Annotated in this window: 44 protein-coding genes and 5 tRNA genes (1 of these 49 running past the window's edge); 32 read left to right on the forward strand and 17 right to left on the reverse strand. The window is 39.8% G+C overall.

The genetic code is table 11. The features are described 5' to 3' along the window. Positions 1–182: 182 nt before the first annotated feature. Together AC0UMU_RS00005 and AC0UMU_RS00010 are read left to right on the forward strand one after the other, a co-directional pair. Positions 183–509 (forward strand): metal-sulfur cluster assembly factor, encoded by a 327-nt coding sequence (locus tag AC0UMU_RS00005; protein ID WP_022391273.1) that lies wholly within the window; start codon positions 183–185, stop codon positions 507–509. 39 nt (positions 510–548) lie between these two features. After that, positions 549–1292 (forward strand): UDP-2,3-diacylglucosamine diphosphatase, encoded by a 744-nt coding sequence (locus AC0UMU_RS00010; protein WP_278585801.1) that lies wholly within the window; start codon positions 549–551, stop codon positions 1290–1292. A gap of 190 nt (positions 1293–1482) precedes the next feature. Here AC0UMU_RS00010 and AC0UMU_RS00015 read toward each other — a convergent pair whose 3' ends face one another. Further along, on the reverse strand, positions 1483–4359 hold the full coding sequence (locus tag AC0UMU_RS00015; protein ID WP_009318048.1) for a two-component regulator propeller domain-containing protein: 2877 nt from the start codon (positions 4357–4359) through the stop codon (positions 1483–1485). Between the two features lie 429 nt (positions 4360–4788). Between AC0UMU_RS00015 and AC0UMU_RS00020 the strand changes: the two genes are divergently transcribed. Next, complete coding sequence (locus AC0UMU_RS00020; RefSeq protein ID WP_009318047.1) at positions 4789–5265, forward strand: GNAT family N-acetyltransferase; 477 nt, start codon at positions 4789–4791, stop codon at positions 5263–5265. A gap of 292 nt (positions 5266–5557) precedes the next feature. On the opposite strand, the gene AC0UMU_RS00025 is transcribed toward AC0UMU_RS00020, so the two are convergent. From AC0UMU_RS00025 to AC0UMU_RS00035, 3 genes are all read right to left on the reverse strand, one after another. Beyond that, complete coding sequence (locus AC0UMU_RS00025) at positions 5558–7108, reverse strand: sulfatase family protein (RefSeq protein WP_278715029.1); 1551 nt, start codon at positions 7106–7108, stop codon at positions 5558–5560. 5 nt (positions 7109–7113) lie between these two features. After that, complete coding sequence (locus AC0UMU_RS00030) at positions 7114–10161, reverse strand: chondroitinase family polysaccharide lyase (RefSeq protein WP_278715027.1); 3048 nt, start codon at positions 10159–10161, stop codon at positions 7114–7116. A 204-nt stretch (positions 10162–10365) separates the two neighbouring features. Continuing rightward, the gene (locus AC0UMU_RS00035) at positions 10366–11574 is read right to left on the reverse strand and encodes a glycoside hydrolase family 88 protein (protein ID WP_423767130.1); all 1209 of its coding nucleotides are present in this window, start codon (positions 11572–11574) and stop codon (positions 10366–10368) included. A 428-nt stretch (positions 11575–12002) separates the two neighbouring features. Between AC0UMU_RS00035 and AC0UMU_RS00040 the strand changes: the two genes are divergently transcribed. The 7 genes from AC0UMU_RS00040 (at position 12003) to AC0UMU_RS00070 (ending at position 26230) form a co-directional block, all read left to right on the forward strand. Further along, entirely contained in the window at positions 12003–15113 is a 3111-nt protein-coding gene (locus AC0UMU_RS00040; RefSeq protein WP_278715025.1) for a SusC/RagA family TonB-linked outer membrane protein, read from the forward strand. 22 nt (positions 15114–15135) lie between these two features. Then, a complete protein-coding gene (locus tag AC0UMU_RS00045; RefSeq protein ID WP_288639841.1) occupies positions 15136–16884 on the forward strand; it encodes a RagB/SusD family nutrient uptake outer membrane protein in 1749 nt (582 codons plus the stop codon). 19 nt (positions 16885–16903) lie between these two features. Further along, positions 16904–17917, forward strand: a complete 1014-nt coding sequence (locus tag AC0UMU_RS00050; protein ID WP_009318040.1) for a DUF5017 domain-containing protein — start codon at positions 16904–16906, stop codon at positions 17915–17917. Between the two features lie 194 nt (positions 17918–18111). Beyond that, a complete protein-coding gene (locus AC0UMU_RS00055) occupies positions 18112–21021 on the forward strand; it encodes a chondroitinase family polysaccharide lyase (RefSeq protein WP_288639842.1) in 2910 nt (969 codons plus the stop codon). Positions 21022–21053: 32 nt separating this feature from the next. After that, positions 21054–21620, forward strand: a complete 567-nt coding sequence (locus AC0UMU_RS00060; RefSeq protein ID WP_473979849.1) for a carbohydrate binding domain-containing protein — start codon at positions 21054–21056, stop codon at positions 21618–21620. Between the two features lie 27 nt (positions 21621–21647). Further along, complete coding sequence (locus AC0UMU_RS00065; RefSeq protein ID WP_288639844.1) at positions 21648–22946, forward strand: T9SS type A sorting domain-containing protein; 1299 nt, start codon at positions 21648–21650, stop codon at positions 22944–22946. A gap of 89 nt (positions 22947–23035) precedes the next feature. Then, the gene (locus tag AC0UMU_RS00070) at positions 23036–26230 is read left to right on the forward strand and encodes a chondroitinase family polysaccharide lyase (protein ID WP_288639845.1); all 3195 of its coding nucleotides are present in this window, start codon (positions 23036–23038) and stop codon (positions 26228–26230) included. Positions 26231–26341: 111 nt separating this feature from the next. Here the strand turns inward: AC0UMU_RS00070 and AC0UMU_RS00075 are convergent, their stop codons facing one another. From AC0UMU_RS00075 to rpmH, 10 genes are all read right to left on the reverse strand, one after another. Further along, positions 26342–27424, reverse strand: a complete 1083-nt coding sequence (locus tag AC0UMU_RS00075; protein ID WP_288639846.1) for a phosphotransferase enzyme family protein — start codon at positions 27422–27424, stop codon at positions 26342–26344. Positions 27425–27625: 201 nt separating this feature from the next. After that, positions 27626–28828: an acetate kinase gene (locus AC0UMU_RS00080; protein ID WP_009318032.1), complete on the reverse strand. Its 1203-nt coding sequence runs from the start codon at positions 28826–28828 to the stop codon at positions 27626–27628. Between the two features lie 17 nt (positions 28829–28845). Beyond that, positions 28846–29853, reverse strand: coding sequence for a phosphate acetyltransferase (gene pta, locus AC0UMU_RS00085; protein ID WP_122304625.1), 1008 nt, complete (start codon positions 29851–29853; stop codon positions 28846–28848). A gap of 238 nt (positions 29854–30091) precedes the next feature. Beyond that, positions 30092–31318, reverse strand: a complete 1227-nt coding sequence (locus tag AC0UMU_RS00090) for a 3-deoxy-D-manno-octulosonic acid transferase (protein ID WP_031258960.1) — start codon at positions 31316–31318, stop codon at positions 30092–30094. A 50-nt stretch (positions 31319–31368) separates the two neighbouring features. Further along, the gene (locus AC0UMU_RS00095; protein ID WP_009318026.1) at positions 31369–32451 is read right to left on the reverse strand and encodes a lipid A deacylase; all 1083 of its coding nucleotides are present in this window, start codon (positions 32449–32451) and stop codon (positions 31369–31371) included. Continuing rightward, entirely contained in the window at positions 32448–33965 is a 1518-nt protein-coding gene (gene gltX, locus AC0UMU_RS00100; protein ID WP_009318025.1) for a glutamate--tRNA ligase, read from the reverse strand. The genes AC0UMU_RS00095 and gltX overlap by 4 nt, the downstream gene beginning before the upstream one ends. A gap of 97 nt (positions 33966–34062) precedes the next feature. After that, positions 34063–34266, reverse strand: a complete 204-nt coding sequence (xseB, locus tag AC0UMU_RS00105; protein WP_009318023.1) for an exodeoxyribonuclease VII small subunit — start codon at positions 34264–34266, stop codon at positions 34063–34065. 10 nt (positions 34267–34276) lie between these two features. Then, entirely contained in the window at positions 34277–35644 is a 1368-nt protein-coding gene (gene xseA / locus AC0UMU_RS00110; protein WP_009318021.1) for an exodeoxyribonuclease VII large subunit, read from the reverse strand. Positions 35645–35665: 21 nt separating this feature from the next. Beyond that, positions 35666–36799, reverse strand: a complete 1134-nt coding sequence (gene mnmA / locus AC0UMU_RS00115) for a tRNA 2-thiouridine(34) synthase MnmA (protein ID WP_022603083.1) — start codon at positions 36797–36799, stop codon at positions 35666–35668. Between the two features lie 210 nt (positions 36800–37009). Beyond that, a complete protein-coding gene (gene rpmH / locus AC0UMU_RS00120) occupies positions 37010–37162 on the reverse strand; it encodes a 50S ribosomal protein L34 (RefSeq protein ID WP_009318019.1) in 153 nt (50 codons plus the stop codon). Between the two features lie 183 nt (positions 37163–37345). Here rpmH and efp point away from each other — a divergent pair, with 183 nt between their 5' ends. The 4 genes from efp (at position 37346) to AC0UMU_RS00140 (ending at position 42749) form a co-directional block, all read left to right on the forward strand. After that, positions 37346–37909 (forward strand): elongation factor P, encoded by a 564-nt coding sequence (gene efp / locus AC0UMU_RS00125; protein ID WP_009318018.1) that lies wholly within the window; start codon positions 37346–37348, stop codon positions 37907–37909. Between the two features lie 314 nt (positions 37910–38223). Beyond that, positions 38224–38886 (forward strand): 7-cyano-7-deazaguanine synthase QueC, encoded by a 663-nt coding sequence (gene queC / locus AC0UMU_RS00130; protein ID WP_009318017.1) that lies wholly within the window; start codon positions 38224–38226, stop codon positions 38884–38886. A gap of 77 nt (positions 38887–38963) precedes the next feature. Then, positions 38964–39962, forward strand: a complete 999-nt coding sequence (locus tag AC0UMU_RS00135; protein ID WP_278715007.1) for a glycosyltransferase family 2 protein — start codon at positions 38964–38966, stop codon at positions 39960–39962. Positions 39963–40160: 198 nt separating this feature from the next. Then, the gene (locus tag AC0UMU_RS00140; RefSeq protein WP_278715005.1) at positions 40161–42749 is read left to right on the forward strand and encodes a DUF5686 and carboxypeptidase-like regulatory domain-containing protein; all 2589 of its coding nucleotides are present in this window, start codon (positions 40161–40163) and stop codon (positions 42747–42749) included. A gap of 113 nt (positions 42750–42862) precedes the next feature. Here AC0UMU_RS00140 and AC0UMU_RS00145 read toward each other — a convergent pair whose 3' ends face one another. Then, positions 42863–43795, reverse strand: coding sequence for a UDP-glucuronic acid decarboxylase family protein (locus AC0UMU_RS00145; RefSeq protein WP_009318014.1), 933 nt, complete (start codon positions 43793–43795; stop codon positions 42863–42865). A gap of 128 nt (positions 43796–43923) precedes the next feature. On the opposite strand from AC0UMU_RS00145, the gene radC reads away from it, so the two are divergent. After that, positions 43924–44625, forward strand: coding sequence for a RadC family protein (radC, locus tag AC0UMU_RS00150; protein ID WP_022603086.1), 702 nt, complete (start codon positions 43924–43926; stop codon positions 44623–44625). 111 nt (positions 44626–44736) lie between these two features. Here radC and AC0UMU_RS00155 read toward each other — a convergent pair whose 3' ends face one another. Together AC0UMU_RS00155 and AC0UMU_RS00160 are read right to left on the reverse strand one after the other, a co-directional pair. Next, the gene (locus AC0UMU_RS00155) at positions 44737–45270 is read right to left on the reverse strand and encodes a gamma carbonic anhydrase family protein (protein WP_288639847.1); all 534 of its coding nucleotides are present in this window, start codon (positions 45268–45270) and stop codon (positions 44737–44739) included. Between the two features lie 10 nt (positions 45271–45280). After that, positions 45281–47068 (reverse strand): aminopeptidase P family protein, encoded by a 1788-nt coding sequence (locus AC0UMU_RS00160; RefSeq protein ID WP_288639848.1) that lies wholly within the window; start codon positions 47066–47068, stop codon positions 45281–45283. Positions 47069–47375: 307 nt separating this feature from the next. Between AC0UMU_RS00160 and rpsU the strand changes: the two genes are divergently transcribed. The 17 genes from rpsU to rpoC form a co-directional block, all read left to right on the forward strand. Then, on the forward strand, positions 47376–47567 hold the full coding sequence (rpsU, locus tag AC0UMU_RS00165; RefSeq protein ID WP_009318008.1) for a 30S ribosomal protein S21: 192 nt from the start codon (positions 47376–47378) through the stop codon (positions 47565–47567). Positions 47568–47640: 73 nt separating this feature from the next. Beyond that, positions 47641–48552 carry a tyrosine recombinase XerC gene (locus tag AC0UMU_RS00170; RefSeq protein ID WP_278715000.1) on the forward strand — a complete coding sequence of 304 codons (912 nt, stop codon included), beginning with the start codon at positions 47641–47643 and terminating at the stop codon, positions 48550–48552. Further along, complete coding sequence (gene hpf, locus AC0UMU_RS00175) at positions 48542–48844, forward strand: ribosome hibernation-promoting factor, HPF/YfiA family (RefSeq protein WP_009318004.1); 303 nt, start codon at positions 48542–48544, stop codon at positions 48842–48844. The genes AC0UMU_RS00170 and hpf overlap by 11 nt, the downstream gene beginning before the upstream one ends. Before the next feature lie 93 nt (positions 48845–48937). Next, positions 48938–49011: transfer RNA gene (locus tag AC0UMU_RS00180), tRNA-Thr, on the forward strand. Between the two features lie 11 nt (positions 49012–49022). Next, positions 49023–49105, forward strand: a tRNA-Tyr gene (locus AC0UMU_RS00185). A gap of 9 nt (positions 49106–49114) precedes the next feature. Then, a tRNA-Gly gene (locus AC0UMU_RS00190) sits at positions 49115–49187 on the forward strand. 6 nt (positions 49188–49193) lie between these two features. Further along, positions 49194–49265, forward strand: a tRNA-Thr gene (locus AC0UMU_RS00195). Between the two features lie 49 nt (positions 49266–49314). After that, positions 49315–50502 (forward strand): elongation factor Tu, encoded by a 1188-nt coding sequence (gene tuf / locus AC0UMU_RS00200; RefSeq protein ID WP_009318002.1) that lies wholly within the window; start codon positions 49315–49317, stop codon positions 50500–50502. Positions 50503–50542: 40 nt separating this feature from the next. Then, positions 50543–50615: transfer RNA gene (locus tag AC0UMU_RS00205), tRNA-Trp, on the forward strand. Between the two features lie 15 nt (positions 50616–50630). Further along, the gene (secE, locus tag AC0UMU_RS00210) at positions 50631–50825 is read left to right on the forward strand and encodes a preprotein translocase subunit SecE (RefSeq protein WP_031258964.1); all 195 of its coding nucleotides are present in this window, start codon (positions 50631–50633) and stop codon (positions 50823–50825) included. Positions 50826–50840: 15 nt separating this feature from the next. Further along, the gene (gene nusG / locus AC0UMU_RS00215) at positions 50841–51383 is read left to right on the forward strand and encodes a transcription termination/antitermination protein NusG (protein ID WP_022390109.1); all 543 of its coding nucleotides are present in this window, start codon (positions 50841–50843) and stop codon (positions 51381–51383) included. Positions 51384–51442: 59 nt separating this feature from the next. Next, on the forward strand, positions 51443–51886 hold the full coding sequence (gene rplK, locus AC0UMU_RS00220) for a 50S ribosomal protein L11 (RefSeq protein WP_009318000.1): 444 nt from the start codon (positions 51443–51445) through the stop codon (positions 51884–51886). Positions 51887–51901: 15 nt separating this feature from the next. Continuing rightward, the gene (gene rplA, locus AC0UMU_RS00225) at positions 51902–52600 is read left to right on the forward strand and encodes a 50S ribosomal protein L1 (protein ID WP_009317999.1); all 699 of its coding nucleotides are present in this window, start codon (positions 51902–51904) and stop codon (positions 52598–52600) included. Positions 52601–52611: 11 nt separating this feature from the next. Further along, the gene (rplJ, locus tag AC0UMU_RS00230) at positions 52612–53124 is read left to right on the forward strand and encodes a 50S ribosomal protein L10 (protein WP_009317998.1); all 513 of its coding nucleotides are present in this window, start codon (positions 52612–52614) and stop codon (positions 53122–53124) included. Between the two features lie 48 nt (positions 53125–53172). Then, the gene (gene rplL, locus AC0UMU_RS00235; RefSeq protein WP_009317997.1) at positions 53173–53544 is read left to right on the forward strand and encodes a 50S ribosomal protein L7/L12; all 372 of its coding nucleotides are present in this window, start codon (positions 53173–53175) and stop codon (positions 53542–53544) included. A 105-nt stretch (positions 53545–53649) separates the two neighbouring features. After that, entirely contained in the window at positions 53650–57462 is a 3813-nt protein-coding gene (gene rpoB / locus AC0UMU_RS00240) for a DNA-directed RNA polymerase subunit beta (protein WP_022603094.1), read from the forward strand. 81 nt (positions 57463–57543) lie between these two features. After that, positions 57544–57671, forward strand: the 5' portion of a protein-coding gene (rpoC, locus tag AC0UMU_RS00245) for a DNA-directed RNA polymerase subunit beta' (protein ID WP_278714998.1). It continues 4138 nt past the right edge of the window; the window shows 128 of its 4266 coding nt (coding positions 1–128); its start codon is at positions 57544–57546; the stop codon falls past the right edge of the window.

A 57671-nucleotide genomic window follows, 5' to 3' on the forward strand; every position in this document is an offset into this window, starting at 1 on the left:
TGCAAAACTAAAAGGTCTGAAGGCTTACTCCGGACACACTGTTTGAAACACTACCTCGTTACGTAAAGTTTATTTATTTGGATAGGGTCTTTTATGCAAATGTAGTAAAATGCTTGAACTTTTTATCTCTGTTTTGAGTTTCCGTAAAAATTAGCTACCTTCGTTAAGATAAATACTACATTATGGAAGAAAAAGAAAATGATATATTGACTGTTGAGGAAAAAATCGTGAAGATGCTCCGTACGGTTTATGATCCGGAAATTCCGGTAAATGTATATGATTTAGGGTTGATTTACTCTATTGAGGTAGATGATGAGAAGAATGTCCATATAGAGATGACCCTTACTGCACCAAATTGCCCGGCAGCAGATTTTATCATTGAAGATGTCCGGATGAAAGTTGAGAGCATAGATGATGTTAAGAGTGTCGATATTCAGTTGGTTTTTGAACCGGAATGGGATAAGGATATGATGAGTGAAGAGGCCAAACTGGAACTCGGTTTTTTGTAAAAACGAATTCCATATCCTTATTTTATAAAGTGCCGTTAAATGAAAAAAATCTATTTTTTGTCCGATTTGCATTTGGGCGCACGAACATTAGAAAATCCGCTTGAGAATGAGCGAAGAGTGGTGCGTTGGTTCGATTCGGTTAAAGAGGATGCTTCAGCAATATATCTGATGGGAGATATATTAGATTATTGGTATGAATATAAGACTGTCGTTCCAAGAGGATTTACCCGATTTTTCGGTAAAGTTGCCGAATTGACAGATAAAGGGATAGATGTGCATTGGTTTATCGGAAATCATGATATATGGATATTCGATTATTTACCCGATGAATTAGGTGTAAAAGTGCATTATACTCCGGAAATTGTCGATTTAAACGGGAAGACATTTTATTTGGCTCATGGTGACGGGTTGGGAGATACTTCGCTGACTTTTCGTTTTATACGGTCTGTTTTTCATAATCGATTTTGTCAGAAGTTATATTCGGCAATTCATCCCCGTTGGACGGTTGCATTTGCACATAAGTGGTCTTCTCATAGCCGACAGACCGGTAATTGTAAAGATTATTGCGGAGAAGAGAATGAATATTTGGTTCGATATGCGAAAGCCTATCTTGAAAAATCATCCGTTCATATCGATTTTTTTGTTTTCGGCCATCGACATATCATGTTAGATTTGATGATACGTCGAGATAGCAGGGTAATTATTTTAGGAGATTGGATTAATTATTTTTCTTATGCTGTTTTAGAGGGTGATCAAATGCGGTTAGAACAATTCGAAGAATGATGGTATTGTTTTAAGCGATTGTCTAAACTTTTCGAATTAGAAAATATTATCAGGTAATTTTGTGTTTTCTTCCGGTTTTTTCTTGTTTTCCCTCATTAGATAGCCCGTCATATCCTCGTAAAACAGAAAACATCTTCGAAAGAATCTCACAAACCTGACTCGAGTAAAATTTATACCGATTCTAAGACTTTTACCGTTTGTTCTTTAATTGCTCTAGATAGTCAGCCGGGGTAATACCTGTGACTTCTTTAAATACTCTGTAGAATGAAGTTTTGGAATTAAAACCGCATTCGTCGGCAACCCCCATTAATGTTATATCTTTATATTTAGGGTCTTTTAGTTTTTCTTTCACAGCTTCCACCCGATAGTAATTGACAAAATCGGCAAATCCTTTTCCTATGTACTCTTTTAGTATTTGTGCTAATTGTAGTTCCGTAAGCTTCAATACTGCAGCCAATTGAGCTTTATTGAGACGTTTATTGGTATAAAGATGGTCTGTCTCCATAGTTGCGATAAGAGCATTTACTATCTTTTGATTTTTCTCATCCGGCTCTTTTAGTTTTACAGGATTTTTAAGAACCTTGTTTTTCTTTTTTGATAAGATTTTCTGGTAATTTTTCAGAATATGAGGATATCTCTTGTTTAAGAGGTAAAGTAGAAATCCGAATAAAGCGATAGCACCTAATATACTCCAGATTACGATTGCCCAAAAACTTTTTACCCGAATGATTAAAACTTCGTGGGCATCTCCCCATTTCCCGTCCGAATTTGCTCCGCGTAGCATCAATGTATATTTTCCGCTTTTTAAAGACGGGAGCATAATACTGTTTTTCCCGAAAGTTACCCATTTCCAAACGGAGTCTTTGGGCAATATTTTGTATTGGTAACGATTTCTCCATTCATTCTGATAAGAATAGGCGGAAAATGCAATTTCGCAGAGATGATTTCTCGATGAAAGAGAAAGTGCCGGAACATTGTTTTCTGTTTGTAATTGATTTACATCGATGCTTCCGTTATCGTTTTGGATTTTTAATACCGATGGCCATGGAATAAAACTGTTGTCGAATTGTATCCGAGTATCGATTTTATTGAATCCGTTATTCCCTCCGAAATAGAGATAGGGAGGAAGTGCTGCGGCAACTTGATAATTGAAAAGAGGTCCTTGCAGTCCATCTCGTTCGCTAAAGCGAATAATGTTATTTCCCGTCATGGAAATGCGGACAATACCTTGTTCTGTCCCTAACCATAGATAATCAGGCCATACCGGAAGTATGGAAGTTACAGATCCATTGATTGCGGCATTAAAATTCTTTCTTTTTTCGAAAGTTTTGGTTTTCAAATTGAAAAAACTTATTCCTGATCCGGTTGCAAATACAAGCATTTTATCCGGTAATTCCACGATATCCCATACGATGTTGTCATTTAGTCCGTTGTGAGTCGAAGTTTGGGTATATAAATCTAACGTTTTGTTTGCAGGAGAGTAACGGCCTATTCCTCCTTGATAAAAAACAATCCAGATATTATTTTCCGAATCTTCGAATAATACTTTGATATTCGTATAAACATCTTTTTTCCCGGAGTATTCGACAGGTAAAGATACCTCTTCTACTTTGTTTGATTTATTATCGTATCGGTATAAGCCTTTGTCTAAGACTCCCATCCAAATATCTCCGTTGCGAGATTCAAGCAATGCATATATTTCTTTCAGTTCTGTTTGAGGATTAAATATCTTGGGATATATAGTATTCTGTAAAGTATTGTATTCTAATAATCCCCCTCCTGTTCCTAATAACAGGTTACCGTTTTGCAGTAAAATCCCTGTCCGTATTTGGTTATATCCGGGTTGCAGTTTTAAGGCAGAAAGCGAATAATGAGTAAATAGTCCGGTTGCTGCATCGTAACGGTCTATTCCGGCATTTGCTGTTCCTATCCATAGTTGATTCTTGGCTTTATCTGCTTGCAAGAAGATCAAGGAATTATTACTAAGGGAATTCTCCGATTCGGGGAGATTCTGAAGCAAAGGAAATCGGGGTTGCCTTTCGATGCGGCATACACCTTTGGACGTTCCGCACCAGATAGCTCCGGAACGATCTTTGTGGATGCTCATTACATCATTGCTCAAAAGAGTGTTCTCACTCCCCGGATTGTTTTTTAACCATTCGACGGATTGTTCCTTTTTATTAAAAATTGCAACGCCGTTATCTGTAGCAAGAAATAATGTTCCTGTTTTATCTTCTGTCATGTCGGTTACCAATCCGTTGATTCCGATTTGATTATATCTTTCAAAATTATTATCATCTCTTCGTAATCGGCACAGTCCGTCGGCAGTTGCGATCCATAATGAGCCGAAACTATCCTCATATATATTTTCGATAAAATCACTTGAAATAGTCGTACTATCTGTAAGAGAGTAATGAAAACTTCGATGTGTCCGGTCTTTTGTGTTGATTACGACCAAACCGTTACCTTCAGTTCCCACCCATAAAAGTCCCATCTTGTCGAAATAGATGCATTTGGCTATCCGTTCGCTTTTCAGAGCCTCGTTGAATGTTTTATGGTGGGCAAACAGTGGAGACAGCAACAGTTTATTCGAAGGTTCATCATACTGGTATATACCGTTTCGCGTACCTAACCAAATTTGGTTATCCGGAGATAATGCAATACTGTAAATAACGTTGCTTTTACTATTTATGTCATTTTCGTTCGGTAGAAAATGAACTATTTCTCTGTTCCGTTTATCGTACCTGAAAGCTCCGTACGGAGTACCTATCCACATTCGGTCTCGTGTATCGTTTTGGAGTGAATAAATTCTTTTATAAAAACCGTGATTTACATTCTGAGGTAAGGGAAGAGTTTGTAAAGAGTATCCGTCGTAATAAGCAACCCAATCGTTTGTTCCGATCCATATAAGCCCTTGTTTATCTTGCGTTATACATTGTACTGATCTTGAAGGGAGTTCGAAGTTAAGACGAAATTGATCTACATTACCGTTAAATGCCGATAAGTAACCGACATTGGCGATACATAGGAGTAGTACGATAGTGATCTGTCTGGCGAATCCGAACATAAATACGGCATTAAAAACGAATCGCAGAAATTTTTTTTATAATGCGTTTCATTTAAGTTATAAAATATTTATTTCTAAACAGTTGTAAGAAATAGTATAAATCCGTTTAGCAAATATACTCTTTTTTTTGAAAAAAAGGTCGTAGATGATCATTTTTTCAGTTTTTATAATATAAACACAAAAGAGCAGGAAAAGATTTAGATATGTTCAGAAAGTTCTTCTGATCGAGGCAGGTGATTTATGTAGAACTGTGGTGAAATTTTTTCAAACCGAAATGTTTTCTTGAACATGAAATGTAATTTTGTCAGATAAGAAAGATATATATTTTATCTTTGGAGTTTCAGATTCTGATATTGAAAGGGAATAATCTGTTGTATATTTAACAATTGAGTTGGGTATATTGGGAAAGTATTTTTATTAAGTAGAAAAATGGAAAATTCAATTACAATTAGGGAATATGGTCCGGCGGATAAAGTTGCTGTGATGAATTTAATCAGATTAAATACGCCTGAATATTTTGCATTAGAGGAAGAAACTGATTTAAATGAATATTTGGAAAATAAAAGAGAACTTTATTATGTTTTGATTTTTGATGGCGATATTGTCGGTTGTGGTGGTATAAATTTTGTGAAGAATGGGAAGGTTGCGAAAATTAGTTGGGACATTCTTCATCCGGAATATCAGCGGAGATCATTCGGGTCACAGCTTCTTAGATATAGGATCGATAAGCTTAAGACTATCGAAGGTGTTCGGGAAATAATGGTAAGGACGTCTCAATTGGCATATGGGTTTTATGAGAAGCATGGCTTTGTACTGAGTGAAATCAAGAAAGATTATTGGGCTAAAGGGTTTGATATGTACTGCATGAAATATAAAATGAAAGATTTATTGGAGAAAGGACGATAATCATACAATTTGAATGACCGTTGATTTGCAGCTTACAAGTCCGTTTAAAAATTTCCGATAAAGAGTTTTATATAACCAAACTTTTTGCATCTCTTTTTAATCTGTTTCTCCGCTTTTGTATGTTGTATAACCTAACCCGCTATGCTCTTTATCGAAACAAAAGAACATCCTTGAAAAAATCTTTTGAACCTGATCTGAGTAAAATTTAAACAGACATTAAAATAATTACCGGAGTTATTTTGCTCAATGCAGAATGACTCCGGTATTATAAACTATAAATTTAAACGAATCTTTAATACGGTATTTTAGAACTTAAGATGCGATCTTTATACCACGGATCATTTACCTGTTTCAGTAATTGACCCATTTGTCTGCATAAATCCTCGAATATTTTCTGGTTTTCCGTTATAGACAGGTTATTCATCTGATAAGGATCTTTAATGTCGTCATAAAAGAAAATATGCTTGATATTGTGTCGCTTATCGATAGATATGGCTAAAGTGTAACGTTCTGTTTTGATCCCTCGTGCCTCGGGAAAGTATGAGATAATTTTGCCGTCGGCATTCTTCTCTCCGTTCAGGTTTCTTAAATACAGTACTCCTGAAGGCAATTCAGGTGCATTTTTTTCTTTTGATATTACCGGTGCAAAATTCGTACCTTGTACGGTTTCCGGAATCTGTCGAGACAGCCCGGCTAAGCCGAGTACCGTAGGCATGATATCCGGAGATGAAAGTAACAGTCGGTCTTCTACACGAGGTTTTAATTTCTCCGGGTAACGAACCAGAAACGGAACATTCATAGATTCTGCATAAGGCGAGTTTTTAGGATCATTTGTGTTTTGGCTGCACATGGTTTCTCCGTGATCAGAAGAAAAGACGACAATCGTGTTTTCTTCTAACCTCAAATCTTTTAATGCTTTCAAAATACGACCGAATTCCCGATCTACTCCGGTAACCGAAGCAAAGTAAAAGGGGGCACATTGGGCTTTTTCCATTTGAGGATTAGCATTGGGACGTACTAATAGCTTGTCTAAGGGGATATCTTTGTAAAGATTGTAATCTTCTTCCATGACATCCTCAATTGTACGGTAAGGACTGTGAGGCGGATTCATACTGACAACCATAAAGAACGGTTTAGATGTATCTCGTACGTTTCCGGTATTTTTCAGATATTCTATCGCTTTATCCGCTTCATGTTTCGGAGACCATTCCCTTATTTCATGGCGTTTGCCGTCGGTATCCCAATAATGCGGTTGTTTGTGAATGTCGAAAGTTCCGTAAGAATACCAGTAGTCAAATCCATGCCGTCTTTCTTTGGGAGTGTAGGCATCCCATACTGGGGTATCGTTGTTTACATAAGTTCCCGGAGCTTCAGGGTTATTCGGAGTCGGAAAATCAACATGTAATTTCCCGATATAGGCACAGTTATATCCGTTTTTCTTAAAGACGTCTCCTATACATTCTATATCTTCTCGGAGACTGCTTATCGGGCGATCCGAATTGCAGTTTAACGGAACTCCGCTTCCATCCGGATACATGCCGGAAAGTAACATTCCCCGATGCGGACTGCTTAAGGGACAGTTGCTCATGGCAGAGGTCAATACTACCGATTCTCTTGCAAAATTATTCAGGTTGGGAGTGATTACAGGATCAGGTTTAAACCGGACATGTTCTTTGAACCCTTTTTCGCCCCAAAATCCCATGGCATGATTTCTGAATTGGTCGGGGAAAACATAGATTACATTCGGTTTCCGGTCTTGAATGTTATTTTGAGCCGTAACAGGAATTCCGTTTGTCAAAGATAATCCCGCAGCTGCGAATAGAAATTTTTTAGATGTTTTCATTGCGTTTAATCTTTAATCAGGTTTACTTCTCTGGTCATGCCGTGTCGGCAAGAAACTTCGAGGAATGTACTTTTTGTGTCTTTCCCGGATATTTTTATGTAATCAGATGGTGTTTCTAAGTTCCATATTCCGTTTATTTTTATTTTTATTGTCGATTTTGCAGAAGGATTGTCTATCCATTTTCGAGAATAAACACTTCGTTCTATTCGTTTCCCGTTTTTGTCATACTGTTCGTCTGCCGGTCCTTCATAGAAGTGAAGATCCGGATCACAAACACTGATTGTCATTTTATCTTTATTTTCTTTAGCTGTCATTATTAAACAAGGATGATTGACAGACAGTATTTCGTTTCCTACAGTTACTTCACCCTCTTCAAAAAGTACGTATCCGGTTGTAGAAGTTGCTTTGTCTCTTACGATATGAGCTTGTTTGTTTTGTTGCAAGACAATATAGCCTCCCGATTTTTGATATTGCTTTTTTTCTTTTTCCGAAGGTTGTATAAGGACCATATATTCATAAGATGCATTATGGGGAGTTTTCCCGTGGTCAATGGCCGCCAATGCAAAGTTATTTTCTGTCGGGGCACATGTCTCCTCGTCAAGAGAGTGTTGCAGGGTCTTGTGTACGATGATATTCCCGTTGCGTATCAGGTAATAATTCTTTTTACCGTCGCCCAGCATGGCTGTTTTCTCTGATAAACGTTTTTCATACGGAAAATCGGAGATTTTCTTTCCGTTTATGAAAATAGGACTCTCTTCTTCCGGAAGATATACTTGGAATAGTGTCGTATGTACCGGGGCATCCGGGAGAGCACTTTCTATATCAGAGCCTAATGCGATGATTCGGTTATCGAAGAAGAAATAAGATTTACGGGCTCGTAATGATCCGTTATATTTGTCATGCTCGTGCAATTTCATTCCGAAAGCTCCGTTTCGGTTTTTGCTGGATATTGCTCCTGCAAAAGATTCGTCGGAAAGGAGCATCTCTTCATATCCGGAGACTTCATCTACTTGACGTATATCGGCTTTAAGATCTTTCATCGGTATTACTGCTGCTGTTGTTCCGGGTATGTGATTCCAGTCCCAGCCTTGTTGATTAAAACCGGATGCGAACATGTCTATGGGATTACCAGAACCTAATATTTGTAAGTTCCCGTGATTCAGATAGCGTCCGAAATAGTTTGCTCCGATATAAGATTCGGTAGCCCATAAATATCGGCTGTGCCCCATAGCTGTTGCCAGCCAATTGCCTCGGCGGTGTACGGCAAGGCATGAATAATTGATCCCCCAGTTTCCTTCAGGAGCTTTTTCCGGTATTATTCCGGCTTTTGTAAACTTTTTGCTGTAACTGTCTTTTTTCCCGTTATTAAGCCGCAAATAAGCAGATGCAAGTTCGGTATCTATCTTTTCTGTTTTATCAGGGCTGCCTACTTCGGCTAATCGGGCGTAGTGCCATGGGATGAGTTTCCCTTTTCCGTCGGGATGTCTTCCTGATAAGGATAAGGGCCATGTTACGAGATTGCAATATTTGCGCATGGTGAGAAGTGCAAATTTTAGATTCTCATGACTTTGGCGGCTGATTTCGAATTCCGAATCTTGTAACAACCAAACTGAGTTTACCGCTCCGTCCAATCCTCCTACGGCATAAGCCGGATAGTTGTGACGGTGGTGGAATATCGAGCCGTCTATTTTGAAACAACCCATCGTCCCGTCCGAAAAATGCAACCCGTTGTCTATCCAACGCGAAATAGAGCGTAGATAGGTTACTTTTTGGGGAGAATCTTTCATCATCATGATGCTCGAAAGACGCCCTATTAAACTCGTGTTGAATGCATCTATATCCATGCCGTCTATTTCGGGTTTTAGTTTTACTTCTCCCGTACCGGCAAACCATTCCATTGCTCGCTGAATGTCTTGGTCTAATTCTGCTTTTATAAGGACATCCTTCATCAAAAACATTGCCGGATAATAATTTCTCATGCTGTACCCTAAGTGGTGAAGTGTTCCCATAGCACTTCCTGCACGAAATCCCTGATCGAGCATGTGGCGTGTCATCAGGATAAACATGTTTGCTAATTCTGTTTTTTCATTAGTATTTGTACTATTGTTCCAGGCTATTGCAAGGTTATACATGAAATTTACACAATTTCTTAATCCCATAGGGTTAGCGTAGATTTTTGCATAGTTCTCTCCTCCGAGATTTGCATAAGCTTCTCCAAAACGTTCAAAGAATATCGGTAATCCAGAGATTGAACCGTCCGAATTTTCTGTAATATTATATGCAATGAATTGTTTTTTCAGTTTTGTGACATCCGGCTGCTTTTTAGGAAGAAGCAATTGCTTGAGCCGGGTTTCTACATCGTTTATACTTTTTTGTTCGGAGGGACTTACTCGGGCCGGAATCGGGAGATCGAAATCGTTTTCCCATGATTTAAGTAATACTAACCAATGACTGGTTGTTTCCGGATTGATATAAGGTGCTTGAAAATCGGCTGTTTGGTGGCGTACGTCTTGGAAAGAGGATAAAATGATGTGATCCAAAAAAAGTTCTCCCGAAGCCGTATCTGGTGCGGTGATACGTAATTCGTCCATTCCCTCTTCCGGCTTTCCCTGCATGTCTCGGCTAAAGATCAGCCATGCGCCGCTCCATCCGGTAAAATTCATTCCGTATTCGAACCATGAGCAGACTTTCCCCTGTTTCAGAAACTCGAATTTCAGTTTCCCTGAGGTAATAGCTTGGGGATTGTAGACCCAGAATATAAAAGTAGAGAGAGAGGTCTCTTTCGGATTGGGATTCTGAGCCAGATACCCTATCGGTTGTTTGATAAATATTTGTGCATTGGGTTTGTCCCAATTCCACAAAAGACTGCTTTTTAAATGTTTGTAGTGCTTGTCAGATAGAGAGACTTTCGATCCTTCTCCTGCAATCACCGGAGAGGTCGATTCTTCGAATGAAAGAATTTGTGGATGCTTGAATTCCCTGACTTGAGCATTTGTGGCAAAAAAAGCCGGTATTAGCATGAATAAAAGAGAGAGGTGTTTGAAATAGTACATAAGATTTATATCGTTTTATCAATGTTGACGTAATTCGGTTAAGCGGTTGCGATCGGGAAAATCGCATTTGAGAGAGGATATTGTATTTTCCCCTGCCAGAGTAGGGGGCTCTTTTTCCAAAGGCTTTTGTGCCTGTATTTCTAAAAAAAATATTCTTCTCCCGATTGCGACAAATTTGCGATCGGGAGAAGAATGTTAGAGATGTTATTTCTTTTCAAGATTTATTTTGCGGGTCAATGCTTCCAAATAATAGTAGTCGGCATAGTTTAGCGGAACATCGATTTCGCTGTCGTGAGGAATACTGCCGACAGAGTGCATCAATACGAAATTACCGTTTGTCCCGACAATTGCCAGGTAAGCAGGACTCGATAGAGAATCGATAATTTTATCTGCTGTTTTTTTGTACTCTTTGGTATTGTCATAAGTGCTCAGTTCGTACAAAGCAGAAGCGATAACTGCTGCCGATGATGCATCGCGAGGTTCGTTTGGAATATGAGGCGCGTCAAAATCCCAGTATGGAACCAAATCTTCCGGCATGTTTTTATTATTAAATATGAAATCATATACTTTTTGAGCTTGTTCCAGATACTTTTTATCTTTTGTTTCGCGGTAGCATACTGTATATCCGTATAATGCCCATGCTTGTCCGCGAGCCCAAGACGATTCGTCGGCATATCCTTGTGCCGTTTGTCTGCTACGTACGCCACCGTTTACTTTATCATAATCTACAACATGATAGCAACTGTTATCAGGACGGAAATGGTGAGCCATTGTCGTGTCGGCGTGACTGACCGCAATTTTGTAGAATGTAGAGTCGCCGCTCAATTTCGTAGCTTCGAATAAAAGTTCGAGATTCATCATATTGTCGATAATAACCGGGCACATCCAACCTTTAGTACCTTGCCATCCACGGTCTTCATCCCAAGATTGTATAACACCGGCTGCCGGTCTGAAGCGGGTCGATAAAGATTTGGCCGTTTCTATGATTACATCTTTATAAGCCGGATTTCCGGTCAGGCGGTATGCATTCCCGTAGCTGCAATAAATCATAAAGCCGACATCGTGATGCCATTTGAGATATTTTATCGAATCTAACGTTTCAGTATATTTGATACCTAAGTCTTTCCATTTGTTGTCGTTGGTGAGTTCATACATATACCACATGGTTCCCGGGAAGAACCCGCTGGTCCAGTCATCGGCCGGGATATATTCGATTACGCCGTTGTAAACCGTTCTCGGATTCAAGAATCTTCCGGAATCTTCGATAATTTCAATTTGCCTTCCTATTTGCTGAGTTGCCGTTTCTATACCTTTTTGTATCGGATCGGTTTGTCCTGTCTGGTGTTTGGTGTTTTTCATGCAACTAAAAAGAAGCAACAGTGATAAACTTGCAAAAAAGAGTGTCTTTCTCATAATAGATGGGCTTTTGTGTTTAATTAGTTATTAAATTCTTGATTTTGGGGCTAAGATAGCTTATTCTAAGATTCGATAACAGTTTTTGAGGGAGAAGCGAGTCCTATATTCTTATATAATTTGTATCAAAAAAAACGGGACTCGGTTTTGTTGTCTAAAAAAATGGACAAAAGGTTCCATTTTTTATTTTATGGGCTATATTCCAAAGTTGAAAAGGTTTGTATTATTTTAAATGTATCTATATTAGCCTCCGAATTGACAACCAAAAAACATTGAATAATCCTCTGAATAGAAAAAAAGATTCCATGAAACACAAAAAACACACGATTTTTTAATCTCTGGCTGATGTAAATTTATTTTGATTTTAAGATGTCAGATTTCATTTTGAATTTAAAAACAATAACCCTAATCAAATATCACCAAGACTCATGAAAAGAAATAAACTAAGGATTATCCTAGTGATGTTGTGTGCTTTCAGTGCTTTGGCATTGCAGGCCCAAAAAAATGTGACCGGAACGGTAGTTGATCAGTCGGGGAATGGACTTCCCGGTGTCAGTATCTTTGTAAAAGGAACCAATAAAGGTACGACGACTGATATTGATGGAAAATTTGGCGTTTCGGTACCGGATGGAAACACGGTGCTTCGATTTACCTTTTTAGGATTTGGAGCAGTAGAACAAAAAGTGGATTTAAAGAAACCGATGACTGTTGTCATGAAAGAGACGGCAAAAGATTTGAACGAAGTTGTTGTTGTCGGTTATCAGGAAGTTCTTCGAAAAGATTTGACAGGAGCTGTCGGCGAAGCGAATTTAGGAGATATGTTACAAACTCCGGTAGTTAGTTTCGATCAAGCTTTGGCGGGACGTATTGCAGGTGTGCAGGTTACTTCCAACGAAGGTATGCCGGGGTCGGCATTCAATATTGTGATTCGTGGAGGAAACTCAATTACGCAAGATAACTCTCCGCTATTCGTGATTGACGGGTTCCCGGTAGAAGATGCCGATGCTGCTGCTTTGAACCCGAACGATATCGAGTCGATGAACTTTTTGAAAGATGCTTCTGCTACGGCGATTTATGGAGCCCGTGGTGCAAATGGCGTTGTCATTATTACAACCAAGAAAGGACAGATCGGTAAGCCGAAGATCTCTTATAACGGAAGTTTCAGTGTCTCTATGGTAACCAAGAAACTTGAGCTTATGGATGCCTATGAGTTCGTAAAACTTCAAGAAGAAATACAAGACGATCTGAGTACAACCTATTATTCTGACGGACGTACTCTTGAATCGTATCGCAATTATCCGGATCAGTATAAGTGGCAAGATGATATTTTCCGGACAGCTTATACGAATAACCATTATATTTCTTTGACCGGAGGTACTGCCGAAACTCGTTATACGGCATCATTATCATACTTAAATCAAGAGGGTATTTTGTTGAACTCGGGTTATCAACGTTTCCAGGGACGTTTTAGCCTCGATCAGCGAATCAGTCCGAAACTAAAAGTAAATGTCAATGGAAACTATGCTCGGGGAATAACGAATGGTGCTTCACCCTCGGTTGCCTCAAGCAGTGCTACAAATAGTTTGTTTTATAGCGTTTGGGGATATCGGCCGGTAACCTACGATGGTACGGATTTGCGTACATTGTTGTGGGACCCGAGTGTACCAACGAATAATGACTATCGTTTTAACCCGATTTTGTCATTAAAAAATGAATATCGCCGCTTGGTACAAGATGACTTCCAAGCTAATGCCTATGCAGAATATACCTTTATCCCGGGATTGAAATTAAAAGTTTCAGGAAGTTATCGGTTGAAAAAACGTCAAAATGAACAGTTCAATAATTCAAAGACCCGTTATGGTAACGCTACCCGTTCCGAAGGCGTAAATGCTTCAGTGCGTCAATATGATGACCATAGTTGGGTGAATGAAAATGTCTTGAATTATTCGAAGGTGTTTAATCGTAAGCATAATTTCTCGGCAATGGCCGCAGCTACCTTCCAAGGAAATTATTCTAATTATTTCAGAAATGACGTACAGAATATTTCTCATGAAGATTTAGGTATGGCCGGTATGGATAATGGTATTCCTGTATTGTCCGAATCTACTATCGGAGAGAATATGTTGATGTCTTACCTTGCCCGTGTCAATTATAATTATAAATCGAAGTATTATATTACAGCATCGTTCCGTGCCGATGGTTCTTCAAAATTTTCAAAAGAAAACCGTTGGGGTTATTTCCCCTCAGCATCGGTAGCGTGGAACTTTAACCGGGAAGACTTTTTGGCGGTTGCCGAAGATTGGCTTTCTAATGGTAAAATACGTTTAGGTTGGGGAGCTACCGGAAATAACCGGGTATCTGATTTTGCTTCTTTAGGACAAATGACTTCGAAGATCGCATTTGAATATCCTTTTGCAAACAGTTATCAAACAGCCTATAAGTTGACGGCTTTGGAAAATAAAAATTTGAAATGGGAAACGACCGAACAAACCAACTTGGGACTTGATCTCGGTTTCTTCAACGACAGAGTTTCTCTTACGGTAGATTTGTACCATAAAATTACCCGTGACTTGTTGCTTCAAGCCGATCTTCCTTACACGACAGGATATGCCTCTACTTATTTGAATGTCGGTAAAATGCAGAATAGAGGTTTGGAAATAACGTTGGAAACAACGAATATACAGAATAAAAACTTTACGTGGACGACAAACTTCAACATCGCCTTTAATCAAAGTAAAGTAAAAGAACTTTCCCGGAACCAGGAAACGCTGTTGAGTACTGTTACTTTTGATAACGCTTATAGCTCTGAGCCTTCCTATATTGCTCAAGTGGGCAAACCTTTGGGCCTGATGTATGGATATATTTATGACGGAACATACAAATATGAAGATTTTGACGTTTCGGGTGGAACTTATACTTTGAAATCGAATGTGCCCAATAACGGAAATGACCGTTCTACCATTCAACCGGGAGATGCGAAATATGTCGATATAAACGGTGATGGTGTTGTCGATGATAATGACCGTACTATTATCGGTCGGGGACAGCCAATCCATACGGGTGGTTTTACGAATAATTTCAAATACAAGAATTTCGATTTGAATATTTTCTTCACATGGTCTTATGGAAATGATATTCTAAATGCCAACCGACTTTTGTTCGACAATGGATTGTGGAAAAGAGAAACCAACATGTTTGCATCCTATGCCGATCGTTGGACTCCGGAAAATCCCGATAGCGATATTCCGCGTGCGGCAAATCAACCGAACGTATTCTCTTCACGTGTGATTGAAGATGGTTCTTATTTACGTTTGAAATCAGTGACTTTAGGATATAACTTCCCGCAAAGAGTTTTGAAAAAACTGACGTTATCCAGTGCACGGATATTTATTTCGGGAGAAAATTTGTGGACATTGACTTCTTATTCGGGATACGATCCGGAAGTTTCTGTTCGAAACTCAGCCTTGACTCCGGGTTTTGACTACTCGGCTTATCCTCGGGCATATAACTTCTCCGTAGGTCTTAATGTTAGTTTTTAACCGATAAAATCCGAATTTGAAAATGAAAACAATAAAAAATATATTTCTGGGCAGTACGATGTTGTTGTTCACTGCTTGCAATTTTTTGGAAACGACGCCAAATGATTTCATCGATCCGGATGATTTTTATAAAGATGATACCGAGGCGTTTATGGGACTTGCCGGGATTTATAATACTTTGAACAGCTCGAATGTTTATGGCGAAAAGTATTATCAGGCTGTAGGAACCGATGACCTTACCTATTATTATACATCCAGTACGGCCGAAGTCGGGTTGTCCAATAATAACTATACCGCAAATGATGCCAATCTGGCTGCTATTTGGCAAGGTCTGTACGAAGGTATTAATAATGCAAATTATTTCCTCGAACGCATAACCGATGCTCCTGTAACTGAAGAAAATAAAAAGTTGTATCGGGGTGAAGCGACGTTCTTGAGAGCTTATTTCTATTTCCTCCTGGCGCAAAGTTGGGGTGATGTGCCTTTGATCACGACTGCACAGACCAATACCGACAACTATATGCCGAATATTAAGGCTACTCCTCAGGCTACTGTTTTGAAATTTGTTACAGATGAAATGGAGAAGGTCTTGAATGACGGAGAAAACTACTCGATCGGTACGATACAAACCGTAGGATCAGGTCGTGTAAGCCGTTCTGCCGTAAAAGGTATTCTTGCCCGGGTATATTTGAAGAGAGCCGGTTGGCCGACTAATGAAACCGAACTTTATGCTAAGGCCAAATATTGGGCCGGAGAAGTAATCAATCCTCAGGATGGATCAATGACTCATAGCTTGAACCTCCAAGGTTATGATCAGGTATTCATAAATCTTGCTTCTGACACGTATGATCCTGCCGAGGTTATTTGGGAAGTAGAGTTTAAAGGAAACCGTCAAGATTCTCATACAAATGCCGGCCGTGTAGGTAGCTTGATTTGTGGTATTCAAAATGCCGATGTTTTGCAAACATCATTGGGTTACAGTTATGGTCGCCATTGTGTAACTCCGGGTTTGTGGGATTTATATAACGATTTAGATGGAGATGGAGATCCTGAATTGATTTCAACGAAAGATGAATCTGACCCTCTGAATGAGAAATATAACAGAGATGAACGCAAAGATTGGAATATTGCTCCGTATCGTTTCCAGAAAAGAGATGATGCAACCGTATATTGGAAGAGAAATTGGGAATATATCGGCGATGTGAAGTTAAACAATAACGGCGATCCCGATTTGAAAGACGGAAATCAACAATTTGCTACACGTACCCAGTATATCGAAAGAAATGCCGGTAAATTCCGTAGAGAATATGAATTGGTAACTCCTCGGGACAAGAATTATACGCCGATCAACTTCCCGTTGTTGCGCTATTCCGATGTGTTGTTGATGTATGCCGAAGCTCAGAATAAAGCAGAAGGAACACCTTCGGTCGAATCGATCGCTTATGTCAATGAAGTCCGTACGCGGGCAAACGCACCTGAAGTTACGATTACCGATTCTGATGACTTCCAACGTTTGATCGAAGACGAAAGAGGACGTGAACTCTGCTTCGAAGGCCTGCGGAAAATGGATCTGATCCGTTGGGGTAAATATAAAAGTGCAATGGAAAAAGTCAGTCTATATGCAACCGATGCTCGTTGGTCGAGCGGTCGCCAGTATTTATTGGTATATGCAACAAACGGTGCGACATCCGATCGGTATCAATGGTTGCCTATCCCGACAAGAGAACTTGGGTTGAATAATTTGTTGCAACAGAATCAAGCATGGAGATAACCTTTAAAAACACAAAATTATGAAAATCAAAAAATCAATTTATATATTGGCTGTCGGTGCACTTTTCGTTTCTTGCAACGATTTGGATGTGGATGACAACGTCGATTTCAATGTCTCATTAGCACCGGAAAACACCTATAAAGCAGGAGAACCGGTCGTATTTAATTTTGATGGTAATCCCGATTATATCACATGGTGGTCGGGAGAAGAAGGACATGTATATGCCAATCGTGAACGTACCGAATTGCCTTTGGAAGAGATCGAGTCTGTAACGTTAAGTTTTGAAGCACAGGCTCGTTACGGGAAAGTGACCAATACCTTGTCGCTGTTTGTCAGCGATGATTTCCCGGGCTTGAGTAAAGATGCGGCAACCGATAAAGCCCGTGTTGCCGATTTCGAGACCAATGCTACATCGTTGAGCAGTAACGGGGAATTGTTGGAAAGTAAATTTGCCAACAGGACGGCAACATCTTTCGATCTTACTCCTTACAGTGCGTCGGAAATGACCCTTGCATTCCATTATAAAGCCGATTTCGATGGAAAAAATTCTTTAAAGCGTTGGGATTTTTATAGTGTAGCCATAACGACTGTCTATAAAAATGGGAATACCACCACATTAGGTGTCGCCGATTTGGGATTGATGGCATTTGATTGTAATCCGAATACGGATCCACAACATGCGCAACATGGAGACCCCTATTTTGACAATAGCTCGGGTAGCGGATCTTGTTCCGGAGTGTGGGATTTACGTTCATCATTGACACGGGTAAATAGTTTCACGTATCTTGGTGGTGGACCCAGTGAAACATATACCAATGATGCCGATGACTGGTTGTTTACCAAGGCGTTGAAATTGAATACGTGCGATCCGGATGAGAATAGCGGAGTTTTGAAAAATATAAATGTCCGGCTTCCGTCCTACTCGTATGTCTATACCGAACCGGGAACCTATACGGTAACTTTCATTGCCGGAAATCAGAATGTTTACGGAGCTGCACGTACGATTCAAGAAGTTACATTTACGATTAAATAAGGAAAACTAACCTTAACTATGCTATATATCAAGAAGGCTACATCGGTTGATGGTGTAGCCTTCTTTTCTTTAAAGAGGAGACCCTAAATATTGAAAATGTTCCATTTTTTAATTTATGGGATATGCATCGCTTTTAAATTTTTCGCTGTTTCGTTCATAATGAGGATATTTGCATCAAACGAAAAACACACTGTATGAAAATAAAATGGTTGGCCTTACTCCTGATAGTTCTGTTTTTTCATGACGGATACTCTCAAAAGATCGATTGGAATGATTCTATTCCGAAATATATTTCTGCGACTGGTGCAAAGTTATCTTTAAATAAAGATTTTGTGAAGGAGGGGAGTTCTTCTCTTCAATGGCAATGGTCATCGCCTTCGGTATTAACTATTGAAAATCCGGCGTTATTCAAAAAAGCTGTGAATACGTATCGGGGCGGATTAACCATGTGGATTTATAATGATAAGCCTGTCGATTCTGCTTTGCGCATCTCCTTTGTCGCTGCAGATGGTTCGACCCCTTATTGGTTCGATTACAACCTCGGATTTTCAGGCTGGAGAGCTTGCTGGGTCAGCTTTGAAAATATGCAGGGAGACCATAAGAGTAAAGATTTGGTACGTTGGACAATCACTACACCCGAAAATTTAAAATCCGGAACGCTTTTGCTCGATCGGGTCGAATTTCCCTTAAAGGGGGTTCATCACCAGGCAACACCGGATTATCAGACTCCTTTAAATAATACAAAACTTTCGCGCATTCTTTGGCATTGGGCCCGATTGCATGAATGGGAACAATATCAATATGACTTGCCTTTACAAGCAGTCAGTTCGTCGCAACAAAAGGATATACAAACCATTTCTCAACGATTGACGGCGCAGGTGGCACCCGAAAACGGAAAAGGAAATGCTACGAAAGCATTGTCGATAGCCAACAATGCCAAAATTCGCAGGGTCGATGGTAAGATGACCGGAGCTCCGTTGGTTTCGAATGACGAATTGAATAAAAAGGCCGGCGATATCGGGCTGTCCGACTTGGAAACAATGTTGTTCGGATTTGCCGGAGACTGGTATTATAATAAAAACGAAGAATCGAAGCAGGCATTCTTCGATGTGTTTGAATATGCCATACAACAAGGTTTCGCTTTTGGTAGCGGGTTGGGAACAAATCACCATTACGGTTATCAAATACGTGACATTTATAAAGCGGCATGGATGATGCGTGATTTATTGAAAGAAAATACACCGCTGAATGTCGAAATTCGCCGGACATTATCCTATTGGAGCGGATTGGCCGAAACCCGGCATTCATATCAATATGGACGTGACGAGCTGCTCGATTCTTGGAATACGTTGTTGACACCGAAAGTGATCAGTGTCCTGATTCAACCGGATATGCAGGAGCGGGTGCGTGAAATGAAGGCTTTGAGCCGTTGGGTAAGCGGATCTTTAGCCTTTACCCCCGGAACCATAGGCGGGATCAAGGTCGATGGCACAACATTTCATCATGGAGGTTTATACCCGGCATATTCGATCGGGGCGTTTGCAACAATCGGGAAATATCTTGAGTTGACAAATCATACCGAATTTACCATTTCAGATGATGCTGCCCATAACGTAAAACTTGCCTTGCAGACCATGCGGAATTATTGTAATCTGAAAGATTGGGGGCTGGGCATTGCCGGCCGACATCCTTTTAACGGATCTATATCGAATGATGCAGTACAGGCTTTTGCCTTATTGGCCGATAGAGGAGATCTTACCGGTTCGGGAAATAAAATTGATGAAGAATTGGCGGCTGATTATTTAAGACTGAACAGGACCTCATCTCCATATAAAGGAAAGTTTGAAGACGCCGGAATTAAAGCCGCGTCTGCACCTCAAGGATTCTTCGCTTATAATTATGGAGCATTGGGCATACATCGTTTCGATAATTGGATGGTAACTTTAAAAGGATATAATACCGATGTATGGTGTTCTGAGATATATACCAAAGATAATCGTTATGGCCGTTATCAGAGTTATGGCTCGGTACAGATTTTGGCATCCGGTCGACCGGTCAATAATTTTGCCAGTGGTTTTGTCGAAGACGGTTGGGACTGGAACCGTGTACCGGGAGCAACAACGATACATCTTCCGTTAGAGAAACTTGAAAATCCTCTTCCGGGGACATTAATGGAACGTTCTGAAGAGAACTTCTCCGGAGCATCTTCTTTAGAAGGGAAACAAGGCGTGTTCGTATTTAAGTTGAAAGAAAAAGACCGCGAAAACTTTACCCCGGGATTTGTCGCTCGAAAATCGGTATTTTGTTTCGAAAACAGATTGATCTGTTTGGGTTCCGATATTTCTAACGATAATAAGGAATATCCGACGGAGACCACGCTGTTCCAATTAGCACTGAAAAGAAACTCCGAACCGATACTGTTGGGATCAGACACGATTACCGGAATACCGGTAGAAAAAACTATCCCGGGAGATTCTCCGATACTTCTCTCCGATACGAAAGGCAACTATTATCGGGTGGCTGCCGGACAAGATTTGCATCTCTTGAGGCAAATGCAGAAATCGAGAGACAATAAGTTGAAGTCGGAGACCGAAGGTCGGTTTGTGACGGCATACCTGAATCATGGTGTCGCTCCTGAAAAGGCCGGCTATGAGTATATGGTATTAGTACAGCCAACGCCTGCGCAAATAAAGAAGGCTGCATCCGAAAAAAAATTGCCTTATCAGGTACTTAGAAAAGATACGTATGCTCATATTGTAAAGGACATCCCAAGTGGAACAATCGGATATGTCGTTTTTGAGCCTTTGGAAATGAAAGATGATTACTTGCTTGCTTCCGATGCCGAAACATTGGTCCTTTTGCGCCCGGTTGATAAGAAGACTCGAATGATAAGTATCTGCGATCCAAACCTGAATTTAGAAGAAAAGACTTATACGACAGCAAAACCCTCACGTCCGCTGACAAAAACGGTTCTTTTAAAAGGGAAATGGAAAAACAGTTCGAATGATGAAAACGTTTCTATAAAACAAGAAAATGGGAATACTCGGTTAACGGTTACCTGCGTTGACGGTCGTCCCGTAGAATTTCGTTTAATAGCTCAATAATTAAAATACTACTAATCTCAAAAAAAATGACAATGAAAAAAATGATGTTTTGCTTGTTAAGTTTGTGTTTCGGACTTACGGCGTTTGCACAGGAAAATCTGTTGGAAAATGGTGGATTTGAAGAAGGTATTCCGGAAGTGATTACCGGTCAGAAAAGCACCCAAGGCAAATGGTTGGCTTATTATCAAGCTCAACGGGGTGGAATAGAAACTGCAGAATGTGAAGGATATAAAGGAAAAGGATTGAAAGTTACGGTCAACAAATGTGAGAAACCGGTATGGGATAATTATATCTACCAGAATCTCTCTTTAGAACCGGGACAATATGAAATTACTTTTTATGCAAAAGCTTCTAAGAATGCTGCCGAACGCACAAGTTTGCGGGTGACGATAAAACCGACAACTGCTTCTTATTTGGGCGATTTCAAATCTCCGTGGTCTCCTAAGAAAAAAGTTACCACCGAGTGGCAACAGTTTACCCAGAAATTTACTATTACCGACTATCAGGAAGGTGTCGATAATGCTCGTTTCCTGATTACCTTGGAAGAACAAGATATCGATTTCTTTATCGATGAAGTGACTTTGACGAAGATTAAATAACATTTATTTTTTTAATACCTCATGATTATGAAAAAAACTTTACTGGCGGTAGCAGCAGTTTTGTTCGGGATGAACATGTCTGCTCAAAATTTGATTTCGAACAGTACGTTCGACACCGATGCAACTGGTTGGTCACAATATACCCGGAATGGGGGAAGCATCACCACATTTCAAGTTGAGGAGGGTATTCTTCATGTGAAGAGTAATGGAGCTGGAGATAATACCACTGACGCTAATTTGAAAAATCGTTTCAATGGTGGTATCTATACCTCTCTTCCTTCTTTAGCAGCACAAAAATATACGTTGACACTCGATATTTGTGCTGTGAATACGGCAGCAACAAGAACTTTCAGTGTTGCTATATTGAAAGATGTCGATCTGACTGCAGATGGAGCTACCACAACCGCAAATAACGTATATCTCCCTTCTGCACAGACGATTAATACCAGCACAGATGTCGCTCTTATAACTTTGAGATTTGACATTACTTTGAATGACGCTGCTGAAAATGCTGTACTTGCTTTGGGATTTACAGCGAATTCTGCAGAATGGTATATCGACAATATTTACCTGACTCCGGCATACTTGGGAAATCCCGGATTTGAAACAACTTATAACTGGAGTAAAAACGGCGGAATGACTTGGGCTCAGGATGACACCGAAGGCAATGTGCATGGTGGTACTAAATCTGGGAAATATACCCCTACTCCTGACCTTGAAAAAGAATTTTATCAATGTCGTTCTCAAGCACCTGTTACTTATTTAAAGACAACAGATAACAAGGTGACTGTACGTTTCTGGGCAAAAGGTGCTGAAGGCGGTGAAGTTGTTTACGGGTTATTCTACGATAGCGAAAAAGACTCTCCCGCTTTGGGATTAGGCGATTATCTTGCCGATGACAAGAAATCTCCTAAAGAAGGTATCCCTATGGCGACGTTGACGACCGAATGGGCTCCATATACGTTCGTTTTTGAAGGTACAGACAATATGGTAACTCCGTACTTCGGATTTTCAAGCAATCAAACCGGAAAGACATTCTGGATCGACGATATTGTAATGTTTGCCGAAAATGATCCTACTCTGGGCATTTCTGCTCCGGCAGTAGCCGATAATTCGGGTATTAAGGTATTTGCTGCCGGTTCACAAGTATTTGTAGCATCGGATGCTGCAGCTACCGTAAATGTATATAGCATGACGACCGGTGTTTTGTTCGACAGCAAACAAATCACAGAAGGAAATACCGTAATCGATTTGGCAAAAGGAGCTTATATTATTCAGGTGGTTACCAACGGAAAATCCGTTTCAGAAAAAGTGATTATCCGTTAATCGACCATTCTGTATTTGCTTAATGGCACGGGTAGTCCGGCAGGGATTACCCGTACTTTTCTTTATAACCGTAAAAACACCCCTTACTCATGAAAAAAATAATCATTTCATTTTTTGTGTTGCTTCTGTGTGTTTCTGCTTATGGAATACAATATGATTTTGAGGATGGAGTGGTCCCGTCGACGATCAATGACGTGCAAAAAGGTTTATTGACGGTTTCGTCCGATCATGCTAAGATGGGGACAAAATCGCTTCGTTGGGATTGGACTGCTTCCGGTGCACTTTTCCGTGTGAATGATGAAGTAAATATCCCTTATGCTATTAACGCCTTCAACAATCGGGGTGGTTTACGGATGTGGATTTATTCTCCGAAAGCAATGCCCGGTAAATCGCTGCAATTTATCTTTAGAAACCAATCGGTGCGTGTATATACTTTCGATTTTAATTTGGATTTTACCGGTTGGCGTGCCTGTTGGATCGCTTTTTCGGACATGTGGGTTCCCGGAGCTGCGGATGATGTACAACCGACACAACAAGATATAGATGAATTAACGATAAAAGCTCCGGAAGGTGTAGAGAGCGGTACGCTCTATTTCGACCGATGGGATTTTTCGAGCAGTATACATAAACAGGCTACTCCGGATGCCCAAATACCGAAGAACAACCGTTTCTTGACGCGGGACTTCTGGCATTGGGGGCGATTGTGGGAATGGGAGCAATTCTCATATTCGGATGATCTGAAAAATCTTGTTCCTACGGAATCGGAACTCGAAGAATTGCGGACGATGACCGAAAACGTCCGGACTTCTTTATTCGGGAAAGTCAATAATACGACCATAGCCAATGCCTCCACAAAACTTTCAGCAGCCGGCATACAGCGCAATGCCTCGACAGGTTTCATTTCAGGTAAGCCTCTATATACCGATCAGGAAAAAGAATCGGGAGATATCGGCTGTCAAGATGTGAATGATATGATGCTCGGTTTTGCCATGGATTATTATTTCAATCAGAATCTCTCGGCCGCTGAAAATTTTATGTTGGTTTATGATTACGCCTTGGATCAAGGATATGCTTATGGAAGCGGTATGGGTACCAACCATCATTTTGGCTATTTTAATAGGGATATGCCTAAAGCCGTATGGATGATGGAGGATTATCTGAAGGATAAAGGCCGTTGGGATGAAGCTCTGCAATTGACGCAATACTGGAGTGGACTGGCTGAGACGCGACAACCTTATGATATATATCGGGATGAATTGATCGATACGTGGTATACTCTGCATATGTCAAAGCTTTATGCTGCCTTGATGATTGACGATGAGACAGAACGTTTTCGCGCCGTTAAAGGTTTGGCGAGATGGACCAACGGATCGATATGTTTTACTCCCGGAACGATTGGCGGTATTAAACCTGACGGGACAGCTTTTCATCATGGAGCACATTATCCCGACTATGCATCTTCGGCTTTCGGCATATTGGGCGATTATGCCAATTATGTGAATGGAACCTCTTTTACCTTGGAAGCCTCGGCCCGGGCCGTATTGAAACAGGCTTTTATGGCAATGGCCTCTTATTGTAACGTAAAAGAATGGGGTATAGGGGTTTGTGGACGTCATCCGTTTAATCCGAACGAATGTTCTATAAAGCCCAAAAATATAAATGCGTTTGCCTATTTGGCCATCGACGGAGAGAATGTCGATGAAGATCTGGCTTCAAATTTTTTACGCATCTATGAGACTGCTACGGCGACAACGGCCATGAATAACATGAAGAAGAAATTCACGTCAATGGGAATCGAGAAAGCTGAACCTATGCAGGGATTCTTTACCTATAATCATGCCGCCCAAGGAATATTCCGGGGAGGGAAGTGGATGGCTTCTTTGAAAGGTTTTAATCGATATGTCTGGGGATCGGAAATATATTACTCGAACAATCGTTATGGACGTTATCAAAGTTATGGATCAATACAAATTCTGGATGGCGGAGATCCGGTAACAGAGGCCGACAGCCGTTTCCTGGAAGATGGTTGGGATTGGAATCGGTTGCCCGGTACAACTACCATACATAAGAGTTGGTCTGCCTTAAATTCTCCTTATTCTGATGCTACATTGAAGCAGGATGAAACATTCTCGGGCAGTAACAATTTGAATGGAACTTCCGGTATGTTCGTGATTAAGTTGAAAGAACCGTCTCACAAAAACTTTACGCCTGATTTTACGGCCCGAAAGTCTGCATTCTGTTTCGACAACCGTATTGTATGTATAGGGACGGGGATATCCAATTCTGAAAGTTCCCTAAATACTGAAACGACACTGTTCCAACATGCAATCTTGAGCGACGATGAAGCGGTTGAGTGGAATAATACTGTTTCGACAGATGCTACGATCAATGAAACGATCGGTAATGCGGAAGGGATGATCTTTAAAGACCAAACAGGAAACTATTATCAAATAAAAGAGCCGCTGAAGGTAGTCGTAAAAAAAGGGTCGCAGACATCGGTAAACAATAAGACAAAAGCTGCAACCGAGGGAAAATTCGCTTGTGCATATATCGATCACGGAACGGCTCCGGCAAATGCATCGTATGAATATCTGATTACGATACAGCCTGATGATTCGGAAAAGACAGCTTTGAAAGCAGAGGGGTATCAACCTTATGAAGTCTTACGTAAAGACAATAACGCCCATATCGTACGTGATTGTGAGTCTGAAGTGACGGCTTATGCGTTTTTTGAAGAGACAGACCTTAACGATGATGATTATATCGTGAATGCGACCGGAGAGGTTATGGCCATGATAGGGGCTCCGAATGAGGATGGCCAAGTCGATATGAGTGTATGTGATCCTAATCTTAATATAGCGACGATCGATTATACGACTTCAGATCCGAGTCGTCCGGTAACTCATGTCTTTGAGCTGAAAGGTGAATGGACCTTGGCCGATGGAGATAATGAAAAAGTTTCGGTAACGCCTGCATCCGATGAAGGAAATACCCGCCTGGAGGTTATATGTCAATATGGTATCCCGGTTTCTTTTAAATTGAAAAATGAAATACTTTTGGGCGATGCCAAGACAGAACTTCGGGATATTCGGATATTTGGTTCGAATGGAAAATTGTGTGTGAATAGTGATGCCACCTGTGTTCGGGTATATACTTTACAGGGTCGGATGGTGGAAGAGGTAGAAAAAAATGCCGGTATCCGCTATTTTGAACTTCCGGAAGGATGTTATATCGTGTCGGTTGAGACTTCTGCCGGAATTGTGCGTCACAAAGTTATGTTATAAAGATAGTACGGAAAATCGTTGAGATTGGGGTATTGTTTCAATCCGTACTTTGGGCAGAGAGCCGCTTCAAAGAAGCGGCTCTCTTTTTTATCGGGTGATTTATCGTATCTTTTAAATCAGGCTTTGTATATAACTTTGCATCTCTTTTTCATGCTCTTCTATACTCTGTAATAGTTTAAACTGAGCTTGAGTCCGTTGCCAGTTATGTTCGGGATATTGTATCTTGTAGTAGCAGTCCCCATCTATATAATCGGTAAGGAAGCGTACGGTTTGCATATAGGTCAGTAATTTGGCACCGTATGGAAGATTTTCGATTTCTATCGGGAGTAAGAATGTCCGGGCACTTTCGATATATCCTTTGGCAAAAGCTCTGAAAATATCCATATTGAGATTGACATGATCCAGATTTTCGTCATCTTCTTTCCCGGTATTTCCGGCCGTACGGATAAAATCTCCGAAATCGGAAAGTACAAATCCCGGCATTGTAGTGTCAAGGTCGATAACACAAAGTACTTTCCCGTTTTCATCGAATAACATATTGTTGACTTTCGTGTCGCAATGAGTAATTCTTTTGGGAAGTTTCCCTTCTCTGTAAAGACGTTCGGCTTTGCACATTTCATCACTTCGTTTTAGCAGCTCATCTACCATCCATTGAACTTTTTCCAAACGACCCGATTTATTTGAAGCGATGGCTTCCTTGAAACTTTCAAGTCGGAATTCCATATTATGGAATTTGGGGATTGTCTCGCCTAAAGGTTCTGGAAGATCGACGAGCATTGCTTGAAATTCTCCGAATGCTTTGCCTGTATAATAGGAGAACTCTGGATTTACGGTTTCATAAGTTTTTGATTGAGGAATTAATACTGTAATTCTCCAATAGTTGTTTCCATCGAAATAATACAGTTTTCCATCCTTAGTCGGAATAACTTGTAGTGCTTTGCGTTTGATATCCGTTTCTCCTTTTTCAGTCAGTTTTTTGCGGATGTGGTCGGTTATGGCAACAATGTTTTTTTGTAAAAGATCTACATCTTTAAAAATAGCATGGTTGATCCGTTGAAGAACGTAGTCGTCCGTGTCAGACGATTGTGTCGTTATTTTGTAAGTATCGTTAATTAATCCGCTTCCTAGGGGATCAATACTTTTTACAATACCGTCAATACGGAATTTGTCCACAATTTCGGTCAGGTTAGTCATGATATATTATTTGTATTTGGATTATAAATATGACTTGCAAATTAAGGATAAAATGCTGAAAATCCAAAGTTTTCGGTCAATATATTGTTGTAGAACATCGAAAAAAATATTGACCTCGATCTTGCTATTGATGAAAGTAAAGAGAATAAAAAAACTGTGACTCTATAAAAAGCCACAGTTTTTTTACAGTAGTTTTTATAATTAACGGTTTGAGAGAATTGCTTGTGTATCGGATGCGATCATGTATTCTTCGTCTGTAGGAATTACAACGACTTTTACTTTCGATTCAGGGGCTGATAAATCCGCTTCTTTTCCGTGAATAGTACTATTCAATTCTTCATCGATTTTCACACCCATAAATTCGAGTTGACGGCACACTGTCGCACGAGTTACGGTTTGGTTTTCTCCGACACCTCCTGTGAATACGATAATGTCTACTCCACCTAACACTGCTGTATAAGCTCCTATATATTTTGCAATTCGGTAATCATACATCTGTAGAGCAAGTTTTGCCCGTTCATTGCCTTGAGCTATTGCAGCCTCTATTTCACGCATATCGGATGAAACACCGGATATTCCCATTACACCGCTTTTTTTGTTGACCAATGTAGAAAGTCCGTGTGCATCGAGATTTTCCTTTTCCATAATAAAAGATAGAGCTCCGGCGTCTACATCTCCACATCGTGTTCCCATCATCAAGCCTTCTACCGGAGTAAGTCCCATAGACGTATCTATTGATTTACCGTCTTTTATTGCTGTGATAGAACCTCCATTACCGATATGGCAAGTAATGATGCGTTGATTTTCGTAAGGAACTCCTAAAAATTCACATGCTCGACGAGATACATAACGGTGACTGGTTCCGTGGAATCCGTAGCGTCGGATACCGTATTTTTCATACATTTCGTACGGAAGGGCATACATATATGCATGCTTAGGCATGGTTTGATGGAATGCTGTGTCGAATACCGCTACTTGAGGTACTTTGGGTAGTATCTTTTCTACCGCATCGATACCTTTGAGATTTGCCGGATTGTGCAATGGAGCGATGTCTATACACTCGATGATTTTTGCTTTGACTTCTTTATCGATCAATACCGATTGGTTGAATTTTTCTCCGCCGTGTACTACTCGGTGACCGACAGCTTCTATTTCATCGAGCGATTTTATACAGCCGTATTTTGCACCGGAAAGGGTTTCCAATATAAATTCAATACCTACAGTATGTTCGGGAATATCCTTTTCAAGAATAACTTTTTCTCCGGAAGGAAGTGTGAATTTTAAAAAAGAACCTTTTAATCCTATTTTTTCGATTCCTCCTTGAGCGAGAATATCCTTGCTCTGGGTATCGAATAGTTTGTATTTGATAGATGATGAACCGCAGTTCAGAACTAAAACTTTCATTTCCTTTGATTTATAGGTTATTTTTTCATTCCAATAGCTTGGTTGGCTGTGATAGCTACCATTTTATAGATGTCTTCGACAGAACATCCGCGTGACAGGTCATTAATCGGTGCGGCAATACCTTGAAGAATCGGTCCGACAGCTTCTGCTCCGGCAAGACGCTGTACGAGTTTATAGGTAATATTTCCTGTCTCTAAAGAAGGAAATACGAGGACATTGGCATTTCCTGCTATCTCACTACCCGGAGCTTTAGACATTCCTACTGCGGGAACGATTGCTGCATCGGCTTGTAATTCTCCGTCTATTTTTAACGAAGAGTCCATTTCTTTTGCGATACGGGTGGCTTCTACTACTTTATCTACCATTTCATGTTTTGCACTGCCTTTGGTAGAGAAGCTCAACATGGCTATGCGAGGTTCAAATCCGGCAAGAGTTCGGGTCGTGTGTCCTGTCGAAACTGCTATTTGGGCGAGCTCTTCGGCATTGGGATTAGGTAATACGGCACAATCGGCGAATACCATAATACCATTTTCTCCGTAGTTTTTGTTCGGCAGGAACATTAGGAAAGCTCCCGATACAACACTGACTCCGGGAGCTGTTTTTACGATTTGGAATGCTGCGCGTAAAACATTGCCTGTGGTATTTTGTGCTCCGGCGACTTCTCCGTCCGCATGGCCGCTTTTGATCATCAATGCAGCAAGGAAAAGCGGATCTTCAACTTGTTTTGCAGCTTGTTCTTCTGTCATTCCTTTCTTTTTGCGGAGCTCGAATAACAGGTTGGCATATTCTTCTTTTCTTTCATGATTTTTCGGATCTACAATAATTGCGTTTCCGATGTTTTGCAATCCGTGCTTTTCGGCTAAAGCCATAATATCGGCAGGATTACCGATTAAAGTAATGTGAGCTACTTTGTCAGCGATAAGTTTATCTGCTGCCTTCAAAGTCCGTTCTTCAGTTCCTTCCGGAAGAACGATGCGTTGCATATCAGCTTTAGCACGCGCAATAATTTGATTCATTAATTCCATTGTTGTCAGGAAGTATAAAGTTGGTTTATTTGAATTTGCATCTTGAATACGGTGCAAAAATACGAAAAAATGCTATATAGAGATAGCAATTTTGAATAAAAAAACATATCTCTATATGACAAATATGTTTAAAAATAGGGTTTTAAGTTTTTTTATAAAATTATTGATATAAGGTCGTGTGAAAATAAGAAATGTAATGTTTCAGATTTTGGGTGTTGAGATGAAATGGATGCGAACTCTATATTTCAGGATAGAGTTCTTTCAATATTTTTTTTGAAGCTCCGGAGTTATTTTGAATATATTGTCCCGCAGTAATCCCTGCTTTAGATAAAAATTCTTTATTTTTAAGAAGTCTGTCCATCACAAGTTTGAAGTCTTCTGATTTGGATATACTGAATCCTCCTCCGGCAATAATGAGTTCTTTAGCTTCCTTAAATTTTTTATGGTTAGGCCCGAAAATGACGGGAATACTATATACGGCAGCTTCCGGAACATTATGTATTCCTGCACCGAATCCTCCTCCGACATAAGCTACTTGACCGTAACGATAGATCGAGGAAAGCAGGCCGAAGCAGTCTATGATAATGCAGTCGGCTTTTTGTATATTTTTTTCATCAGCCTGTGTATACCGAATAGTAGTCCGGTTTAAACGAGATAGAATGAATTGTATATGTTCTTCATGTATTTCGTGAGGTGCGATGATAAGTTTCATCTCGGGATGCCGGTTGAAATAGTCTATGAATATTTCCTCGTCTTTCGGCCATGAACTCCCGGCGATCAGGGTAAATTTCTCTTTTGAAAATTGTTCGATAAGGGGAAGTTCTTTAGCTTGGCTGCGGATCTCTAAAACGCGGTCGAAACGGGTATCGCCTGTTACCGAAACTTTGGTTATTCCTATGTCTTTAAGAAGTTTTTTTGAGTTTTCATCTTGAACGTATAAGTGTTCAAAATTTTGCAATATTTTTCTGAAATAGCCGCCGTAAGGTCTAAAAAATATTTGTGAAGGCCTGAATATCGCTGAAATAATGTATGTAGGAATATTTCTTTTTGCAAGAGCATTCAGATAATTTCCCCAGAATTCATATTTGATAAATATAGCTTGCTTGGGTTTCAATATATTTAGAAAGCGGTTGACGTTATTAGGCAGATCAAAAGGGAGATAGCAGATCAGGTCTGCTTTAGAATAATTTTTCCTGACTTCATAACCGGATGGAGAGAAAAAGGTTATGGCTATTTTTTGTTCCGGATAATGAGCTTTTATTGCCTCGATTATAGGGCGTCCTTGTTCGAACTCACCGAGTGAAGATGCGTGTATCCATATATATCCTCCTTCTGGATCGGCATTTTGTGCAAGATAATGAAATATTTCTTTATGTCCCTGTTTCATCTTGCGAGCTTTGAGATTGCGAAAAGATGCAATGTTGACAAGTTGTTTGTATGTATAAATGCCGAAATTATAAAGTATGTTCATGATTACGAAATAGACTTCTTTGAAAGGAGTTTGTGTTTATGGAATTATAAAATATTTTTCAATCGATTTTTTCCTGACGGTTCATTCCTTTTTTTCCAACTTTCATTGTTTAGATTGAATCTTACGATTAATTGTTGTTGAAGGTCTACATGAGAGCGTGTCGTATGGAAATTGACCGATGCCATGCAATTTACGAATCTGTTTCGGAAAAAATAGAAATAGATGTCGGTACGGTTATATAATTTAGCCTGATAGAAGGGGTCTCCTTGATTTAGCTGACTACCTAACTGGGGATAAAACGGCTGTTGATTGCCTCCGGCATAGAATGTGTTTTTTAATCCGATAAAGCGCCATTCTGCCAGCATCTCCGCTGTAATACCTTGAGGATGATGCCAAGTGCCTATACCCCGATTGCGTTCTAAGCTCAGTAAGTATCCGCATTGAATGGTCAGAGAATCTAAAGGGGAGACAAACCGAGTCAAGTTTAGTCCTACATAAGGATGTACGACCATATCATCGGTAACCGATTGTCCTTCCGTTGCATTTTTCGAGCGGGCAAGATGGTTCATGACGATGTTTCCTCCGGCATAGAATATACCGGGTTGCCAACGTCCGCTTCCGACTATAATAAAGGCTTCTCTACGTTTTTCGGTTTGCATTTGCCGCCAGTCTATATAGATTTCTCCGTATCCTTTATGTCCGATATATTGAAATAGAGCTCCTGTGATATTCGGACGAAAAATCGTTAAAGAATCGTATTGGAGAAATGCCGGAAGGGTTTCTATCAGTTGAGTACGGGCAAATGATCCGAAAGACATCTTGAATTTGGGGCTTTCATAATGATAATATGCGGTCAGGTCAAGAGAGCCTTCGTCTTTTTTTGCTCCCATCGGCTGTATCCAGCTGCCGCCTACCATAATCCGGTGTTTGTTGTTGAGAACGCCTATCCCGATTTCCGGTGAGAGTCTGGTTCCGAAAAATGTCTGTGACGTTTGTCCCGGATATTTATACTCTCGGTTATCGAAAAATCCGGTCAGATCGACATCCCATAGTATATCTTGAGCCATTATCCCTGAAGATAAGACTGATAATATGGTTAATATCAAACTCCGTTTAACGTGTTTCATTGGAGAACTTCTATGGCTTTTTTTATCCGTTTGATGGTTTCTTCTTTTCCCAATATGGTCGTGATGTCAAACATGTGAGGGCCTTTACATTCACCCACTACGGCCAGTCTGAATGCATTCATGACATTTCCCATGTGATAATTGTTTTCGGTGATCCAACCTAACACGATTTTTTCGGTGTCTTCCGAAGCAAAGTCTGTTATGTTTTCGAGAATCTCGATCAACTCTTTCATTCGCTCGGGGGTATCTTCTTTCCATCGTTTTTTTACCGACTTCTCTTCATAACTTTCCGGAGCAATGAAGAAATAAGAAGTTTGAGCCCAAAGTTCTTTGACAAAAGAGATACGATCTTTTACCAATCCTATGATTTTGGCTGTTTTGGCAGGATCGGCAGATATCCCTTTTTCCTGTAAAATCGGCAGGAATAATTCAGTAAGTTCTTCGTTACTTTTATTTTGTATATATTTGTGATTAAACCATTTTCCTTTTTCGAAATCGAATTTTGCCCCGTTTTTACTGCATTTTTCAAGAGAAAACAATTTGATCAAGTCGTCCATAGAAAGAATTTCTTGGTCATTTCCAGGATTCCATCCCAATAGAGCAAGGAAATTTATTACGGCTTCGGGCAGATATCCTGCTTCACGATAACCAGATGATACCTCTCCGGTTTTGGGATCATGCCATTCGAGCGGGAAAACAGGAAATCCCAGACGATCTCCGTCACGTTTGCTCAGTTTTCCATTTCCGTCGGGTTTCAGCAGTAAAGACAAATGTGCGAATTCAGGCATGGAGTCTTTCCACCCGAAGGCTCTGTATAATAAAACATGCAGAGGCGCTGACGGTAGCCATTCTTCTCCGCGTATGACATGGGAAATTTCCATTAAATGGTCATCGACGATATTGGCGAGGTGATAAGTCGGCAAGTTATCGGCCGATTTATATAGAACCTTGTCATCTAAAATAGATGAGTTGATGATAACTTCTCCTCGTATAAGGTCATTGACGTGAACATCTTCTCCGGGTTCTACTTTGAACCGTACAACATATTGTTTCCCCTCAGCGATCAGTCTGTCGATTTCTTCTTTCGGAAGCGTCAGGGAGTTCCGCATCTGCATCCGAGTCGAAGCATCATATTGGAAGTTCGGGATTTCTTTTCTTTTGGCTTCCAGTTCTTCAGGCGTATCAAAAGCTATATATGCTTTCCCGTCAGAGAGAAGTTGCTCTACATACTTCCGGTAGATGTCTTTACGTTCCGATTGGCGGTAAGGGGCATGATTTCCTCCATAGCCGACCCCCTCATCGAATTTTATTCCTAACCATTCGAGAGCTTCTATGATATAAGCTTCAGCCCCGGGAACAAATCGTTGAGAGTCGGTATCTTCGATTCGAAGAATCATATCTCCATTGTGCTGTTTGGCAAACAGATAATTATAAAGGGCGGTTCTTACTCCACCGATATGTAGTGCTCCTGTAGGACTGGGAGCAAATCGTACTCTTACTTTTCTTTCGGGCATAGTATCGTTTTTTTGAAATCAGGGGACAAAATTAACTCTTTTTTTTGATTTCCTATACTTTATTATAGCAAAGACTGTTGAGTTTGCATTTCCTATATTATGAATCGAGCTCTTCCAACATTTTTTTTATTTCTTCATCTGTTTCGAATAGTTTATCTTTACAGAATTTTAATAAAGAAAGTGACCGGTTTGTATAAGTTTTCAGTTCGTCGATTTCACATTCATTATTCTGCAGCTTGGCGACAATTTCTTCGAGCTCGGCGATTGCTTGAGCATAAGTTTGTTTTTTCTTTTCAGCCATATTTTGTAGTTTAAATAATTATAGATTCTTTTTCTCCATCTTTGAAAAGGGTTGTGATTTTATCTCCCGGATGCAATTCTAAAATACTGCGAATTACTTTCCCTGACTTTAAAGTGAGGCTATACCCCTGTTTTAATATATGTTCCGGTGATGTTAAATCTATTGTTTTACCGAGAATATCGAGATGCTGTTTTTCTGTTTTTATCTTATAAGAAATCGCTTGGCGAAGAAAAAGTTCGAGCCGAGATAATTTCGACCGTTCCTGCGGTAAAGATTTTTCGATGATTCTTGGTAATAATACAGAGAGGTTATTAATATGGATTCTTTCCTTAAATAATTGTTCGCTTGATTTCTGGATAACAGCCTGTTGTATTTTTTGAATTCTGTTTTTTTCTGCCTGTACTTGCTGATCGAGCAGACGAGGGATTCCTTGAGTGACAGTAGAGAGAAGTTTTTCTTCTTTAAGTATGCGTTGTTGCAATAGAAAAGCGATGGTATCACGAAGATATATTCGTTGTTCATCGGCCTTTTGTGTCTGGGAAATTAACCATTCAGCAGCAGCGGTGGGTGTTTTTACTCGTGTGTTAGCGACTTTGTCGATAACGGTTTCGTCCCGATCGTGTCCTATACCCGTCAATATCGGTAACGGGAATTGAGCAATATGCTGAGCTAACAAATAACTATCGAAACAGCTTAATTCTGAAGTTGCTCCTCCACCTCTGATAATGACTACACCGTCGAAATTATCCGCTTGTTCATAAATTTTTTCTAATGCGGCGATAATGGAAGATTCTGCTTGATTGCCTTGCATGACGGCTTGAAAGAGAACGGTATAAAAAACATACCCTTCGGTATTGTTCTTTAATTGGTTTGTAAAGTCTCCATATCCTGCTGCCGTTCGAGAGGATATTACGGCAATCCGTTGTGGAGGAAAAGCCCATGTCAGTTCTTTATTCATGTCGATTACTCCTTCATCGGACAATTGACGTAGAATCTCTGCTCTGTGACGAGCTATATCTCCTAACGTATATGAAGGGTCTATATCATGTACGGTCAAAGTGAGTCCGTATAATTCATGAAAGTCTATACTGACCTGAACCAGAACTTTTATACCGGCTCTGAATATTTCTCCGGTTTGTTCTTCAAAATAAGGCTTCAACATCAGGAATGTAGAAGCCCAGATTATTCCTTTTGCCTTTGCAATAATTTGGCCTGAACGACTGTCTTTTTCGGCAAATTCAAGATAACAATGTCCCGAATAATTTTCTCTTGCTTCGCTTATTTCGGCAGAGACCCAGTATCGTTCAGGAAATCCGTCATTCAGTGTTTCCCGAATCATAGAATTCAGTTCGTGTAAAGATATATCTTGAATGGCCATATTATATAAGCTTTGTAAATGTCAGACTTGTGTTTTATTCTGAGTATGTTTTTTTAAGTTATGTTGGTCCGAAATTATTCCACCGCCGATCACCTGATTGCCGGAATAGAATACTGCAGATTGTCCTGGAGTTACGGCAGATACAGGCTCTTTGAATTTAACGACTATATAGTTGTCATCTGTAAAAAATAGAGTTCCCCGAATTGCCGGACTCCGGTAACGGATTCGTATTTGAATCTCTCTGTCGGATATTTGATCGATAGGGATGTTTATAACGGGAGATTCTACAAGCATCTCGGTAGTCAGCAGATCTTCTTTATCACCTAATCTGATCGTATTTTTATACGGATTTATTTTTATTACATAGGCCGGATGTCCGAGAGCTATTTCCAAACCTTTTCTCTGGCCTATTGTATAAAACGGAAAGCCTTTATGCAGTCCCAACTTTTTTCCTTTCTTATCGACGAAAAAACCTTTGCCGATAACTTCATTCAGGTTAGGGATTTGTTGCAAGAGAAAATCTCGATAGTCATTCTCTATAAAGCATACTTCCATGCTCTCTTTTTTTTCGACTTTTTCTTTGAACCCTTTTTGAAGAACGTATGTTTTTATTTCTTCTTTTGTGATATTTCCTAAAGGAAATAATGTTCGGGAGAGTTCTTTCTGTCCGAGTCTCCATAGAAAATATGACTGATCTTTTTTCGGGTCTAAGCCTTTTTCGAGAATATACCTATTCATATTTTGGGTTATGCGTGCATAATGTCCGGTAGCGATGTAATCACATTCTAACCGATCGGCCTCATCAAGCAGATATTTCCATTTGAAATAAAGATTACACATGACACAAGGATTAGGAGTGCGTGCTCGTAGATATTCATCGATAAAAGATTGTACGACCGTTTTTCTGAATTCGTCTCTTACATCGAGTGTATAATGCGGGATGGCGAGTCTTTCTGCTAAAGATCGTGCTTCTAATACGTGGTCGGGTTCTTTTTGTCCGGGAGTGGAAAAATGAGAAGGAATATCCCACATTCGCAGTGTTATTCCCAAAACCTCGTATCCTTGGTCTTGTAACAGCATACATACGGCGGAACTGTCTATTCCTCCGCTCATCCCGACTAATACTTTTTTCTTTTCAGAAAGTTTTGTTGCCATATTTAATCTTTATGGAATTGTAATATGCAAAAATAGAAAACTTTAAACAACTCTTGGAATCTTCTTTACTATAAAGATAAAAAGAAGAGAAGGATAAAATGATTTTTTACTCTACAAAAAAACGCAACAGATTAAAAACAATCTGTTGCGTTTTTAGGAGAAGTCTAAAAATAGAATTTCCTTTTAAGAGAAGTTCCCTTAAAATATTGTTTATCCGTTATATTCGTCAGATACTGTCAATTTTTTTCTGCCTTTAGCACGACGGGCAGCTAATACGCGACGTCCGTTTGCGGTAGCCATTCTCGAACGGAAACCGTGTTTATTTTTTCTTTTTCTGTTTGAAGGTTGAAATGTTCTTTTCATTGCCGTATATTTTTTATCGTTATTATTTCAAAATTCGGACTGCAAAAATAGATACTTTTTTTTAATAAACCAAAGGATAAATGGTTTTTAGACAAAACTTTTGCGTTTTTTTCTGATTTAGATTATTTTTGTACCCGGAAATCAGTGTCCATAATCGAACAATAATTTCAAATAGATAAAAATATGATTAATGCACAAGACATCAAGAACGGAACATGCATCCGTTTAGACGGTAAATTGTACTACTGTATCGAATTTCTTCATGTGAAACCCGGAAAGGGAAATACATTCATGCGTACCAAACTGAAAGAGGTAGTAAGCGGACGCGTTCTTGACCGTCGTTTTAATATCGGTGAAAAACTGGAAGATGTTCGTGTAGAACGCCGTCCGTTCCAGTTTTCTTACAATGAAGGAGATCATTATCATTTTCTGAATCAGGAAACGTGGGATGATGTTACTATCGATAAGGATCTTATTACCGGCGTTGACTTCTTGAAAGAAGGAATGGTGATAGAAGTTGTTTCGGATGCATCTACCGAAACGGTATTGTTTGCAGAGCTTCCGGTAAAAGTGGAACTTCAAGTTACCTATACCGAACCGGGAATTAAAGGAGATACTGCAACGAATACTTTAAAGCCGGCTACCGTAGAAACCGGTGCTGAAGTCCGTGTTCCTTTGTTCATTAATACAGGTGAAACGATTCGTATCGATACGAGAACAGGGGAATATATGGAACGTGTCCGTTAAGTCTGAGAAAGATTTAATATATTATTGCAACGATCCGGTAGTGAAAAGTCCCGGATCGTTTTTTTTGTTGAGACAAATGGAAAATATAAAAACTTGGACGAAAAGACTTTTTCGAAGAATCTCAAAAGTTTCTTAGATTGTGTGTCAAAAACAGGGACTTGTATAAAAATGTATAGAAAATTTTATACTTTTGTGCCCTGAATATAAATCTTCCGTGTGCTTGCTACCACGTTAAAAACAAGAACTCCTTTCTCGTGTCCGTATAATCCCGGAAGAATATAATCTGTTTTTATTTTAAAATTCAATAAGAAGTTATGAAGCAAAAAGAAACTGCGTTGGTTTGTTTTTCCGGAGGGCAGGATTCTACTACTTGTCTGTTTTGGGCGTTGTCGCATTTTGAATCGGTCGAGGCTGTCTGTTTTATTTATGGTCAGAAACATGTGAAAGAGGTAGATGTAGCCCGTAAAATTGCGGCAGAAGCAGGTGTTCCGTTTGAAGTCCTTGATGTTTCTTTGATAGGTCAGTTGACCCATAATTCGTTGACAGACTCCAGTATGGTAATGGACAAAGAAAAGCCTGAAGATTCTTATCCGAATACGTTTGTGCCTGGGCGCAACATGGTTTTTTTGACATTTGCAGCTATTAAGGCATTTCAAAAAGGAATACGGCATTTAGTGACGGGTGTGTCACAAGCTGATTTTAGCGGTTATCCTGATTGTCGGGATACATTTGTCCGATCTTTGAACGTCTCTCTTAATTTAGCGATGGATGCGCATTTTGAAATACATACTCCGTTGATGTGGAGAGATAAAGAGTCCGTATGGAGATTGTCTGATGAATTAGGAGTTTTCGATCTGGTTCGGAATGAGACATTGACCTGTTATAACGGTATCCCTGCTGATGGCTGCGGAGAATGCCCTGCTTGTAAATTACGGAAACACGGTTTGGATTTGTATTTGAAACATCGTAACGGATAGAAATAATTTCAGGAGTTTTTTTAACATAAAACTAAAAAATACATACCTTTGTCCTTTCTCATAATACAGATAATGCTATGCCGTATTTTTCAGTTATCATACCGGTTTATAACCGTCCGGATGAAGTTCGGGAATTATTAGAAAGTCTGAGCAAACAGACATTAAAAGATTTTGAGGTTCTTTTAATTGAGGATGGTTCTGTCAATCGGTGTGATACGGTAGCTCAGGAGTTTGACAAAGATCTGAATATCTGTTATTTCTATAAAGAAAATTCGGGGCGTAGTCTTACTCGGAATTATGGAATGGAAAGAGCCTCGGGAGAATATTTGATTTTTTTTGATTCTGATTGTATCATTCCCGAGCGTTATTTCGAGATTGTCAAAGCTCGCTTGGAGGAAGATTATGTCGATTGTTTCGGCGGGCCTGATGCGGCACATACTTCTTTTAGTAATTTGCAAAAGGCGATCAGCTATTCTATGACTTCATTTTTTACTACAGGAGGTATTCGAGGTGGGAAAAAGGGTATGGAAAAGTTTACCCCGAGGACATTTAATATGGGCTTCTCTAAAGAGGTGTATAAGCGAGTGGGAGGTTTTAAAGATATGTTCGGCGAGGATATCGATTTGAGTTTACGAATTCAAAAAGCTGGTTTTCATACGGTTCTGATTCGGGATGCATTTGTATATCATAAACGTCGTGTGAGTTTCCGATCGTTTTATCGACAGGTTTCGGTATTCGGGAGAGCTCGTGTTGACTTATATTTGCTTCATCCGGAGTCGTTAAAGATCGTTCATCTTTTACCTGCGGTATTTGTACTTGGATCGTTGATATTGATCTTATTGTCATTTTTCTGTATATGGGCGTTACTCCCGTTGATTGTATATTTTTTGGCTCTGTTTTTTGAATCATTGGTTTGTAATCATAGTTTACGGATTGCGGGTTTGTCGGTTTTGACAAGTATCATACAGTTAGGCGGATATGGTATTGGTTTTTTAAGTGCATTTATTAAAAAAGTAGTTTTTCGTCAGACAGGAGACCTGAATGCAGACCTTGAGAGATTATATAAGAAGAAATAAGAAGATTACATATTCGTTTTTTTATCTGCTAATGTTTAAAATGATATTTATTTCGCCTATTCTTTCCAAATATTCCCTTTATCTCTATTGAAAATGTCGCTTTTGGACTATTAAATGCGATAAAGAGAACTTTTTTTATATCTATCTGTTGTTCTATCTTTGCCCGAGTTGGTGAAAAAGATAAAAAGATGGTTTTAAATGGAAAGGTTAAATAGGTTTCGAGGTTTTTGTTTTTCATCTTTTTGTGATAATATTCGCACGTATCTGGTTACGTTGTTTCTTCTGCTGTTCGGTGTATCGGTACAAGCGCAGAAGACCGTGACGGGATATGTGACCGATTCTATTTCCGGAGAACCGGTTTCCTATGCTTCTGTGTATGTAAAAAGTACGGGAACAGGTACAAGGAGTGATGATGACGGTCGATTTGTGTTGAAACGTCCTTCAGTATCTACTGAAATTGTTATTTCTGCTATCGGTTATGTTGAGAAAACCGTAAAACTTACGTCGGGGAGTAATACGACTTTGCAGATACAAATGAGACCGGCCGACTATCAGTTGAAGGAAGTTGTTGTTCGTCCCAAAAAAGAGCGGTATAAACGGAAAGGGAATCCTGCGGTAGATTTTGTGAAAAATGTTATGGCAGCTAATGAGAAGAATGATCCAAGACAACATGATTATTATTCTTATGAGAGATATGAAAAGGTTACCTTTGCTTTAAATGACTTTAAGAATAATAAAATTGCCGGGAAAAAGTATGATTTCTTGTCGGCTTATATAGACTCGTCCGATATTTCCCGGAAACCGGTATTGAATATTTCGGAACGGGAAAAGCTCGAGACAATCTATTTCCGTAAATCTCCTCATACCGAGAAAACAATAATTCTGGGGAAAAAACATTCTGGAATGGATGAGGTTATATCTCCCCAAGGTATGGAAGCGATGATGAACGAGACATTTAAGGACGTCGACTTATTTAAAAATAATATTTCCTTGTTTACGAATAAATTTGTAAGTCCTTTATCGTCAATAGGACCATCTTTCTATAAATATTATTTGGCGGATACAGTGGTTTTGGAGGGAGATTCCTGCGCGATATTGTCTTTTGCTCCTGCTAATTCCGAATCTTTCGGATTTGTCGGGCAGATGTGGGTAACTTTAGATTCCACATGGTTTGTAAAAAGAGCCCGTTTGCTTTTATCGACAAATATCAATCTGAATTTTGTAGAGGATATGGAAATTGACCAGAGTTATACGCGAGCTCCTGATGGGACACGTCTGGTTCAAAGGGATTTCTTGACTACGGATTTTAAATTAAAATCGAACAGTAAAAGCGGAATACATGCTCGAAGGCTAGTTACATTTAAAGACCAGAGCTTTGATCCTCCTGAAGATATGTCGATATTTAGTATTTCCGAAAAGGAAAAGTTGGCAGACGGAGCAGAGTCGAGGAAAGAGGATTTTTGGAAAGAACGTCGGCATGAACCTTTACAGGGAAAGGAGAATCTCGTTGCTCGAATGATGACGCAGTTGAGGTCTTATCCGGCTTTTTATTATACGGAGAAAGTTATCGGTGCTTTAGTTGCAGGATATATACCGACCCGAAAAGAGAAAAATCTTATTGATTTAGGACCGATGAATACGACAATCAGTGGAAACTCGTTAGAGGGTGCTCGATTTAGGGTCGGCGGGATGACTACAGCGAATTTGAATCCGCATTGGTTTGGTAAAGCTTATTTGGCATACGGAACTAAAGATAAGAAATTGAAATATTTAGCTGAAGTCGAATATTCATTTTTGCGGAAGAAGGAACATCAGAATGAGTTCCCTATACATTCTCTGAAAGCCTCGTATAATTATGATATAGATCAGTTGGGACAACATTATTTATATACGAATAAAGATAATGTGTTTCTTTCGGTAAAACGTAAGAGAGATAGTCGGGTGACCTATTTGCGAGATGCCCGTTTGGAATATACACGTGAATTTTACTCGGGGTTTTCTTATAAGGCAATTTTGCGTTATCGTACTCAGTATGCGACGCCGAATTTTGTCCCGTTTTTGAAAATGAGTGAGATAGAGGGAGAATATACTCCGGTGAAAGACTATTCTATGGGAGAGTTGGAGGTGCGGTTGCGATATGCACCGAATGAAAAATATTATCAAAGTAAATCATATCGTTATCCGGTTTCGTTGGATATGCCGGTTTTTACTTTATCTCATATCGTTGCGCATAAAGGAGTGATGGGTAGTGATTACTCGTATAATTGTACGGAATTCGGGTTTCAGAAACGATTTTGGTTTTCTGCATTCGGTTATACCGATGTGATATTACGGGCAGGAAAAGTTTGGGATAAAGTTCCGTTCCCGTTATTGCTTATTCCGAATGCGAATCTTTCATATACGATTCAGCCGGAATCGTTTACCCAGATGAATGCCATGGAATTTTTGAATGACCAATATGTATCGTGGGATGTTACCTATTATGCCAATGGTTGGATATTCAATCGGATACCGTTCTTAAAAAAACTGCAATGGAGAGAAGTCGGAACATTTCGAGGATGGTATGGGGATTTGAGTAAGAAAAATATCCCGACAGCTGAAAACGGATTGTTCGTATTCCCTGAAGGCAGTTATGTAATGGGGAAAATGCCTTATATGGAAGCCGGAGTGGGAATAGAAAATATTTTTAAGTTTCTTCGACTTGATTATGTCTGGCGTCTGACCTATCGGGATCATCCTCATATCAATAAACACGGAGTCCGTTTCTCCATGAGATTTACATTTTAGGGGCGTTGGTCTGAGCCGGTATGAATCCGATTATAAAAAATCCCGAATTAATGAATTCATTCCGTTTGAGAGGATTTCATGTTTTCGGGATTTTACTATGTAGATTCTTTGGGTTATAGAATTCGTTTGAAGTATTCGATAGTTTCTTTTAGACCATCTTCTAAAGCAATTGTCGGTTCCCACTTCAGCTTTTCTTTGGCCAAAGAGATATCGGGTTTTCTTTGAGTAGGGTCATCTGCCGGAAGAGGCATGAATACCAGTTTTGATTTCGACCCGGTGAGGCGAATGACCTTTTCTGCTAATTCGAGCATAGTAAATTCTCCCGGATTTCCAAGATTGACAGGTCCGATAAAGTTTTCATTTTCCATCATTCGAATCATGCCTTCTACCAAATCGCTTACGTATTGAAAACTGCGGGTTTGCAATCCGTTTCCGTAAATTGTCAAATCTTTTCCTTGTAAAGCTTGGACGATAAAATTAGAAACTACTCGACCGTCTTGCGGGTGCATATTCGGTCCGTAGGTGTTGAATATACGGATTATACGAATATCCACATTGTTACATCTGTGATAATCCATAAATAAGGTTTCGGCACAACGTTTACCTTCATCATAACAAGAACGAATACCAATAGGATTGACATTTCCCCAATAACTTTCTACTTGCGGATGTATTTGGGGATCTCCGTAAACTTCGCTTGTAGAGGCTTGTAAGACCCGTGCTCCGGTCTTTTTTGCAATTCCCAATACATTTATAGAGCCTAATATAGAAGCTTTTATTGTTTGAATAGGGTCATATTGGTAATGTATGGGAGATGCCGGACAAGCCAGATTGTATATTTGGTCGGTTTCGAGATAATAAGGCGTTGTGATGTCGTGGCGAATGACTTCGAAATAGGGATTTTTCAATAAATGAACGATATTTTCTTTACTCCCTGTAAAAAAGTTATCCAGACATATTACTTCATTGCCTTCGTCTAAAAGTCGTTCACATAAGTGAGAACCGATGAATCCGGCTCCTCCGGTAACTAATATTCTCTTTTTCATAAAAGGTGTTATTGAATAAGTCTTAAGAGCAAATGTCGTAAAAAAATATGTATGACCGAAATTTATTTCCGGATTCTTTTGAACGAATATAAAAAGGGCTATATTCGTTTCTGATTTATTATTGCTATATGATGAAAATGAGAGATAAAATGGTGATAACCGATTGGGCTTTGGAAGATAGACCTCGGGAAAAAATGCTTTTAAAGGGCATTCGCTCATTATCGAATGCCGAACTGATCGCAATTTTGATAGGTTCGGGAAATAGGAGGGAAACTGCGGTGGAATTATCGCAACGTATTTTGAATAATATGGGGAATAGTCTGAACCGTTTGGGAAAAGTTTCTGTACAAGACCTTACCGGACAATTTGAGGGTATAGGAGAAGCTAAAGCTATCAGCATTATTGCTGCATTAGAATTAGGGCGTAGGAGGAAAAGTGAGGATGTCTTGACAAGGCGCAAGATAACTTGTAGCAGGGATGTTTATGATTTGATGTATGCGTCTATGGTAGACTTGCCTCAGGAAGAATTTTGGATTGTGCTGTTAAATGCAGCTAATACGGTTTTGGATATTATCCGTATCAGTCAAGGAGGAACGGCTGCAACCTTGGTCGATGTCAAATTGGTTCTTAAACCTGCGATTTTGCAGCAAGCATCCTCGATAATGTTATGCCACAATCACCCTTCTAACAATGCTACTCCGAGTCAGGCGGATTATGAGTTGACTGCTAAGATTGTTTCTGCAGCGTCTTTTTTAGATATTCGGGTTCTCGACCATCTGATTATTTGTGAAAGCGGGTATTATAGTTTTGCTGATGAAGGACGTTTATAAAGTATTCTGTATTCTAGAAAGAGAAGCAGGAGATCTTCTAAAAAACGAAAAGTAGCCTGTTTTTAAGGTTTTAGTTCAGACAGAGTCTTAAAAACAGGCTATTGATAATGATTACTTGTTTGATTGCCCGTCGGTTTTATACCAATCAGAATACATCAAGTAATTTTTTGCAATTTTTTGATTGATTTCTTTTGATTGTTCAGTATCTACCATTTTTATAAATTTAGCGGGTGCACCTCCCCATAATTCACCCGGTTTTATTTCTGTTTTGCTTAAGACAACAGACCCTGCGGCGACAATAGCTCCTTCGCCCACTATGGCATGATCGAGTATCACCGATCCCATACCTATAAGAGCACCGTCTTTTATCGTAGCTCCGTGTATGGTGACGTTGTGTCCGATTGAGACGTCATTCCCGATTTCTATTGTCGATTTTTGGTAAAGAGTGTGAAGTACCGATCCGTCTTGAATATTTACCCGGTTACCGATATGAATGGAATTTACGTCTCCCCGTAAAACCGCGTTGAACCATATACTGCAATCGTTGCCTAAAACAACATCGCCTATAAGGGTCGCATTATCTGCTAAGAAACAATTGTTTCCGATTTTGGGGGTGTACCCCCGAACGCTTTTTATAAGAGCCATAGTCTGATTTTTAAAGTTTATCTGTTGCTTTTTTCAACCATTCTTTTGCTTCACTGTCCAATGCCGGACTCAGTTTTTCGAATACAGTTTGATGGTAGTTATCCAGCCATTCTATTTCTTCCTTTGTTAATAAAGCTTTGTCTATGGCATTCTTATCTATCGGGAAAAGCGTAAGTGTCTCGAATTTGTAGAACTTACCGAAATCTGTTTCACGATCTTCAACGACCAAAGTTAAGTTTTCGGTGCGAATACCGTATTCTCCGGCAATGTAAACACCCGGTTCATTAGATGTAACCATACCCGGAGTCAAAGGTGTGGGATTCTCTTCTAAGCGGATGTTTTGAGGACCTTCGTGCACATTAAGAAAATGTCCGATGCCATGACCCGTCCCGTGAAGATAATTCTGCCCTTCGTTCCAAAGAAATCGTCTTGCCAGAATATCTATTTGTGCACCTCTTGTTCCTTGAGGAAACCGACATGTCGCAATGCCGATATGGCCTTTTAACACTAATGTGAAATCTCTTTTTTGTTTTGCACTCAGTTTTCCCAAAGCAATAGTGCGGGTAATATCGGTTGTTCCGTCGAGATACTGAGCTCCGGAGTCTATTAATAGGAAGCCTTCCGGTTTCAGAGTTGCATTTGTTTCGGGAGTAGCGCTATAATGCACAATGGCTCCGTGAGCATTGAACCCTGCTATTGTGGAAAAACTTTCTCCAACGTAAAGGGCTTGCAGGGAACGATATTCTCTTAGTTTCTCGCTGATTGTGATTTCTGTAACATTCCCGTCTTTCACATGAGATTCTAACCACCGGAAAAAATGAACTAATGCGACTCCGTCTCGTATCATCGCATCTTTAAATCCCGCTATTTCGGTTTTATTTTTCAAGCTTTTTTCCCAAGTAATAGGGGAATTGCCGAAAATGATTTTTTGTCCGCTTGAGATAGCATTGACCAGACTATAATTGATCTTTCGAGGGTCTATAAATATAGTTTCCGATCCGGAACGGTTTTTTAAAAAATCATAAATTTTTTCGTATTGGGCGATTTTAATGTCGTTTTCTTGTAGGTATTCAGCCGTGTCTTTATTGATCTTTTGGGCATTGACAAATAATATCCGTTCTTTTTCCGAGATATAAGAGAAACAAATTCCTACAGGATTGCACGGAACATCCGTTCCTCTAATATTTAAAAACCAAGCAATTTCATCTAATGCTGCTAACAGGATGGCATTAGCGCCTTCTGCTTTTATCTTATTTAATATTCTGGATATTTTGCTTTCGGTAGATTCCCCGCTATATTTCTCAGGATACACGAATATAGGATCGTTCGGAATTGAAGGTCGGCCATTCCATATTTTCTCGAATGGAGTGAAATCTGAGATTAGAGAAAATCCTTTATCTTCGAAATAGTGTTTTAATTGTTGAGCTTCGCTGTACGAAAACATCGATCCGTCTATTCCGATTACAGACCCTGAAGGTAATGTATCGACCAGCCATTTTTGAATTGATGGAGTTTCGGGCAGCCCATCTTTAAAAAGGATGAAATCGCTTCTTTCAAGTTGAATTCCTGCTTGGAGGAAATAACGGGAATCTGTCCATAGCCCGGCCTGCTTTTCTGTTACGACAGCAGTCCCGGCCGATCCGTTGAATCCTGATATCCATCCGCGAGCTTTCCAATGGTCTGCACTGTATTCGCTTAAGTGGGGATCGGTTCCCGGAATGATAAAAGCCGATATTTGCCGTTCGTTCATTATTTGCCGAAGAGCTTTTACTCGTTTTAAAGTTGGATTTTTAGTCATATTCGGTAAGTTTTATTCCTTGAAATTAATATGGGTCATTTTTTTAATTGATATATAGATATATAAATGATTAACCACTTGCATACAAAGGTATGATTTAATATTTAGAAATGAAAAAACAGAATGTGTATATTTTTTAGAGAATCAATTGTCGTAGATGTCTTTATAAATAGTTTTTTAATGGTGCAAAAAATGTAAAAAAGGACTCTAGACGGTGAAAATAATATCGAAAGGTTTGTTTATCAAGAAACAATGTTTAATTTTGCACCGCGTTTTTAGATGATAAAATCTTTTAATTATAAAAAATATGATAGTAGTTCCAGTAAAAGAAGGCGAAAACATTGAAAAGGCATTGAAGAAATTCAAAAGAAAATTTGAGAAAACCGGTGTGATTAAAGAACTTAGAAACAGACAGGCATTTGAAAAACCTTCGGTTGCTAATCGTAAAAAAATAATGCGCGCCATTTATATTCAGAAATTGCAACAAGTAGAGGAATAAAAACATTCTCTTTAGTTGGAAGATTGAATTCTTTTTTTTACATTCGTAGCGTAAGTCAAAAGCTACGCTCTTTATGTGTATTGAATCATTTCTAAGATATATTCGGTATGAGAAGAACTTTTCTTCCCATACCGTTCTGTCTTATAGAAATGATTTATTGCAGTTTGTAGACTATTATTTTACTTGTAAGTCCGAAAGGTTTTCTCCCAAATCTGTAGATCGGGATCTGGTTCGAAATTGGATTGTGTATTTGGTTGAAAAGGGGAGGACGCCTCGGTCTATTAGTCGTAAAGTCTCTACATTGCGTTCGTTCTTTAAATTTTTGGTCAAAGAGGGAATTATTCCTTTTACGCCTATACAGAATATTCAGTTGCCTAAGATTAGTAAACCATTACCTGCTTTTTTAAAAGAAGAAGAGATGGATTTGCTGTTGGACGGTATTGATTTCGGAGATAACTTTCGAGGTGTTAGGGATAAGTTGATTATAAATATGTTTTATTCTACCGGTATTCGTCGCGGAGAGTTGATTGGGCTACAGGATGCGGATGTGGATATTTATATGTCTGCGATGAAGGTTACAGGGAAGCGTAATAAACAACGGATTATTCCTTTTGGGAAGGAACTCCGTATTCAGATAGAGGGGTACCGAAGTGTTAGGGACAGAGATGTGAAGGGGGAACATAAGACTTTTTTTGTAAAAGAAGATGGGCAGTCTCTTTATCCTGAGCTTGTATACAGGATCGTGACTCGTTATTTGAATATGGTAAGTACGTTGGCCAAAAAAAGTCCCCATGTGTTGCGTCACACATTTGCTTCGGCAATGTTGAACAACGGGGCGGAATTGAACAGTATAAAAGAGTTGCTTGGGCATAGTTCTTTAGCTTCGACGGAAGTGTATACGCATATTACGTTCGAAGAATTAAAACAAAGTTATAAACAGGCTCATCCTCGAGCCGAAAAAAAAGGAGGGCGTTATGAAAATTAGTATTCAATCGATTCATTTTGATGCTTCGGCACAGCTCGAAAGTTTTATTCAGAAAAAAGTAGCGAAATTGGGTCAGTACTGTGACGATATTATGTCCGCAGAAGTTGTTTTGAAAGTTGTTAAGCCCGAGACCGCTCAAAATAAAGAGGCTTCTATCAAATTGTTGGTTCCGAAGTCTGACGACATTTTCTCAAGTAAAGTTGCAGATACGTTTGAGGAAGCTGTAGATGTGGCTGTAGACGCTTTGGTAAAGCAGTTGCAGAAAATGAAAGAAAAAATGAGAGCTAAATAAAAAAAGAGTCTAATATTTTTGTAGTTTAAAATTTATCGCTAAATTTGCACCCGTTTCGCATTGGATTGACGGTGACGTTGATGGGTGCAATTTGCCGATGTAGCTCAGTTGGCCAGAGCACGTGATTTGTAATCTCGGGGTCGTGGGTTCGAATCCCTCCATCGGCTCAATAATTTTAGGGCGAATACCAGAGTGGCCAAATGGGGCAGACTGTAAATCTGCTGTCTTACGACTTCGGTGGTTCGAATCCATCTTCGCCCACGATTTATTGCGGGAATAGCTCAGTTGATAGAGCATTAGCCTTCCAAGCTGAGGGTCGCGGGTTTGAGTCCCGTTTCCCGCTCTAAATGCCAATGTAGCTCAGCGGTAGAGCACTTCCTTGGTAAGGAAGAGGTCACGGGTTCAAGTCCCGTCATCGGCTCTTGTTTTGAATGCTAATCATTAATCAAAAATAAATAACAAGTTAAGTTATGGCTAAAGAACAGTTTCAACGGACAAAGCCTCATGTTAACATTGGTACTATCGGTCATGTTGACCACGGTAAAACCACTTTAACTGCTGCTATCACTACAGTGTTGGCAAAAAAAGGCCTTTCAGAATTGAAGTCTTTCGATCAGATCGACAATGCTCCTGAAGAAAAAGAAAGAGGTATTACTATTAATACTTCACATGTAGAATACGAAACAGAAAAACGTCACTATGCGCACGTTGACTGTCCGGGTCACGCAGACTATGTAAAAAACATGGTTACTGGTGCTGCTCAGATGGATGGTGCTATCATTGTTGTTGCTGCAACTGATGGTCCTATGCCTCAGACTCGTGAACACATCTTGTTGGCTCGTCAGGTAAACGTTCCTCGTTTGGTTGTATTTTTGAATAAATGCGATATGGTTGACGACGAAGAGATGCTTGAACTTGTAGAAATGGAAATGAGAGAGTTGTTGTCTGCTTATGAATATGATGGAGACAATACTCCTATTATCCGCGGTTCTGCACTTGGAGCATTGAACGGAGAACCACAATGGGAAGAAAAAGTAATGGAATTGATGAACGCCGTAGATGAATGGATTCCTCTGCCTCCGCGTGATATCGATAAACCATTCTTGATGCCGGTTGAAGATGTATTCTCTATTACAGGTCGTGGTACTGTAGCTACTGGTCGTATTGAAACTGGTGTTATCAAAGTTGGTGACGAAGTTCAAATTATCGGTTTAGGTGCAGATGGTAAAAAATCTGTAGTTACCGGTGTTGAAATGTTCCGTAAACTTCTTGATCAGGGAGAAGCTGGTGACAACGTAGGTTTGTTACTTCGCGGTATCGATAAGAATGAAATCAAACGTGGTATGGTAATTTGCCATCCGGGACAGATTACGCCTCATTCTAAATTTAAAGCTCAAGTTTATATCTTGAAAAAAGAAGAAGGTGGTCGTCATACACCGTTCCATAACAAATACCGTCCTCAGTTCTATATTCGTACATTAGACGTAACCGGTGAAATTACTTTGCCGGAAGGAACTGAAATGGTTATGCCTGGTGACCACGTTACAATTACGGTAGAATTGATCTATCCGGTTGCTATCAATGTAGGTTTGCGTTTCGCTATTCGTGAAGGTGGACGTACAGTTGGTTCTGGTCAGATTACTGAAATCCTTGACTAAAAATAAATTTTTCAATCAGCCTAAAAGGGCTGATTGATATACGGGTCTAGCTCAGTTGGTAGAGCACTGGTCTCCAAAACCAGGTGTCGGGAGTTCGAGTCTCTCGACCCGTGCAAACTCAAAAGAGAATGAAAAAGATACTTGCAAATATAAAAGAGTCTTATAACGAATTGGTTTATAAGGTATCTTGGCCGACCAAATCCGAGTTGAGCAATAGCGCTGTAGTTGTCATGTTTGCTTCCCTAATTATAGCTATAGTGGTATTTGCGATGGACCAGTGTTTTGACCATATCATGCAGTTCATTTATAATAAAATGTTCTAATCGGGGGAGATAAAAATGTCTGAACAAAAAAGAGGATGGTACGTTTTGCGTGCCATTAGTGGTAAAGAGAACAAGGTCAAAGAATATCTTGATGCAGAAATCAAGAATACTGATCTTGGTGATTACGTGTCTCAGGTTTTGATCCCAACCGAAAAGGTTTATTCTGTTCGTAATGGAAAAAAGATCACAAAAGAAAAAAATCTTTATCCGGGATATGTTTTTGTTGAGGCACTTCTTGTAGGAGAGGTGTCACATCGTTTGCGTAATACTACCAACGTTATCGGTTTTTTGGGAGGGACTACGAATCCCGATCCTTTGAGACCTGCGGAGGTTAGCCGGATGTTGGGTGCTGTAGATGAACTTCAGGAAAGTGGGGAAGAGTTGAATATTCCTTATTTTGTGGGAGAGACCGTAAAAGTAAATTATGGTCCGTTCAATGGTTTCAGCGGCGTGATCGAAGAAGTAAATAACGAAAAGAAGAAGCTGAAAGTTATGGTGAAAATATTCGGGCGTAAAACACCGCTCGAATTGGGTTTTATGCAAGTAGAGAAGGAGTAGCAGAGTGGTTACGCACTATTGTTATGCCTGTTTTATAACAAATCAAATTATTAGACAAAATGGCTAAAGAAATTGCTGGACAGATCAAATTACAGATTAAAGGAGGTGCAGCAAACCCATCTCCCCCTGTAGGCCCTGCATTGGGTTCTAAAGGGATTAATATTATGGAGTTTTGCAAGCAATTCAATGCCCGCACTCAAGACAAAGCCGGAAAGGTATTGCCTGTTGTAATTACTTATTACAGTGACAAATCTTTCGATTTTATCGTTAAGACTCCTCCTGTTGCCATTCAATTGCTCGAAGCAGCAAAAGTAAAGAGTGGATCGGCAGAGCCTAATCGTAAAAAAGTGGCTTCGATTACTTGGGATCAGGTCAAAGCAATTGCTGAAGACAAAATGGTCGATTTGAACTGTTTTACTTTAGAATCAGCGATGACGATGGTTGCTGGTACAGCTAGAAGTATGGGTATAACCGTAAATGGGGAATTCCCGGTAAATAATTAATAAACTTCAATTGAAATGGGTAAACTGACAAAAAATCAAAAGTTAGCTTTAGACAAAATTGAAGCAGGGAAGGCCTATTCACTCAGCGAAGCTTCAGCTTTGGTAAAGGAAATTACTTTTACGAAGTTCGATTCTTCTGTTGATGTTGATGTTCGTTTAGGCGTTGACCCACGTAAAGCTAACCAGATGGTGAGAGGCGTTGTTTCTCTTCCTCATGGAACCGGAAAGCAAACTCGGGTATTAGTACTTTGTACTCCCGATCAGGAAGCTGATGCTAAAGCCGCCGGTGCCGACTATGTTGGATTAGATGAATATATCGAAAAGATCAAAGGTGGTTGGACTGATATTGACGTGATCATCACTATGCCTGCTATTATGGGTAAAATCGGTGCTTTAGGTCGTGTGTTAGGTCCGAGAGGCTTGATGCCTAACCCTAAAAGCGGAACTGTTACCAATGAGATCGGAAAAGCGGTTAAAGAGGTAAAACAAGGTAAGATTGATTTCAAAGTAGATAAGAACGGTATTGTACATGCTTCTGTAGGAAAAGTTTCTTTCTCTGCCGAGCAAATTCGTGACAATGCGAGAGAGTTTATTTCAGCTTTGATAAAATTGAAACCGACAGCTGCTAAAGGCACATATGTTAAGAGTGTTTATCTTTCAAGTACAATGAGTCCGGGTATTAAGATCGATCCGAAATCAATTGATGAGATTTAAAAAATTGAATTATGAAAAAGGAAGATAAAAGCACAGTAATAGAACAGATCGCAGCCACACTCAAGGAATACAGTCATTTTTATCTGACGGAAACATCCGCTCTGAATGCAGAAAAGACTAGTGCATTGAGACGTGAATGTTTTAAGAATGATATCAAAATGCTGGTCGTAAAAAATGCGTTGTTGCATAAGGCGATGGAAAGTCTTGAAACAGATTATAGCCCGCTTTACGACTGTTTGAAAGGCTCTACGACCATAATGTTCTCTAATACAGGTAATGCTCCTGCAAAATTGATCAAGGAGTTTAAGAAAAACTCTGATCTTCTTGGTTTCAAAGCTGCTTATGTTGAAGAAAGCTTCTATGGGGCTGATCAACTTGATGCATTAGTTGCTATTAAGAGTAAAAATGAACTTATCGCTGATGTTATCGCTCTGTTACAATCGCCTGCGAAGAACGTTGTATCGGCACTTCAATCAAGCGGTTCTACAATACATGGAGTATTGCAAACTCTATCAGAAAGATAATTTTTTAGAAAATAAATTAGTAAAAATAACAAATTAAATCATACAAAAATGGCAGATTTGAAAGCTTTTGCAGAACAATTAGTAAACCTGACCGTAAAAGAAGTAAACGAACTTGCTCAAATTTTGAAAGACGAGTACGGTATTGAACCTGCTGCTGCAGCTGTTGCTGTTGCTGCTCCTGCCGCTGCTGGTGCAGCTGCTGAAGAAAAGACATCTTTTGATGTTGTTTTGAAAGCCGCTGGTGCTAACAAGTTGGCTATTGTTAAATTAGTAAAAGAATTGACCGGTCTTGGTTTGAAAGAAGCTAAAGATCTGGTTGACGGTGCTCCTAGCAACTTGAAAGAAGGTTTGGCTAAAGCCGAAGCTGAAGCATTGAAAAAACAATTAGAAGAAGCTGGAGCTGAAGTTGAACTTAAATAGTATTTCCTGATACTCAGGTACTTTGGTAAAGAGTCCTCAGTGAGAGGCCTCTTTACCTTTTTGTGTATATATTTTAAATTAAGTTCAATTAATTCCATTTAATAAATGTCTTCAAATATTGGTAAACAACGGGTAAATTTTGCTTCAATTAAGAGTCCGCTACAATATCCGGATTTTCTTGAAGTTCAATTGAAGTCATTTCAAGACTTTCTTCAACTTGATACACCCCCCGAAAAACGAAAAAATGAGGGATTGTATAAAGTATTTGCAGAAAACTTTCCTATTGCAGATACTCGTAACAATTTTGTCCTCGAATTTTTGGATTATTATATTGATCCGCCCAGATATACAATAGATGAGTGTATAGAGAGAGGGTTGACTTACAGTGTACCTTTAAAGGCAAAACTGAAGTTATATTGTACAGATCCCGATCACGAAGATTTCGATACCGTGATACAGGATGTGTATTTGGGCCCTATTCCGTACATGACTGCTAAAGGTACATTTGTTATTAATGGAGCCGAACGTGTTGTCGTATCTCAGTTGCATCGGTCTCCCGGTGTATTTTTCGGACAAAGTACGCATGCGAACGGAACCAAATTGTATTCGGCCAGAATCATTCCTTTTAAAGGTTCTTGGATCGAATTTGCAACCGATATCAATAATGTGATGTATGCTTATATCGACCGGAAGAAAAAATTGCCCGTAACTACTTTATTGCGTGCAATCGGTTTCGAGAGCGATAAAGATATCCTTGAGATTTTCGGTTTGGCAGAAGAAATAAAGGTTAATAAGACCAATCTGAAGAAAGCTTTGGGGCGTCGTTTGGCTGCCCGCGTGTTGAAGACATGGGTCGAAGACTTTGTGGATGAAGATACCGGTGAGGTGGTGTCTATTGAACGTAATGAAGTTGTTATAGATCGTGAGACCGTTCTCGAAGAGAGTCACATAGAAGAGATTCTCGAATCTGGTGTTCAAAATATATTGTTGCACAAGGAAGAACGGAATCTGTCTGATTATTCGATTATTTACAACACTCTTCAGAAAGACTCCAGTAATTCTGAAAAAGAGGCTGTATTATATATATATCGTCAGCTTCGCAATGCAGAACCTGCAGATGATGCGAGTGCACGCGAAGTGATTACAAATCTGTTTTTCTCTGAGAAGAGATATGATTTGGGTGAGGTGGGACGTTATCGGATCAATAAAAAATTGAATCTTTCTACTCCACCTGACGTAAAAGTATTGACAAAAGAAGATATTATCGAAATTATCAAATATCTGATAGAGTTGATAAATTCTAAAACCGATGTAGATGACATCGACCATTTAAGCAATCGTCGTGTACGTACTGTCGGAGAACAGCTTTATAACCAATTCGGTGTCGGTTTGGCTCGTATGTCACGTACGATCCGTGAACGGATGAATGTACGGGATAATGAGGTATTTACTCCGATCGACTTGATTAATGCCAAGACAATCTCTTCGGTAATTAATACATTCTTCGGGACGAATGCATTATCACAATTTATGGACCAAACCAACCCGCTGGCCGAAATGACTCATAAGCGTCGTATGTCGGCTTTAGGTCCTGGTGGTTTGTCTCGTGAGCGTGCCGGGTTCGAGGTTCGAGATGTTCATTATACTCATTATGGACGCCTTTGTCCTATTGAAACTCCAGAAGGTCCGAATATCGGTCTTATCTCTTCTCTTTGCGTATATGCAAAGATCAATGATCTCGGATTTATCGAGACTCCTTATCGTAAGGTAGAAAATGGGAAAGTGGACTTGTCCGATAACGGTATTGTCTATTTGACGGCTGAAGTGGAAGAAGGACATATTATTGCACAGGGTAATGCGCCTTTGGATGATGACGGAAAGTTTGTCCGTTCACGTGTAAAAGCTCGTTTGAATGCAGATTTCCCTGTGGTAGCTCCGGAAGAAGTTTCGTTGATGGACGTTTCTCCTACACAGATTGCTTCTATTGCTGCATCTTTAATACCGTTCCTTGAACATGATGATGCTAACCGGGCATTGATGGGATCTAACATGATGCGTCAGGCCGTACCTTTGCTTCGTACAGAAGCTCCTATCGTAGGTACAGGTCTTGAAGGTCAATTGATACGTGACTCTCGTACGCAGATTACAGCTGAAGGAGCAGGGGTGATCGAATTTGTTGATGCTACTACGATACGTATTCGTTATGATCGTACTGAAGACGAGGAATTCGTTAGTTTCGAAGATGCGGTTAAAGAATATACAATACCGAAGTTCCGTAAGACAAATCAGAGTACAACTGTCGATTTGCGTCCGATTTGTCATAAGGGAGATCGTGTGGTTGCCGGTCAGATTCTTACAGAAGGATATTCTACCGAAAACGGGGAATTGGCTTTGGGTAAGAACTTGAAAGTGGCTTTCATGCCGTGGAAAGGATATAATTATGAGGATGCTATCGTGTTGAACGAACGTGTTGTTCGTGAAGATATATTGACATCGGTACACGTCGATGAATATTCTCTTGAAGTCCGTGAAACGAAACGAGGTATGGAAGAGCTTACTTCGGACATTCCGAACGTAAGTGAAGATGCCACTAAGGATTTGGATGAGCGCGGTATTATCCGTATCGGAGCTCATGTCGGTCCCGGAGATATAATGATTGGTAAGATTACACCTAAAGGTGAATCTGATCCTTCACCAGAAGAAAAACTTTTACGTGCGATATTCGGAGATAAAGCCGGAGATGTGAAAGATGCATCATTGAAAGCTACACCTTCTTTAAAGGGTGTGGTAATCGGAACTAATCTTTTCTCTCGTGCCATCAAGAAACGTAAATCTAAATTGAGTGATAAAGCTATCTTGCCTAAACTTGATGAAGAGTATGAAGTAAAGCAGGCGGCTCTTAAAGATTTATTGATCGAAAAATTGATGGTTCTGACTAACGGTAAGACTTCACAAGGTGTGAAAGATTATTTAGGAACTGAGGTTATCGCAAAAGGTGCTAAATTTTCTCAGAAAGCATTGTCTGAGATAGATTATACATCGATCCAAGTTAGTAAGTGGACTACAGATCCGGCTAAAAATGATCTGATCCGTGCAACTATTATGAATTACCTGAAGAAATATAAAGAAATCGATGCTGAATTACGCCGTCGTAAATTTGATATTTCTATCGGAGATGAACTTCCTTCAGGTATTGTTCAGTTGGCAAAAGTTTACATTGCCAAGAAACGTAAGATCAGCGTAGGGGATAAGATGGCCGGCCGTCACGGAAACAAGGGTATTGTATCACGTGTCGTTCGTCAAGAAGATATGCCTTTCTTGGAAGATGGTACTCCGGTAGATATTGTATTGAACCCGTTGGGTGTGCCTTCTCGTATGAACCTTGGACAGATTTTTGAAACTGTTTTGGGTTGGGCAGGCGTGAAACTGGGCGAAAAGTTTGCAACGCCGATTTTTGACGGTGCAAGTCTCGATGATTTGAATGAATGGACCGATAAGGCCGGATTGCCTCGTTATGGGAAATCTTATTTGTATGACGGTCACACGGGCGAACGCTTTGACCAACCGGCAACCGTAGGTGTAATATACATGCTGAAACTTGGTCACATGGTTGAAGACAAGATGCATGCTCGTTCGATAGGTCCGTACTCTCTTATTACTCAGCAACCATTGGGTGGTAAGGCTCAGTTTGGAGGTCAGCGTTTCGGAGAAATGGAGGTTTGGGCGTTGGAAGCATTTGGTGCAGCCCATATACTTCAAGAAATCTTGACGATTAAGTCTGATGATGTTGTCGGTCGTTCGAAGGCTTATGAAGCCATTGTCAAGGGCGAACCGATGCCGACTCCGGGTATTCCTGAGTCTCTCAATGTATTGTTGCATGAATTGAGAGGTCTTGGTCTTAGTATCACTTTAGAATAATAAAATAGAGATAGCGATGCTCCGTCCTTGTAAGGGGACGGAGACGCTTCGAATTCTGATAACGCTTTATAAACTAAATATATGGCTTTTAGAAAAGAGAACAAGATAAAGAGTAACTTTTCGAAGATTTCCATAGGATTGGCTTCTCCGGAAGAAATTCTTGAAGGATCGAGTGGCGAAGTCCTGAAACCGGAAACCATCAACTACCG

This window comes from Coprobacter fastidiosus (genome assembly GCF_982245605.1).

Bases quoted from the DNA above. Each gene is read 5' to 3' on its own strand.
- AC0UMU_RS00140 (WP_278715005.1), top strand. From the start codon at position 40,161: ATGGAAAGGTTAAATAGGTTTCGAGGTTTTTGTTTTTCATCTTTTTGT.
- AC0UMU_RS00075 (WP_288639846.1), bottom strand. From the start codon at position 27,424: ATGACTAACCTGACCGAAATTGTGGACAAATTCCGTATTGACGGTATT.
- AC0UMU_RS00025 (WP_278715029.1), bottom strand. From the start codon at position 7,108: ATGAAAACATCTAAAAAATTTCTATTCGCAGCTGCGGGATTATCTTTG.
- AC0UMU_RS00145 (WP_009318014.1), bottom strand. From the start codon at position 43,795: ATGAAAAAGAGAATATTAGTTACCGGAGGAGCCGGATTCATCGGTTCT.
- radC (WP_022603086.1), top strand. From the start codon at position 43,924: ATGATGAAAATGAGAGATAAAATGGTGATAACCGATTGGGCTTTGGAA.
- AC0UMU_RS00080 (WP_009318032.1), bottom strand. From the start codon at position 28,828: ATGAAAGTTTTAGTTCTGAACTGCGGTTCATCATCTATCAAATACAAA.
- AC0UMU_RS00070 (WP_288639845.1), top strand. From the start codon at position 23,036: ATGAAAAAAATAATCATTTCATTTTTTGTGTTGCTTCTGTGTGTTTCT.
- rpoB (WP_022603094.1), top strand. From the start codon at position 53,650: ATGTCTTCAAATATTGGTAAACAACGGGTAAATTTTGCTTCAATTAAG.
- AC0UMU_RS00020 (WP_009318047.1), top strand. From the start codon at position 4,789: ATGGAAAATTCAATTACAATTAGGGAATATGGTCCGGCGGATAAAGTT.
- xseA (WP_009318021.1), bottom strand. From the start codon at position 35,644: ATGGCCATTCAAGATATATCTTTACACGAACTGAATTCTATGATTCGG.
- tuf (WP_009318002.1), top strand. From the start codon at position 49,315: ATGGCTAAAGAACAGTTTCAACGGACAAAGCCTCATGTTAACATTGGT.
- queC (WP_009318017.1), top strand. From the start codon at position 38,224: ATGAAGCAAAAAGAAACTGCGTTGGTTTGTTTTTCCGGAGGGCAGGAT.
- AC0UMU_RS00050 (WP_009318040.1), top strand. From the start codon at position 16,904: ATGAAAATCAAAAAATCAATTTATATATTGGCTGTCGGTGCACTTTTC.
- rplL (WP_009317997.1), top strand. From the start codon at position 53,173: ATGGCAGATTTGAAAGCTTTTGCAGAACAATTAGTAAACCTGACCGTA.
- AC0UMU_RS00160 (WP_288639848.1), bottom strand. From the start codon at position 47,068: ATGACTAAAAATCCAACTTTAAAACGAGTAAAAGCTCTTCGGCAAATA.
- efp (WP_009318018.1), top strand. From the start codon at position 37,346: ATGATTAATGCACAAGACATCAAGAACGGAACATGCATCCGTTTAGAC.
- AC0UMU_RS00055 (WP_288639842.1), top strand. From the start codon at position 18,112: ATGAAAATAAAATGGTTGGCCTTACTCCTGATAGTTCTGTTTTTTCAT.
- rpmH (WP_009318019.1), bottom strand. From the start codon at position 37,162: ATGAAAAGAACATTTCAACCTTCAAACAGAAAAAGAAAAAATAAACAC.
- rplA (WP_009317999.1), top strand. From the start codon at position 51,902: ATGGGTAAACTGACAAAAAATCAAAAGTTAGCTTTAGACAAAATTGAA.
- AC0UMU_RS00095 (WP_009318026.1), bottom strand. From the start codon at position 32,451: ATGAAACACGTTAAACGGAGTTTGATATTAACCATATTATCAGTCTTA.
- AC0UMU_RS00060 (WP_473979849.1), top strand. From the start codon at position 21,054: ATGAAAAAAATGATGTTTTGCTTGTTAAGTTTGTGTTTCGGACTTACG.
- AC0UMU_RS00065 (WP_288639844.1), top strand. From the start codon at position 21,648: ATGAAAAAAACTTTACTGGCGGTAGCAGCAGTTTTGTTCGGGATGAAC.
- rplJ (WP_009317998.1), top strand. From the start codon at position 52,612: ATGAAAAAGGAAGATAAAAGCACAGTAATAGAACAGATCGCAGCCACA.
- hpf (WP_009318004.1), top strand. From the start codon at position 48,542: ATGAAAATTAGTATTCAATCGATTCATTTTGATGCTTCGGCACAGCTC.
- AC0UMU_RS00030 (WP_278715027.1), bottom strand. From the start codon at position 10,161: ATGTACTATTTCAAACACCTCTCTCTTTTATTCATGCTAATACCGGCT.
- AC0UMU_RS00015 (WP_009318048.1), bottom strand. From the start codon at position 4,359: ATGTTCGGATTCGCCAGACAGATCACTATCGTACTACTCCTATGTATC.
- AC0UMU_RS00045 (WP_288639841.1), top strand. From the start codon at position 15,136: ATGAAAACAATAAAAAATATATTTCTGGGCAGTACGATGTTGTTGTTC.
- xseB (WP_009318023.1), bottom strand. From the start codon at position 34,266: ATGGCTGAAAAGAAAAAACAAACTTATGCTCAAGCAATCGCCGAGCTC.
- AC0UMU_RS00155 (WP_288639847.1), bottom strand. From the start codon at position 45,270: ATGGCTCTTATAAAAAGCGTTCGGGGGTACACCCCCAAAATCGGAAAC.
- rpsU (WP_009318008.1), top strand. From the start codon at position 47,376: ATGATAGTAGTTCCAGTAAAAGAAGGCGAAAACATTGAAAAGGCATTG.
- AC0UMU_RS00005 (WP_022391273.1), top strand. From the start codon at position 183: ATGGAAGAAAAAGAAAATGATATATTGACTGTTGAGGAAAAAATCGTG.
- AC0UMU_RS00170 (WP_278715000.1), top strand. From the start codon at position 47,641: ATGTGTATTGAATCATTTCTAAGATATATTCGGTATGAGAAGAACTTT.
- AC0UMU_RS00040 (WP_278715025.1), top strand. From the start codon at position 12,003: ATGAAAAGAAATAAACTAAGGATTATCCTAGTGATGTTGTGTGCTTTC.
- mnmA (WP_022603083.1), bottom strand. From the start codon at position 36,799: ATGGCAACAAAACTTTCTGAAAAGAAAAAAGTATTAGTCGGGATGAGC.
- AC0UMU_RS00035 (WP_423767130.1), bottom strand. From the start codon at position 11,574: ATGAGAAAGACACTCTTTTTTGCAAGTTTATCACTGTTGCTTCTTTTT.
- AC0UMU_RS00010 (WP_278585801.1), top strand. From the start codon at position 549: ATGAAAAAAATCTATTTTTTGTCCGATTTGCATTTGGGCGCACGAACA.
- nusG (WP_022390109.1), top strand. From the start codon at position 50,841: ATGTCTGAACAAAAAAGAGGATGGTACGTTTTGCGTGCCATTAGTGGT.
- pta (WP_122304625.1), bottom strand. From the start codon at position 29,853: ATGGAATTAATGAATCAAATTATTGCGCGTGCTAAAGCTGATATGCAA.
- secE (WP_031258964.1), top strand. From the start codon at position 50,631: ATGAAAAAGATACTTGCAAATATAAAAGAGTCTTATAACGAATTGGTT.
- gltX (WP_009318025.1), bottom strand. From the start codon at position 33,965: ATGCCCGAAAGAAAAGTAAGAGTACGATTTGCTCCCAGTCCTACAGGA.
- AC0UMU_RS00135 (WP_278715007.1), top strand. From the start codon at position 38,964: ATGCCGTATTTTTCAGTTATCATACCGGTTTATAACCGTCCGGATGAA.
- rplK (WP_009318000.1), top strand. From the start codon at position 51,443: ATGGCTAAAGAAATTGCTGGACAGATCAAATTACAGATTAAAGGAGGT.